This is a genomic window from Scytonema sp. UIC 10036, from assembly GCF_009725235.1.
The window spans coordinates 1-57,671 of sequence record NZ_WJFC01000030.1 but is presented as its reverse complement, the minus strand read 5'-3'; the positions used below and the strand labels follow the sequence as shown (position 1 = coordinate 57,671).

42 protein-coding genes, 2 tRNA genes and 10 pseudogenes are annotated in these 57,671 nt (G+C 42.1%); 25 read left to right on the top strand and 29 right to left on the bottom strand.

Annotated features, from left to right (window positions below; genetic code table 11):
- Positions 1-164: 164 nt before the first annotated feature.
- On the bottom strand, positions 165-1,085 hold the full coding sequence (locus F7734_RS16460) for an AraC family transcriptional regulator (RefSeq protein ID WP_155745707.1): 921 nt from the start codon (positions 1,083-1,085) through the stop codon (positions 165-167).
- Between the two features lie 322 nt (positions 1,086-1,407).
- On the opposite strand from F7734_RS16460, the gene F7734_RS16455 reads away from it, so the two are divergent.
- Both F7734_RS16455 and F7734_RS66125 read left to right on the top strand, forming a co-directional pair.
- Complete coding sequence (locus F7734_RS16455; protein ID WP_155745706.1) at positions 1,408-2,238, top strand: oxidoreductase; 831 nt, start codon at positions 1,408-1,410, stop codon at positions 2,236-2,238.
- Positions 2,162-2,794, top strand: a complete 633-nt coding sequence (locus tag F7734_RS66125; RefSeq protein ID WP_347566215.1) for a transposase — start codon at positions 2,162-2,164, stop codon at positions 2,792-2,794. Before F7734_RS16455 ends, F7734_RS66125 begins: the two co-directional genes overlap by 77 nt.
- A gap of 83 nt (positions 2,795-2,877) precedes the next feature.
- On the opposite strand, the pseudogene F7734_RS16445 reads toward F7734_RS66125, so the two are convergent.
- The 3 genes and pseudogenes from F7734_RS16445 to F7734_RS16435 all read right to left on the bottom strand — a co-directional run.
- Positions 2,878-3,006 (bottom strand): annotated as a pseudogene (locus tag F7734_RS16445) (transposase); the annotation flags it as partial.
- 215 nt (positions 3,007-3,221) lie between these two features.
- On the bottom strand, positions 3,222-3,653 hold the full coding sequence (locus tag F7734_RS16440) for a transcriptional regulator (protein WP_155745705.1): 432 nt from the start codon (positions 3,651-3,653) through the stop codon (positions 3,222-3,224).
- An 86-nt stretch (positions 3,654-3,739) separates the two neighbouring features.
- Positions 3,740-4,051, bottom strand: a complete 312-nt coding sequence (locus F7734_RS16435) for a type II toxin-antitoxin system HigB family toxin (protein WP_155745704.1) — start codon at positions 4,049-4,051, stop codon at positions 3,740-3,742.
- A gap of 293 nt (positions 4,052-4,344) precedes the next feature.
- On the opposite strand from F7734_RS16435, the gene F7734_RS16430 reads away from it, so the two are divergent.
- Entirely contained in the window at positions 4,345-4,695 is a 351-nt protein-coding gene (locus F7734_RS16430) for a hypothetical protein (RefSeq protein WP_207714117.1), read from the top strand.
- Here F7734_RS16430 and F7734_RS16425 read toward each other — a convergent pair.
- From F7734_RS16425 to F7734_RS16380, 10 genes and pseudogenes are all read right to left on the bottom strand, one after another.
- Positions 4,654-6,237: a calcium-binding protein gene (locus F7734_RS16425; RefSeq protein ID WP_155745703.1), complete on the bottom strand. Its 1,584-nt coding sequence runs from the start codon at positions 6,235-6,237 to the stop codon at positions 4,654-4,656. The genes F7734_RS16430 and F7734_RS16425 overlap by 42 nt on opposite strands.
- A gap of 358 nt (positions 6,238-6,595) precedes the next feature.
- Positions 6,596-6,940, bottom strand: a complete 345-nt coding sequence (locus F7734_RS65340; RefSeq protein WP_347566214.1) for a hypothetical protein — start codon at positions 6,938-6,940, stop codon at positions 6,596-6,598.
- On the bottom strand, positions 6,900-7,529 hold the full coding sequence (locus F7734_RS65335) for an NAD(P)-dependent oxidoreductase (protein WP_347566213.1): 630 nt from the start codon (positions 7,527-7,529) through the stop codon (positions 6,900-6,902). The genes F7734_RS65340 and F7734_RS65335 overlap by 41 nt, the downstream gene beginning before the upstream one ends.
- Positions 7,530-7,758: 229 nt before the next feature.
- The gene (locus F7734_RS16410; RefSeq protein WP_155745701.1) at positions 7,759-8,586 is read right to left on the bottom strand and encodes a methyltransferase domain-containing protein; all 828 of its coding nucleotides are present in this window, start codon (positions 8,584-8,586) and stop codon (positions 7,759-7,761) included.
- Between the two features lie 301 nt (positions 8,587-8,887).
- Entirely contained in the window at positions 8,888-9,670 is a 783-nt protein-coding gene (locus F7734_RS16405; RefSeq protein ID WP_155745700.1) for a Uma2 family endonuclease, read from the bottom strand.
- 43 nt (positions 9,671-9,713) lie between these two features.
- Positions 9,714-10,535, bottom strand: a complete 822-nt coding sequence (locus F7734_RS16400; RefSeq protein ID WP_155745699.1) for a Uma2 family endonuclease — start codon at positions 10,533-10,535, stop codon at positions 9,714-9,716.
- Positions 10,536-10,772: 237 nt separating this feature from the next.
- Entirely contained in the window at positions 10,773-11,345 is a 573-nt protein-coding gene (locus F7734_RS16395; protein WP_155745698.1) for a Uma2 family endonuclease, read from the bottom strand.
- Positions 11,346-11,394: 49 nt separating this feature from the next.
- On the bottom strand, positions 11,395-12,279 hold the full coding sequence (locus tag F7734_RS16390; RefSeq protein WP_155745697.1) for an ATP-grasp domain-containing protein: 885 nt from the start codon (positions 12,277-12,279) through the stop codon (positions 11,395-11,397).
- A gap of 150 nt (positions 12,280-12,429) precedes the next feature.
- Positions 12,430-13,149: pseudogene (locus tag F7734_RS16385) on the bottom strand (RtcB family protein); the annotation flags it as partial.
- A 299-nt stretch (positions 13,150-13,448) separates the two neighbouring features.
- Positions 13,449-14,360 (bottom strand): annotated as a pseudogene (locus F7734_RS16380) (RtcB family protein); the annotation flags it as partial.
- Between the two features lie 355 nt (positions 14,361-14,715).
- Here F7734_RS16380 and F7734_RS16375 point away from each other — a divergent pair.
- Positions 14,716-15,633 (top strand): class I SAM-dependent methyltransferase, encoded by a 918-nt coding sequence (locus F7734_RS16375; protein WP_155745696.1) that lies wholly within the window; start codon positions 14,716-14,718, stop codon positions 15,631-15,633.
- The gene (locus F7734_RS16370) at positions 15,630-16,337 is read left to right on the top strand and encodes an HAD family phosphatase (RefSeq protein ID WP_155745695.1); all 708 of its coding nucleotides are present in this window, start codon (positions 15,630-15,632) and stop codon (positions 16,335-16,337) included. Before F7734_RS16375 ends, F7734_RS16370 begins: the two co-directional genes overlap by 4 nt.
- A 226-nt stretch (positions 16,338-16,563) precedes the next feature.
- On the opposite strand, the gene F7734_RS16365 is transcribed toward F7734_RS16370, so the two are convergent.
- Positions 16,564-22,371, bottom strand: a complete 5,808-nt coding sequence (locus F7734_RS16365) for an ATP-binding sensor histidine kinase (protein WP_155745694.1) — start codon at positions 22,369-22,371, stop codon at positions 16,564-16,566.
- 567 nt (positions 22,372-22,938) lie between these two features.
- On the opposite strand from F7734_RS16365, the pseudogene F7734_RS16360 reads away from it, so the two are divergent.
- From F7734_RS16360 to F7734_RS16340, 6 genes and pseudogenes are all read left to right on the top strand, one after another.
- A pseudogene (locus F7734_RS16360) lies at positions 22,939-23,100 on the top strand (photosystem II q(b) protein); the annotation flags it as partial.
- Positions 23,101-23,628: 528 nt separating this feature from the next.
- Positions 23,629-23,814: pseudogene (locus F7734_RS63515) on the top strand (hypothetical protein); the annotation flags it as partial.
- Between the two features lie 469 nt (positions 23,815-24,283).
- A tRNA-Gly gene (locus F7734_RS16355) sits at positions 24,284-24,355 on the top strand.
- 8 nt (positions 24,356-24,363) lie between these two features.
- Positions 24,364-24,439, top strand: a tRNA-Ile gene (locus tag F7734_RS16350).
- Between the two features lie 526 nt (positions 24,440-24,965).
- Entirely contained in the window at positions 24,966-25,151 is a 186-nt protein-coding gene (locus F7734_RS16345) for a hypothetical protein (protein WP_155745693.1), read from the top strand.
- A gap of 708 nt (positions 25,152-25,859) precedes the next feature.
- A complete protein-coding gene (locus tag F7734_RS16340) occupies positions 25,860-27,386 on the top strand; it encodes a slipin family protein (RefSeq protein ID WP_155745739.1) in 1,527 nt (508 codons plus the stop codon).
- 161 nt (positions 27,387-27,547) lie between these two features.
- On the opposite strand, the gene F7734_RS16335 is transcribed toward F7734_RS16340, so the two are convergent.
- Entirely contained in the window at positions 27,548-28,894 is a 1,347-nt protein-coding gene (locus F7734_RS16335; RefSeq protein ID WP_243146911.1) for a S41 family peptidase, read from the bottom strand.
- Positions 28,895-29,857: 963 nt separating this feature from the next.
- Between F7734_RS16335 and F7734_RS16330 the strand changes: the two genes are divergently transcribed.
- Positions 29,858-30,034: a LysM domain-containing protein gene (locus tag F7734_RS16330; RefSeq protein ID WP_155745692.1), complete on the top strand. Its 177-nt coding sequence runs from the start codon at positions 29,858-29,860 to the stop codon at positions 30,032-30,034.
- A 71-nt stretch (positions 30,035-30,105) separates the two neighbouring features.
- Here F7734_RS16330 and F7734_RS16325 read toward each other — a convergent pair whose 3' ends face one another.
- Complete coding sequence (locus tag F7734_RS16325) at positions 30,106-30,372, bottom strand: hypothetical protein (protein WP_155745691.1); 267 nt, start codon at positions 30,370-30,372, stop codon at positions 30,106-30,108.
- A gap of 122 nt (positions 30,373-30,494) precedes the next feature.
- Between F7734_RS16325 and F7734_RS16320 the strand changes: the two genes are divergently transcribed.
- Positions 30,495-34,319 (top strand): glycosyl hydrolase family 18 protein, encoded by a 3,825-nt coding sequence (locus F7734_RS16320; protein WP_155745690.1) that lies wholly within the window; start codon positions 30,495-30,497, stop codon positions 34,317-34,319.
- A gap of 216 nt (positions 34,320-34,535) precedes the next feature.
- Here the strand turns inward: F7734_RS16320 and F7734_RS16315 are convergent.
- The 4 genes and pseudogenes from F7734_RS16315 to F7734_RS16295 all read right to left on the bottom strand — a co-directional run.
- Positions 34,536-34,876 (bottom strand): annotated as a pseudogene (locus F7734_RS16315) (IS4 family transposase); the annotation flags it as partial.
- A 316-nt stretch (positions 34,877-35,192) separates the two neighbouring features.
- Complete coding sequence (locus F7734_RS16305) at positions 35,193-35,363, bottom strand: hypothetical protein (RefSeq protein WP_155745689.1); 171 nt, start codon at positions 35,361-35,363, stop codon at positions 35,193-35,195.
- 22 nt (positions 35,364-35,385) lie between these two features.
- Positions 35,386-35,616: a GAF domain-containing protein gene (locus F7734_RS16300; protein ID WP_155745688.1), complete on the bottom strand. Its 231-nt coding sequence runs from the start codon at positions 35,614-35,616 to the stop codon at positions 35,386-35,388.
- Positions 35,607-35,990, bottom strand: a complete 384-nt coding sequence (locus F7734_RS16295) for a hypothetical protein (RefSeq protein ID WP_155745687.1) — start codon at positions 35,988-35,990, stop codon at positions 35,607-35,609. The genes F7734_RS16300 and F7734_RS16295 overlap by 10 nt, the downstream gene beginning before the upstream one ends.
- Positions 35,991-36,239: 249 nt before the next feature.
- On the opposite strand from F7734_RS16295, the gene F7734_RS16290 reads away from it, so the two are divergent.
- Positions 36,240-37,493, top strand: a complete 1,254-nt coding sequence (locus F7734_RS16290) for a serine hydrolase (RefSeq protein WP_155745686.1) — start codon at positions 36,240-36,242, stop codon at positions 37,491-37,493.
- Here F7734_RS16290 and F7734_RS16285 read toward each other — a convergent pair.
- A complete protein-coding gene (locus tag F7734_RS16285) occupies positions 37,490-39,703 on the bottom strand; it encodes an EAL domain-containing protein (RefSeq protein WP_155745685.1) in 2,214 nt (737 codons plus the stop codon). The two genes, F7734_RS16290 and F7734_RS16285, sit on opposite strands and share 4 nt — an antisense overlap.
- Before the next feature lie 283 nt (positions 39,704-39,986).
- Here F7734_RS16285 and F7734_RS16280 point away from each other — a divergent pair, with 283 nt between their 5' ends.
- From F7734_RS16280 to F7734_RS16270, 3 genes are all read left to right on the top strand, one after another.
- Complete coding sequence (locus tag F7734_RS16280; protein ID WP_155745684.1) at positions 39,987-40,145, top strand: hypothetical protein; 159 nt, start codon at positions 39,987-39,989, stop codon at positions 40,143-40,145.
- A gap of 131 nt (positions 40,146-40,276) precedes the next feature.
- On the top strand, positions 40,277-41,638 hold the full coding sequence (locus F7734_RS16275; RefSeq protein ID WP_155745683.1) for an AAA family ATPase: 1,362 nt from the start codon (positions 40,277-40,279) through the stop codon (positions 41,636-41,638).
- A complete protein-coding gene (locus F7734_RS16270) occupies positions 41,635-42,162 on the top strand; it encodes a DUF4435 domain-containing protein (RefSeq protein WP_347566212.1) in 528 nt (175 codons plus the stop codon). The genes F7734_RS16275 and F7734_RS16270 overlap by 4 nt, the downstream gene beginning before the upstream one ends.
- Positions 42,163-42,363: 201 nt before the next feature.
- On the opposite strand, the pseudogene F7734_RS63510 reads toward F7734_RS16270, so the two are convergent.
- Together F7734_RS63510 and F7734_RS16260 are read right to left on the bottom strand one after the other, a co-directional pair.
- Positions 42,364-42,672: pseudogene (locus F7734_RS63510) on the bottom strand (SDR family NAD(P)-dependent oxidoreductase); the annotation flags it as partial.
- A gap of 233 nt (positions 42,673-42,905) precedes the next feature.
- Positions 42,906-43,064 carry a hypothetical protein gene (locus F7734_RS16260; protein WP_155745682.1) on the bottom strand — a complete coding sequence of 53 codons (159 nt, stop codon included), beginning with the start codon at positions 43,062-43,064 and terminating at the stop codon, positions 42,906-42,908.
- 405 nt (positions 43,065-43,469) lie between these two features.
- On the opposite strand from F7734_RS16260, the pseudogene F7734_RS16255 reads away from it, so the two are divergent.
- The 6 genes and pseudogenes from F7734_RS16255 to F7734_RS16225 all read left to right on the top strand — a co-directional run.
- Positions 43,470-44,234 (top strand): annotated as a pseudogene (locus F7734_RS16255) (aldo/keto reductase); the annotation flags it as partial.
- A 713-nt stretch (positions 44,235-44,947) separates the two neighbouring features.
- Positions 44,948-48,523 carry a nitric oxide synthase oxygenase gene (locus F7734_RS16250; protein WP_166481945.1) on the top strand — a complete coding sequence of 1,192 codons (3,576 nt, stop codon included), beginning with the start codon at positions 44,948-44,950 and terminating at the stop codon, positions 48,521-48,523.
- A 93-nt stretch (positions 48,524-48,616) separates the two neighbouring features.
- On the top strand, positions 48,617-49,528 hold the full coding sequence (locus tag F7734_RS16245; RefSeq protein WP_155745680.1) for a bestrophin family ion channel: 912 nt from the start codon (positions 48,617-48,619) through the stop codon (positions 49,526-49,528).
- 239 nt (positions 49,529-49,767) lie between these two features.
- Complete coding sequence (locus F7734_RS65330) at positions 49,768-50,379, top strand: LysR family transcriptional regulator (protein ID WP_279239728.1); 612 nt, start codon at positions 49,768-49,770, stop codon at positions 50,377-50,379.
- A 390-nt stretch (positions 50,380-50,769) separates the two neighbouring features.
- Complete coding sequence (locus F7734_RS16230) at positions 50,770-50,931, top strand: hypothetical protein (RefSeq protein ID WP_207714115.1); 162 nt, start codon at positions 50,770-50,772, stop codon at positions 50,929-50,931.
- Between the two features lie 4 nt (positions 50,932-50,935).
- Positions 50,936-51,100, top strand: coding sequence for a CBS domain-containing protein (locus tag F7734_RS16225; RefSeq protein WP_155745679.1), 165 nt, complete (start codon positions 50,936-50,938; stop codon positions 51,098-51,100).
- Positions 51,101-51,117: 17 nt separating this feature from the next.
- Here the strand turns inward: F7734_RS16225 and F7734_RS16220 are convergent, their stop codons facing one another.
- Both F7734_RS16220 and F7734_RS65325 read right to left on the bottom strand, forming a co-directional pair.
- Positions 51,118-51,834 carry a Uma2 family endonuclease gene (locus F7734_RS16220; protein ID WP_155745678.1) on the bottom strand — a complete coding sequence of 239 codons (717 nt, stop codon included), beginning with the start codon at positions 51,832-51,834 and terminating at the stop codon, positions 51,118-51,120.
- Between the two features lie 28 nt (positions 51,835-51,862).
- Positions 51,863-51,991, bottom strand: coding sequence for a hypothetical protein (locus F7734_RS65325; protein ID WP_279239727.1), 129 nt, complete (start codon positions 51,989-51,991; stop codon positions 51,863-51,865).
- Between the two features lie 108 nt (positions 51,992-52,099).
- Here F7734_RS65325 and F7734_RS16210 point away from each other — a divergent pair, with 108 nt between their 5' ends.
- On the top strand, positions 52,100-52,306 hold the full coding sequence (locus tag F7734_RS16210; protein WP_155745677.1) for a hypothetical protein: 207 nt from the start codon (positions 52,100-52,102) through the stop codon (positions 52,304-52,306).
- Between the two features lie 599 nt (positions 52,307-52,905).
- Here the strand turns inward: F7734_RS16210 and F7734_RS16205 are convergent.
- Both F7734_RS16205 and F7734_RS16200 read right to left on the bottom strand, forming a co-directional pair.
- Positions 52,906-53,278 (bottom strand): annotated as a pseudogene (locus tag F7734_RS16205) (hypothetical protein).
- A 406-nt stretch (positions 53,279-53,684) separates the two neighbouring features.
- Complete coding sequence (locus tag F7734_RS16200) at positions 53,685-54,410, bottom strand: hypothetical protein (protein WP_155745676.1); 726 nt, start codon at positions 54,408-54,410, stop codon at positions 53,685-53,687.
- Between the two features lie 106 nt (positions 54,411-54,516).
- On the opposite strand from F7734_RS16200, the pseudogene F7734_RS63505 reads away from it, so the two are divergent.
- Positions 54,517-54,684 (top strand): annotated as a pseudogene (locus tag F7734_RS63505) (MATE family efflux transporter); the annotation flags it as partial.
- A gap of 595 nt (positions 54,685-55,279) precedes the next feature.
- Here F7734_RS63505 and F7734_RS16190 read toward each other — a convergent pair.
- Positions 55,280-57,484, bottom strand: coding sequence for an anthranilate synthase (locus F7734_RS16190; RefSeq protein ID WP_166481944.1), 2,205 nt, complete (start codon positions 57,482-57,484; stop codon positions 55,280-55,282).
- Positions 57,485-57,671 lie beyond the last annotated feature (187 nt).

Here is a 57,671-nt window from a genome sequence, read left to right as displayed (position 1 = left end):
CAACGGTACGGGTGTCTTCAAACAACAACCGAGTCACCAATGCACCTGTCGTCGTCAAATTGGGACGCGGGAGAATGGGCAGGAGGAAGGCAGCAGCAATACTATGCCCTTCAAGCGATAAAGCGGTTGAGCCAGTCCTGGAAATATGTAGCGAACTTCAATGTTCAGGTGATTCGTAAACGTTCAATATCCTTCATGGGTGGGGCACCAAATAAGCGGGAATATTCACGACTGAACTGTGAAGGACTCTCATAACCAACTTGATAAGCCGCATGGGTTGCATCAGCGTTTTCACTCAGCATCAGACGACGTGCTTCCAATAATCTCAACTGTTTTTGATATTGCAATGGACTCATTGAGGTGACTGCCTTGAAATGGCGATGGAATGATGCAGGAGACATACTCGCTTGCTGAGCCAAATCATCAACGCGCAATGATTTTGTAAAATCAGCTTTGAGGCGTTTAATGACTTCTGCAATGCGCTGCATATTGCTGCCTGATGTCGCAATCTGCCGAACTGCTTCGTCTTGTTCGCCAATTAAAAGGCGGTAATAGATTTCGCGAATAATCATCGGTGCCAGGAATGGAATATCCTGGGGCGTATCCAGCAGCCGTGTTAGTCTGGTGGCACAATCAATCAACGGTGCATTAGCATCACTAACGAACAAGCCTCTAACTGAAGTTTCTTTTTTATCTGGGCTGTGCTGGATTTGGTCAATAATATTCCAAAGTTGAATTGCGTCCAGGCTCAGCTTAAATCCTAGATACGGTTTGTCTGGTGTCGCTTCGACAATGTATCCACTGAGCGGTAAATCCACTGTGACAACGATATATTGAGCTGCGCCATACTGATAGGTTTCTTTTCCTAGTAAGGTTTCTTTTTTGCCTTGAAGAATAATGCAAAGAGTCGGTTCATATACGGCACAGAGTGCTGTAGGAGCAGCAGATTCCCGCATAAATTCCAACTGAGCGATCGCAGTTGAATGGATACCGTTCCCCAAGTCATCCGTATGGCGAGTCACTAGTTCCACCAGTTCTTGACAAGCGTTCTTTGCCCTCTCGCGTTTCAAGAGTTCAATTGCCATAGCAGTTTATCGATCGCTCCAATCGTGTTGCTGCGATTATTATAGAGGATTCTTTTCTGACTGCTTGAGAGGATCGGGCAATAATCTGCGAGATTTATGTATTTATAACCCTTCTACTTAAACCTATGATAAACCTATAACAAAAATCCAATGAAAGGATAAGGCAAGAGAGCAGGGTACAACAAGCAAATCCAAATCGCTTCGAGCGCAAAATCGAGGTGAGGACAAAGCAAAAATACCGCTCTTGCAACTGATTAGAAACGAATTGATGTCGGTTGAAGAATCTAGCTGTGTTACTAACTGAATGTAAGGAGATCGAAAGATGACTCAGAGAACATGGTTCATTACAGGTGCTTCCCGTGGAATTGGAGCCGAAATCGCACGAGCAGTTTTGGCAGCTGGTGACCAATTAATTGCAACCGCCCGCAACAAAACCGATTTGCATCAGTTCGAGTCCAGTCAAAATGTGTTGACGCTCAGCCTGGATATTACCGACGAGGCTCAAGTGAAAGCAGCAGTTGCAGCCGGACTGGAACGCTTTGGGCAGATCGATGTGTTAGTCAACAATGCGGGATTCGGTTTGCTCGGAGGCATTGAAGAAACCAGTGCAGAAGAAGTTGAGCGGGTATACCGCACGAACGTCTTCGGGCTGTTGAATGTGACCCGTGCCGTGTTGCCCAGTATGCGTCAGCACCGCTCCGGACACATTATTAACCTATCCTCGATCGGGGGCTACCGCTCCACTCCAGGGTGGGGCATCTACTCCTCAACCAAGTTTGCAGTTGAAGGCATTACCGAAGCTCTGCACGATGAATTAGCTCCTCTGGGTATCCATGCCACTGTGGTGGAGCCGGGATACTTCCGGACCAATTTCCTTGATGGCAGCTCGCTCCAGCGCACAGCCATGGAAATTTCCGATTACGCCCAGACAGTCGGTAAAATCCGTCACCACGCATCTGAACTGAACTATCAACAACCGGGAGACCCCACCAAACTCGCCCAGGCGATCCTTGAGATCGTCAACGCAGATACCCCACCTCTGCGGTTGCCTCTAGGGACAGACACCCTTCAGGCAATTGCTGAGAAAAACGCTTACGTCGAGCAAGAAACGGCACAATGGCGTACTCTGGCTGAATCCACTGATTACAGATAAGGAGTGCAAAAGGCGGGACTGTGCCAAAAAAGATTTTTTGTACGCGATCGAAACTAAACTAATCGTCAAAAGTTTTACAAGGATTGACTTTCAGCCCCAAAGCGGTTTAAACCGCTTTAGGGCTGTCGCCCCGCGTCCGGGGCGTAAGGACTCTCCGCGTCTCCGTGTCTCTACGCCCCGCGTCTCTTTGATAATGGACTGTCTTAATACTCACCAATCGGAGTCGCTGGTTCGCTTTGTTGCAGAGAAAGAAGGGCTGAATATTGATTTAGGTATTAAAGGTAAAACTGGTATTCTCAAGTCTATGAAATCTCGCGCAGCCTTTTTAAGTGATCCAGAACACACAATTGTTTTTCATTACACTCCCAAACATTGTTCCTGGCTAAATCAAATCGAGATTTGGTTCAGCATTTTGGTTCGCAAGTTACTTAAACGGGCAAGTTTCGTTAGTAAAGATGATTTAAAAAATCGAATACTCAGTTTTATTGAATACTTTAATCAAACAATGGCTAAACCTTTTAAATGGACTTACAAAGGTAAAGTCTTGGCGATTTAATGGTCTATTTATTTCCGCCGTGCTGTACTAGCTGTATCAACAATAGACATTGCAATCCTTTGAGAAACTGGGTTCTTCCGTACTTAGTGGGCTAAACTTTTCGGAAAATGCCAAAATAGTAAAGCTGGCATTTCAAAGTTATTAAAATTTCTAAATCCAAATCCGCAGCGTTTTAATAGCTTCAATTTATTATTAATCCCTTCAACTATTCCAATACCTTTGCCAAGCTTACCTGTATCTCCTGTTGAGTAAAGATTTTAGCTTTACCGTGCCGATTGACTTTCATCGCTCAACTGTAGACCCTGTTCACAGGCTACTACTAAAAGACCCCTGATAATTAAATCAGGAGTTATTATTTATATAGATAAGCCACAGTGTTGACCACTAATTCTTCTAATGAATGAAGCCGTAGCCGTGGGAATATTTACTAAGCTACTTCTAAAAAATCTCGTTCTGTTGGGTCTTCAGGGAAGAATACAGCAGGTGAAAGATTAAAAAAATGTGCCAGCTTTTGAATGTGTTCCACTGTTAATTTCCGCTTGCCTTTAAGCACATCAGAAACAATTGATTCAGTTTTAAAGACAGGAACTAAGTCCTTTTGTTTCAAATTTAATTCTGTAATTAAAACCTTAAGAAGTTCTACTCCATAAATATCTGGCACTAAATCTTGTGTTTGTTCATATTCATGAATTAAGATTCCCAGTAAATTCAAATAATCTTCTTCTTCCTCCGTCAATTGTCCTTTATCAAGCAGATTATCAACAACCGTTTGAGTTTTTTCTAAGTCTTCTTCAGATTTTATGGGGCGCGGAGGAAACGATATAAGCAAGTCCGTAAAGCTTTTGTTTTGAGGTAGCATTTCATTATTCTAATAGAGTTTAATTCTTGAGACTAAGGATTGGAAAAAATACCAATCTTAGTTTTATATATTTGATAGCGTTTAACCTAGCTATCAAACCATTCGTCATTTTCTTTCCATTTATCTTTATCGTATTCTGCGTGAGTTAAAAAGTCCCGAATGTATATAGCTTTGATTTTATAGTTGATACAAGTTATTAACCTATATTTATTTCCTCCAATATCAAAAATGACGAAGTTTTTAACTTGGTCAGGCGCAAAAACAGAAGTAGCTTTTACATCGTTAAAGTTATTCCAGTTTTGTGCTTTTACAAGTTTCTTCCAGGCTCGTATACTCGCCTCAGCTTCGGGGTGCTTTTCATAAGCTTTCTTAAGTCTGGCTTCTGTGATAATACGCATAGAAACGGTTGTCCTCTAGACCTAAATTTTAAAAAAATCATGCTCACAGACTCCTTTTTCCTTTGTAAAATTAGTGATTTAAATTTGACTGATTAGTCAAATTTAATCAATCAAAAAGATAAAAGCTAATACCAATTTTCCACAAAGATGAGCTTAATATTTTGTAATCGTTTGACCTGTAAAGCTTACATAATTCGTTGTTTGTCACCAAATATTAAGCTCAAGTTTACAGAGAATTGGTATTAGAACTTTTCCAACTATCTTAGCAAATTGCGAAGTTCAAGACAAGTGTTTTGTGTGTTCATGCGTACCCTCCCAGGCGAGCGATCGCGCCAATTAACGAGCGATTGAGCGTCAGAATAGTACCCAGTTTACGAGGCATTTATGCCGAGGGCGACATGGTAATTGCCTTATGGGATGGAACAGCTACAGCCAAAGACGGCAAACCCTATACCAACATCTATTCCTGGTATATGACCATGAAAAACGGGCGTATTGTCAAGGCAGTAGCATTCTTCGATACCATTGAGCTTACCGATCTGTGGAACCGCATTCCTGTAAGTAAAATTTCAAACATGATGAAAATCCACCTAGAACAATTCTTAACCGAGTGGTATTGCTGGCTGAGGGCCACCTGTTATTAGTGTGATTGATAAAGAGAAATCACTGTTATCTAACAGAGATTTATTGCTCAAAACAGCAAATTGTCCACCACTTCCTAATCCTGCAACTGCACCATCAGAGTTATAGAAAAGGCTGCCAGTAGATTTATTGTAAACTATGAAGGCGTTGCTACTGCCTGCAAGACTGCTTTCAGTAGAACTATCGGCAGTAATCGTGGCAAATTCATTGGCAGCTATCCCATTACTTAGGGTTAATGAGTTGAATAAACGATGGGATAATTGGATTTTATCGCTGCCTTTGGTAAAGTCAGTTATGGTGTCTATGCCTAAATCACTAAAGCTACTCACACCACTAAAACTGAAGATATCCGCATCTTGCCCACCTGTTAAGATATCATTACCTTGACCACCTGTGAGTAGATCGAGTCCAGTTTCACCCAAAAGAGTATCATTACCTAAACCCCCGTTCAGGGTATCATTACCTGAATTTCCGCTCAAGGTATCGTTGCCTGCACCGCCATTAAGGGTATCATTGCCCCCAAGACCTCTTAAAGAATCGTTTAAGCTTGTACCAGTGATATTAAACTGTTCAATATTCAAATAGTCAAGAAATATTGCACCACTTGAAAGGAAGCGAAAAACGCTAGTATTAGCAGGAATATCAATACCGAGTCCGTTAGTCAGATTGGGATGAACAGCGTTGGTGAAATCTGCGATGAGGGTGTCATTTCCCACTCCTCCATTTACTTCTCTTCTTGAAGAAATATTTCCCGCATAAGTCAGGTTAATAGTATCATTGCTTGCTCCCGTTCTAATAGCACCTGAAGAATTTGCAGCATTACCAATGATAGTGTCGTTACCACTTCCTGTGATAATTGAGTCTAATTTTTCAAAATTGCTGACTTGTGCTGTGGTATTTCCTAGTAGTTGAGAACCTGATAGATTGAGATTTAATGTCAGATCGGCGGTTGCGCTACTGAGGTTAATGCTGAGGCGATCAATTCCTGCTCCTCCATCAAGAATATCATTGCCACTGCCACCTGTAATGATATCGTTCCCCGCGCCCCCAATTAGGGTATCACTACCTGCTGAGCCGCTTAAAACATCATCGAAGTTTGTGCCGATAACTTGAAATCTTTCGATGCTGGAGAATGTGAGCAGTATGGCATTACTTGAGCGGGTGTTAATGTGATTTAGACCAGCAAAAGTAATCTGAATGCCTAATCCATCAATCAAATCAGGATGAGTGAAATTGCTGTAATCTGCAATCAGAGTATCATTACCAGCTCCTCCATTCACACTCCCCAAAAGATTGATAATTACATCATCCCCATCATCACCTCGAATGGTATTGATTCCTCCGCCTCCATTTATGGTATCGTTCCCTCCTAAACCCTCAATCTCTTCATCAAAAATTGTCCCTTCAATCCAGTCATTTCCCTGTGTACCTTGAATAATTCCGCTTCCCGGCGCAATTGTCCCTTCTTCAGAGGAAATTTCTCCCGACTCTTCTTCCCAAAACAACAAGCTTCCTTGGTCTTCTAGTTCATGATTAAATGGCATACTAAGCTATCCTCAATAGACTTACCTATTTTTTGGATACAAGAACTAAAGATTTATCTCCGGAAAATACTTATGTTTTGGATGATATAGTAATCACGGTTCGATTTAAAAACCTACGAGATAATACAGTGAAATATATCTGTCTAACGAGTTTTTCAGAAATCAAATACTAGTCCTATATCAACCTCTGCCACAATCTTGTGTAACGCTGCTCATCATTTGTAGTCCGAACAGCCAGAGATATCGCTTTGTTTGAGACAATCACGATCGCTAACTTCCTAGCATGAGTCATCCTTGTATAAAATAAATTACGTGTCAGCCTCATGAAGTGTTGCAGGTATTAAAATGAAGACATTCCCTAAAAGGAAGGGTCAATATTAGCGGAAACTTCTGCAAGCCATTCGAGTGGTCTGGGTTGCCAATTCAGTTCTCGTTTTGCTTTAGCGTTTGATGCTCCACGCAGGTGGTTGGCGTAGTAAACCGCGTCTGAACCGTGAGCACGTTCTGTTTGTTCTTCAGTCACTCGAACAGGTGGTTGAGCACCCAGCCAACGAGCATAAGCAGATAACCACACTCGGAGTTCGACTGGTTGGTCGTCATTGATGTTGTAAATACCGGGGATACCTTGATGCACTGCGGCAATGGTGGCATCAGCAACGTCTTCAATATGAACCCAAGACCAAACTCCTTTTCCTTCTCCCACAATTGGGTATTGCTGTTGACGGACTTGGTTGGCGACATCTCCATAAGATTGCGAACCAAGTTCCTGGTCCGTAAAAGAAGCCATATCTGAGAGCGATCCCTTCGAGATTGGTTGCTGTAAGGACTCGATGTTCAGTATCAGCGTATACACGAGTACCGGATGCTATTGCAGGCGTTGCATCAAAGGCAAATGGTGTTTCTTCTGTCGCCAGTCCCGAACCAGGAGCATACCAAAACGCGCTTGACTGGATAATATAACGACGCACACCAGCCGCTTGTACATTTGCACCACCTTCTCGCCGCAATCGAGCATCTAGTTCAGCCGCCGCAGTCATTGATGCTCGCGTATAGGTCTGAGGTAGAGAAGTCAATTGCTCAATAACCACTTCGGGCTGAGCCTGAGTCATGGCAGTACGGACTGCTACTGCGTCAAAAGCATCAACCACTACGGCTTTTGCCCCCAGTTTGGTAAGAACATGAGCTTTTTCTGATGTTCGAGTCATTCCAATCACTTCGTGACCCGCAGCAACTAAACCTGTGACCAGTGGACGACCAATTGCTCCCGTTGCACCTGCAATAAAAATTTTCATATCAACACTCCTGTAAAACAAGCATTGGTTTAGAGTTGATACTTTAAAGTTAGAGCGGATTTTGGTTTGATTGAAGATCCAATTATTATAAATTTGAGTAGTCCAATTTCAGTAGGAAACGGTATGGAGTTTCATCTGATACTGGCTGAACGTCAGCTTGTAGGGTGAAATGTAGTCCAAGCAATGCTTTCCCAATTCAAAATCTAAAATCAACGCATCCAAAATAATATCACCTATGAGCTATGACAAAAAAGATAGAAGCATCACACCAAGCACCTTGTTCTGTCGTCGGTAAAGCCTGAACTTCCGCCATATATTCAGCCTTACACCGAGCTAACTCATCTGCGGAAAGTTCAAAGACTTGAGAGCCAAAAACGTTCTTAGAATTAATTTGCCACAATTCTTCAGCACTCTTAAAGTCAGGGGTAAAGTACCAACCAAACTGCTCTTGTATCACTTGAATACTTTTAAATCCTGCTGTTTGTAGGAGCCGATAGCATTTTTTAAGCGTACCAAATGGTTCGTTAGGGTTAGGAATATTTATACCATATCTTTGGGCGACTTCTCTAAACAAAACTGATGGAGGAAAAGCTTTTTCTGCCCAAACATTCAAGGCTAAAGTTCCATTTTGTTTAAGCCACTCATGCCATTTTTTTAAAGCAGGAGAAATGTCAGTCAAATAACAAATTGCTAAAGAACAAAATATAACATCAAAAGAGCGATCGCTAAATTCCACAATTTCTACATCCGCTTCAATAAATTCTACATTTTGTAAACCCAAATTAATTTGCTTTTGTCTTGCTTGCTCTAGCATTCCAGTGGAAATATCCACACCAACGACTTTACCTTCAATACCTACTTTTTTGGCAGCAGCAAGTGCAACTAAACCAGTCCCTGTTGCTATATCCAAGACAGTTTGTCCCGGTTGAAGTTGAGCAAATTCAATTAAACGATGAGCAACAGGAGCATGAAATCTACCGCGATCGTAATGAGTTCGCGAATTAAAGTCAGCTAGCAGGTTCTGTTTATATTTATCTAACTGTGTATTGTTCAACATTGTCCATTGAAGTACGAACTTTGATACCATTTTTATATCAAGTTAGACTTACTTAATCCTCCCTTGGAAAGTTGAAATTACCCCCCTTAATCCCCCCTTGGAAAGGGGGGAAACTAGATTTCCGGTTCCCTCCCCTTTCCAAGGGGAGGGTTAGGGTGGGGTAAAAACAATATGTGGTAATTACTGAGGAGTTTAGGCTGTAAATTCTTATGAGGTGAACATCTTGTGGAGTGAACATTTTGTGGGGTGGGCGTCCTCGCCCGCCCAGATTTGGTAAAAATTAAAACTCAAAAGGTTACAACTACTCTACCGCATCTGGGTCAATGCCCATTGCCCGTAACCGTTCTGCTAGTTGTACAACTCTTCGCTCTGCGGCAAGAGCCCGTTGTCGTTCTTGCTCAGCAACTTCATGACCAATTAGCAAAAGGTTACCATTTGTATCCCACCAGCGCAACCAGAATTGCTCTGGATTATTCAAGTAAACTCCTCGCCATAACCCCAGTTCCACGCCCAAAGGTTCAATCAAGTATCTTCCTTGCTCATTGGGTTGCAACTTTTGGTAGGAAAAATCTACCAAGTGATAAACCTCCAACTTGGCATGATTGATTTCATAGATAGCATAGTACGGAATTCTAATAATTTGTTGATATACCCAAAATTTACCGGGCGTCGCACTTTCTTGATGAGGGGCGAGGGGTAGAGGAGTCGCATCTCTTTCTTCTTCGCCATCGCCACTCGCAAGTTCAATAGCGATGAGTGGGGGGATGTATTCCCGCCAAAAAACATAGGAACGACGTATTTTGCCATCCAGCATTGGCGGTACATCAGGTACGTAAAACCAATCAGGTGCTTCGGCTCCTTTTTCTGGTGGTTCGGTTTCTCGCCAGTAAATCCCACAGTCTTGACCAATGCAGTACTGTCCATCTGGATGCATTTGTTGCAAAACAGGAGCGATGGAGTCTGTCAAAATCAGACATTGAGGATGTTTTTGGAAATTGTTCACAAACGTACCATCAGACTCTGGTAATTGAGTATGGTCGGGAAACTGGGGTGGGATATCAATTTCAGTAAACATTTCACCCATGTTCTTATACCATTATGCGATCGCATTGCTCACTCCTCGCTACCTAGTCTACCGCATTTGGGTCAATACCCATTGCTCGCAACCGTTCTGCTAGTTCTGCAGCTTTTCGCTCTGCAGCCAGAGCTCTTTGTCTTTCTTGCTCAGCCTTCTGTCTCTCGTGCTCAGCCCTGTGTCTTTCTTGCTCAGCTTCTTCTTTGCCAATGAGTAACAACTTGCCATTTGTCTCCCACCAACGCAACCAGAATTGCTCTGGATTGTTCAAGTAACTCCCTCGCCATAACCCCAGTTCCACTCCCAAAGGTTCAATCAAGTATCTTCCTTCCTCGTTCGCTTGCAGCTTGCGGTATGAAAAATCTACCAGGTGATACACCTCCAATTTGGCATGATTGATTTCATAGATAACATAGTACGGAATTCTGATAATTTGTTGATATACCCAAAATTTTCCCGGCTTTGTACCTTTCTGACGCGCCTGCGCTAGGGGTGTTGCATCTCTTTCTTCTTCGCCATCGCCACTTGCAAGTTCGATGGCGATGAGTGGGGGGATGTATTCCCGCCAAAAAACATAGGAACGACGTATTTTGCCATTTAGCATTGGCGGTACATCAGGTACGTAAAACCAATCGGGTGCTTCGGCTCCTTTTTCTGGTGGTTCGGTTTCTCGCCAGTAGATCCCACAGTCTTGACCGATACAGTACTGTCCATCTGGATGTAGTTTCTGCAACACAGGCGCGATGGAGTCCGTCAACATTAAACATTGAGGATGTTCTTGGAAATTCTTCACAAACGTACCATCCGACTCTGGTAATTGGGTATGGTCGGGAAACTGGGGTGGGATATCAATTTCACTCAGTATTTCTCTCATGTTCCTAACACAATAGCTACTATTATTTACTATCAGGCACAATCCCTCAAGCATTCAAGGTGCAAACTACTTTGCGATGCTTTATCTGCATTTCCAGCGCGTGTTGCAAATGATTGTACTGGCAAAGTTTTTTAGGAGAGTACCATACTCAACAATCCGGGCTAAAACCTGTACCAAATTGTCAAAAACAGTAATTAAAGACATTTCTGGGTATTTTAAGCTTTACACAGATTTAGTTTACCCTTTGACTACTTTCAACCATCCAAACAAATCAGCCACCGTTAAGCGGAAATCTTTCATTAAATCTGGAACAGGTAAAACATCCTCTGGTTGCTCTAGAAGTTCCGGCTGCTGTCCTGGTGGATAAATTAGCACAGATTTTTCACCAGGATCGACAAGCCAACCTAGTTTGGTACCATATTTTAAGCAATGTAATATCTTTCCAGTCACTTTGGTTTGGCTTTGTTCTGGTGAGAGAATTTCAATCGTCCAGTCTGGTGCAGCCGCGAATACATTAGCAATATCCCCATCTTCATCAAGGGGAATTCTATCCCAAGCGAAGACCACTACATTTGGAACTATTGAGCGTCCACCAAAGGTACACCTCAATTCAGGTAAGGCAAGCGCAATTTTCTGCTCTTCTACTATGTCATTAATGGTAGTGACTAGTTTACCTTGTAACTTGCTGTGTTTTCCTTGGGGCATAGGTTTCTGAATGATTTCACCATCAATGTATTCACTTGCAGGTTTAGTTTCTGGGAGTTTCAGAAACTCTTCTAAGGTCAGTGTTTGCGTTGGTGCTTGTACCATATGCGCTACCTGTGAATCAAGCGATCGTATTGATAAATCATAGCTTTTTCTAAGAATCTATATCTTTTAACTTATTCCACAACTCCAGTATGGGGATGTGACAAGTTCCTGAAAATTGAGCATCGCCTACCTCTACTACTACCCACTCTCTACTTTTTAATTGTCCGATATCAATCGCCACATAAGGAACATTGAGGCGCTGAGATGCCAAAGTAGCTAAGCTTAAGACTTCTTTTTCTTCTTGTTGTGAAAGTTTGCTTAGGTCGTCATTTCCATCCCAATAGTATCCATATTCTAAAACTTGCCCATTATACATAAAAACTCTATACTCTCTTCCCATAGGAAAGCCATTTGGAGCTAAGCGTTGATAGCGTAAATTCACACATTTTCTAGCGATCGCTCTACCACGCGAACCATATTTGAGCTTTAATAACCATTCTGTTAGCGTTTCTAATTCCTCTAAGTTCTTCGCAACACAAGACTTCCATCCCTGTCTTTTTCTTGATTGAACTGCTCCTTTAACAAAGATAGGAAATCCCAATACTTCACCAGCATGAGCACATTCTTCAACTGATTTAACGATGATACTTTCAGGAGTTAAACCTTGTAAATATGGGTAAAATAAATCAAATTCTGTTACTAACTGATGTTGTAGTGGTGAATTAACTAGTTTTATCCCTTTAACTAAAGCAGCATTGTAAATAGCTTGATAGCGTTCAAATTCTGGAATATATCCTATCCAAATAGCAGTAGTTTCTTGAGTGTAATTAGGAATATGCCATAAAGCATTTTCCGCCGTGCCACAACGTTCAAAGTCTGGTGGTATATTATATACAGTACATCCCTGTATTTGAGCAGCCTCAGTCAATAATTTAATATTGCTGACACTTGCAGATGGTTCTAGTTGTTCTGGTGATTCACTTAAAACAATCATCTCTATAGTAGTCTAACGCAATACAACTCGGTTAAAGTTTGTTAGCACAATTGTCAAAATGTAGAGACTAGCATGGCTAGTCTCTACAGAGATTATGACTGAGCCTGGGAACGAGGTGAGAGGTCTGACCCATCAGGGGATCTAATCAAGCTAACCTTTTACACAAACAACTTGCTTGAGAGTTGCTACAACTTCAACTAGATCGGCTTGATTGTTCATTACCTCATCTATAGGTTTGTAAGCACCTGGAATTTCATCCAAAACACCTTCATCTTTACGACACTCTACGCCTTTTGTTTGCTCAATTAAATCGTCAAGAGTGTAAACATTCTTTGCCTTATTTCGAGATAGCAAACGACCTGCACCATGCGAGCAAGAACAAAAACTATTGGCACAACCTTTACCTTTAACAATGTAAGATTTTGCCCCCATTGAACCGGGGATAATACCATAGTCATCTTTTTCTGCACGAACTGCACCCTTACGAGTGACGTATACATCCTCGCCAAAATGCACTTCTTTCTCAGCATAATTATGATGGCAATTAACCTCTAATAAAGGTTTAATCGATCTACCACCTGCTAAATGTTTCTCAATGATGTGCTTAAAACGCGCCATCATGACCTCACGGTTGACACGCGCATAGTCCTGCGCCCATTGCAAATCGTGCCAGTATGCTTGGAATTCTGGCATACCAGCAATAAAGTAGGCTAAATCTGGGTCTGGCAATTTATTATCTGCCATTTTTGCTAAATTTTTAGCAGTGTTGATATGGCATTGAGCGAGATTATTGCCAATATGGCGCGAACCGGAATGCAACATCAGCCAAACTTGGTTCTCTGTATCGAGGCAAACTTCTAGAAAATGATTCAATTTGTTACTAATTGTAAAAATTAAGCTTATTGAGTCTCCATACTCTTAATTCATTACAATCGACCAAGGCATTTCTGCTTGATTCTATACCTTCCTTATTCGGTATAGTTCGGAGCACACCTTCATCCTAATTCACAAATTAACTAGGATGCCCAAGTCCCTCTGCTCTCTACGGGGTGTTTGACCACTTCCCTCGGTATTAGCAAGTAAATATATAAAAAATTTACTATTTCTCAGCCTTCACCGATTTGGACGAGTTTTGATTACTATATTACTATAGCAAGGGGCAATTCTTTACCCCCTCCTAGAGAACCCATTTGTTTCATCGCTTTGCCTTGTAAATCTTGCACTCCTGGATGCAAGTCTTTAAAGTCGCGCCAGCTTTGCCAGTTGGTAACAGTTTTTTCAACCTCTTTATTTTCGTTAAATCCCGTAGGAATCGCTGCTTCAATATCCAAGCGGATTTTTTTCAGTTTTCCTTCTAGTTTGTCACCATTGAATGGCGTTTTTAGCGCCATCATACCACAGTTGTGAACGAAGACACCCGCTTTTAAAGCAAAGTTGTGATATTCAGGTACTGTAAGGCAATAAACGTCTTGTGTATAGTCTAAAGATAGAACAGCTACAACTTTGTGATTACACTGAGATTGAGAGACTAAGGTATAACCATCTTTGTCTGTTTTTGAGTAGAACGGCATCAAAGATGTTCCAGATTGAAGATGTTGTGCTTCCTCATAGTTTCCATCTCTAAGCATAAATTGGTGATCTGGTGTGCAGATAATTTCTTCACCATTGTCCAGAATGACTTTTACAAGAGGAGCATTACGTCTGGTTAACCTTGCTTTTGCCTTAGCTGCTACGACTTTTCCGGTGGAGGTACACGAGTAAACTATAAACTCTTCATGACATTCAGCTAAATCTTTTATGGAGTAAAATTTACCATCGACTAGAGGAATAAGAGTATCACCTACAAAGCAGCCAATATCCACTCCGACAGCAGCGGGGATAATGGCTTCTTTTGTGGCGATAACTGAACCAACTAAGGCTCCTTTACCTAAGTGAACGTCTGGCATCAATGCTACGTGTTTAAATACAAATGGTAGTGATGCTACATTTTTTGCCATCTTGGTTTCTTCTGTCCCTAATGGGTGGTTTGCCCAAGACAGGACGGGTGATGGTGTGGAAAGTTCTAATTCTTCGTAGGGCATAAAATTTTGGATTTTAGATTTTGGATTTTGGATTAATTGAATTGGGCTTTTTTACACAAGCTAATTGCATGAATTTCACTCACCTTAATACTGCTTGGGTAAGTCATAAATTTTAAACCATGTAGGTTGGGTTGAGCGATAGCGAAACCCAACTTTCTTCATGCTTTGTTGGGTTTCGTTCCTCAACCCAACCTACCATTCATGAATGTAATATTATTGTAGTATGGTTAAATTAGCAATGACAAGTCTTAAAAGTTCGCTCACAACTAAGCACGAAAATACCCAATCCTCAATCCCCAGTCTCTATTCCCTGTAATATTAATTATAATAGGTAAAGAAAAGTACACAAAATTCTATGGCAGTTCGTCAAGATACTATCTGGGAACGCTTTTTATCCCCTGTCGTGCGTCTCCTGATTGATGAACAGGGGTTGCAGCGGTATGCGGAAAGTGTAGATTGGGAAAAAGAAAGCGATCGCTACCGTCGTGCTGATGTGACAATTCCCACATATTACACCAGTCAAAACTTTCATGGAATTAAGCGTGGTTATCTTAACCCTGGTGCAGCAGTTACCTACGATCCCATTACCCAATACGTTTTACCCCCTAACGAAACTGTTGTTCGTCAAGCGTTAATTGATGCGATTCAGGTACAACCGCGAAGAATTCTAGATTTGGGTTGTGGGACGGGTTCAACAACCTTAATGTTAAAGCAGGCATTCCCTCAAGCCGAAGTCATAGGTTTGGATTTATCGCCTTATATGCTTGTGAGGGCTTCACACAAAGCACAAAATGCTGGTTTGGAAATTTCCTGGCGACATGGCAATGCTGAGAGAACTAGTTTTCCAGATGCTTCCTTTGACTTGGTAACTGCTTCTCTGTTATTCCACGAAACACCAGTTGCAGTCTCTCAAGCGATTCTACGCGAAGCCTTCCGGTTACTCGTATCTGGGGGACAAGTCTTGATTTTGGATGGTAATCAAAAAACTATTCGGCAGTTGGATTGGCTGAATAATGTTTTTGAGGAGCCGTACATTCAGGAATATGCAGCAGGAAGCATTGATGCTTGGATGGGTGCAGCCGGATTTGGCAGTGTACAAACTCAGGATGTCTGGTGGATCAATCAAGTCACAAGTGGAATCAAGCCAATTGTGTCTGGCGATCGCAATGTCCAAAGGAATACCATGCGTTACACTCCTACACAAGGGGACACCACAGTAGATAATGGAGAGTTGCAGGGATTTCCATCACCAGCTTTTAATATACTTCCATGAGTCTAAAGGCGATTCTGTTTGACTTTAATGGTGTCATCATTAATGATGAATCCATTCACGAGAAACTTATAGAGCAACTTCTGATTGAAGAAAACCTGACCATAAAACCAGGTGAGTACCGCACAATTTGTTTGGGACGTAGCGATCGCGTTTGCGTCAAAGAACTGCTAGCCAAACGAGGGCGTGTGGTGAGTGAAACTTATCTCACCCAGTTGCTTAATCGTAAAGCAGAAAGTTATGTTCGGGAGATAGAAAAAGGTGAAAAATTGCCTCTATATCCTGGGTTAGATGACTTACTCTTTCAAGCGCGTGCTCGTAATTTAAAAATAGGAATCGTCAGTGGCGCGATCCGTAAAGAAATTGACCTAATACTTAATCGCGCCAACTTAGCTCAACATTTTAAAGTCATTGTTGCAGATGATGATATTACCACTAGTAAACCAGACCCGCACGGTTATTTGCTTGCAGTCAAACGCCTAAACCAGGAATATCCCGATTTAAACCTTTTGCCAGAAGAGTGTTTGGCGATCGAAGATACCTTTGCTGGCATACAAGCGGCAAAACAAGCAGGGATGCAAGTTGTTGGAGTAGCGCATACCTACCCATTCCATATGCTACAGCGCCAAGCTAACTGGACAATAGATTATCTGAGCGATTTAGAACTGGAACGAGTTCAGGAACTTTACGCGCAAAAAAATGGTTAATTTACTGTTGGTAATGTTATTATGAATGGTTGTTTGGAGTAAAGATAAGTTATTGAGTTCTTGTTTCAGCAATAGCTCTTATCTATGCATCCCAAAAAAATGGGCGAACCGGGAGTAATAATTTGCCTTAATTCTACCTTTTACCAGAGAGAATCGATCCTCACCTATACTTCTACTGCTATTTTGTTCAAAAGCGCACTGTTGTGCGCCTTTAGGAACAATCTCTCTATATGGGAAGAGAAATTATAAACTCTGTCCCCTCGCCCAGAACAGAATTAACTGTGATTTTACCACCGTGTTTTTCTTCGACAATTTGACGGGCGATCGCTAATCCTAATCCCGTACCTTTACCGACTCCCTTGGTAGTAAATAAATGGTCAAAGATTTTTTCTTGGACTTCTGCACTCATGCCTTTGCCGTTATCAGCAATTGATATTTTTACGGATTGACGATCTATGATTGATGTTGTGATTGTGATGCGGTTAGGATAAGCTTTAATTTCTGCAAAACTCTTACCAATATTTGCTTCTTCTAACGCATCAATAGCATTGGCAAGAATATTCATAAACACCTGATTTAATTGCCCAGGAAAACAATTGACTAAAGGGAAATCACTAGAGTTAGTAATTACTTCAATTGCTGGGCGTTGTTCGTTGGCTTTGAGACGATGCTTGAGAATTAAAATTGTGCTATCAATTCCTTCATGGAGATTAAATTTTACTTTGTAATCTTTGTCAGCACGAGAAAATGTCCGCAAGCTAGTGCTAATATTTTTCAACCTGTCGCACGCCATGACCATTGCATCGATTGTTTTAGGTAAGTCTGTCAAAAGATACTCTAAGTCAATTTCCTCCGCATGGTCTTGAATTTCATCACCAGGATTTTCAAGAACTGCTTGATAGAGTTTGAGATGTTCAGTCAGGTCAGCTAAATTGGGTTTAGTTTGTTTGAGAGTAGCAGCAATAAAACCAAGAGGATTATTCATTTCATGGGCAACGCCAGCGACTAAATTACCCAAAGCTGACATTTTTTCACTTTGGATAATTTGTAATTGGGCTTGTTGTAGTTCTTGTTCTGCTCGTTTGCGTTCACGAAGTGCAGCTTGCTGTTCGCTAATATCTAACAATAAGCCGTCCCACAAAATTGTGCCATCAACAAGTTTTTGAATGCGAGCTTCCCCATGAATCCACTTAACAATTCCCGAAGGTGTGACAATTCGACCTGTCCATTGCCAAGGAGTCAAAGTTTGCATTGAGTCGGCTATCGACTGCTGGTGATCTGCCGCATCTTCTGGATGCACTAAATCAAGAAGAGTCTGCACATTGGCGATCGCTTGCTCGGCTGTTATCTCGTATAATTTATAACAATCTGCGCTGATGTACGGTAGAGATATTTCACCATCAGCAGACACACTAAATTGATAAACAACTCCAGGAACATTATCTACCAAGTTATGAAAGCGAGAATTACTGGTGCTCAATTCGACAAAAGATTGCTCTAACTTTTGGGCATATTCCCGAGCAGATTCATAAAGTCGGGCATTTTCTAGAGAAATGGCAGCTTGAGCGCAAATTAAATTGAGTATTTCGACGCGATCGCTTGTGAATGCCCCTGTGGTTAAACTATTTTCCAGATATAAAATCCCCAACAACTTACCTCGATGCAAAATCGGGCTGCACAAAATACTTTGAGGCTGCTGATGGATAATGTATGGCTCGTTGGCTAAGGTGGTATCTGCGGTTGCATCTAATAAGACAACAGTCTGTTGACTGTGCTTGACTTTGTAAATGAGCTTGTGGGGAATGTCTTGACTCTCTTCAAACCGAAGGTTCTGCAATAGTACTGGGTTTGTTCCCTGGGTAATTGAGCCTTTAATTAGCAAGCGATCGTCTCGCAACAGCATTAACACACATTTATCAGCCCCAGCATTTTCGATGATGATGAAAAGTAACGATGAAAGTAGTTTTTCTAGTTCGATTTCACCAGAGATCGTCTGAGATGCTTTGAGAATTGCTTTTAAATCTAGAGTCTCTGAGACACTGCTGCTAGAAGCCGAAGAACTGCTTTTTGTGACAGTCCCTAAGGCGAAGATAGTTTCGTTAGTTGAAACAACAGAACGGCTTTGCTGTAATATGGGGGCGAGTAATTGGGGATAGCGTTTTTCTAAATCAGTGACTTTGGCTTTTGCTCCCCAACGCGCATAACCATAATAAGCTTCAATCATGTACTCAAGGGCAATACGCTGTTTACCCCAATCTAGGTAGAACTTTGCTGCCAGTTCGTTAGCAAGTGCTTCTTCTTGGATATATTCGTTGGCTTTAGCTCCAGATATTGCCCGATCGTATAGTTCACTGGCTTCGGCTTTGTTTCCTAAGACTCGACATTTTTCCGCTGCTACCAAATCGAACTTATGCTGATGATTCATCGGTGCATATTCCGCCCAATGCTGCAACTGAGTTTGGTTTTTTGCCACCCTTTCTAATGCGGTTGATACTTCACCTGACAGTTGAGTCAATTGTGCTAGAGCTATTAAAGAATCATAGAAATAAAATGCAGGTTCGGCAACTGTTCCTGCACCCGCCATGAAATAGTTTCTGCATTCAAGGGCATTGTTATTAGCTGGCTCAATTTCTCCAAATAAAAAGCAAAGTGTCAACTTATATGAGGAAAAAATATATAGTCCACATATATCATTCGCAGACCGCAGCAGAGGGAGAAATTCTGTTTCTTGGAGAGCCGATCCAGATAAAATGGTAGGATGCTCTGCCAAACCTAGTAAATTTAAAATCACTTGCCGATAGATGAGACAGTAATTAGCTGTTCCCAATTGCTTCAGTTGTACTAAAGCATTGTAGTAAGTGCGTGTATCTTGCTCCAAGTTAGCAAGGGGTTGACCACCCCAAGAAGAAATTAAGCAGAAATTGTGAACAGCATATCCAGCGTATTCTAGGTTGCCAACTTCTAGCCCAAGGGTATAGCTCTCACTCAAAAGGGGTAACATTTCTTTGAGGTGAGATTTGCGGTGGAGAATATAACTTCCCAACAGGAAAAATACTTCCAGTTTAGTTGCTTTATCATCGAATTTTGCAGTCAAATTCAATGCCAACTGCCCAAATTGAGCAGCTAAATCTATATTTTGCACATTACAGAGAACCAAGCTATAGCAAGCATAGTTAGTAGCAGAAATAGATATATTACCGTACCGCAAGAATAATTTGATTAACAAGGTAGCTAGTAATGGATACAAAAGAGATCCACAGGTGTAAGCGGCTGCCATGATGCTGCTGGCAATCTGGGTAATGGCGATTTTGTTGACATCCGTCATTACAGGCAGGTGGATAAAATCTGCAATTTTGCGATCGCCAATGAGTTCGCTAATTTCTTGGATTGACTTTTGAATATCTGCGGGTGTAGGTGATTCGGTTATAGTTACGCCCAACTGTTGCAGGATCTTAATGCCGATCTCCAGCACTTCATTAAGTTGACGCTGGGAAGTTTTGGCTTGAATCCTAATGCGGTAAACATTGACCTGTTCTAGTAACGAATGTGCCTGTTTGGTGACAATATCAATCAACTGTTCCATCGCCTCAAAGTCGCCATTTAGCATTGCCACTTCTGCCGCTAATTCATGTAAGGCGAGGGTCATTTCATACTTTTGTTGCCAAGCTTGTTCTCCCAACAAAGACAATCCCACTGCTGCATATTCCTGCGCCGCTTGATAGGCGGTAGCAGCTCTGGCTTTGCGACAGGCAATGAGGTTAAGTTGTGCTAGTTCATTTCTTTGTGTTTGTTCGTTAATTAAAGAAGTTCCATAATTTAATTGATTAACGATTTCAAAAATACCCTCAACTCTTGCTTCTGGCGAAATCTGTTGCAGCAGCAGTTGTCCGATGTGGTAATGAGTCGTCTGTTTTTGTTCATTGGGAATCAGAGAATAAGCCGCTTGCTGTACTCGGTCATGTAAAAATTTGTATGTAACAGTCTGTTGATTTTCTGATGTATGCGCTGGGGTTCCTTTCCCAACATAAAACTTATAAACATCACCAATTGGTAAAATCAATCCTTCCTGTAATGCTTTCCACAGATAAGCTGCTGTTTCGATTTGAGATTGTTGTGAAACAATTGCCAAAGTCGCTAAATCAAATTGATTGCCAATACAAGCAGCTAACTTCAACACGTGTTGAGTTGATGGTGGTAGTTTTTGCAATTGAAAACTCATAAAAGCCACAACATCATCTGTAACAGCTTGCGCCGTCACTTCTGCCATATCACATTGCCAGCAACCTAACTCAAAGTCAAATTGGATCGGTCCATCTTGATGCAATGCTTTGAGAAAATGGGTAGCAAAGAATGGATTCCCCTGAGTTTTTTGATAAATTAACACAGAAAGTTTCCATACCAAATCTTCAGAAGATTTGAGTGTCTCAGCAACTAATTTATTGACTTGTAATTGACTTAGTGGTGCTAAAGTAATTGTATTCATCGTTGCTTTTGATTTAGCAATGTCACTCAAAGTCAACATTAATGGATGTCCTGGTATCACTTCGTTATCACGGTATGCACCAATGATAAATAGATGACCTGTATCAGCCATTAATAGCTGCATTAATTTTAATGATGCTGAATCCGCCCATTGTAAATCATCTAAAAATATTACTAGGGGCTGTTCTGCACTGGTAAAGACTTGGGTAAATTTTTGAAATAATAAGTTAAAGCGATTTTGTGCAGCAATTCCTGATAATTCTACTGCTGGTGGTTGCTTGCCAATAATGCTTTCTAGTTCGGGAATAACTTCAATAATTACTTGTCCATTTTCGCCAAGAGCATCTAAAATTTTATTTTTCCATCGTTCTATTTGAAGATCGTTTTCAGTTAATAATTGCCCCATTAAATCTTGGAAGGCTTGCACAAAAGCGCTGAAGGGAATATTACGTTGTAATTGGTCATATTTGCCTTTGATAAAATAACCACGTTGACGTACAATTGGTTTATGTACTTCGTTAACAACGGCGGTTTTCCCAATTCCAGAAAAACCAGCAATGAGCATCATTTCTGTTGCACTCTGACTGACTCTATCAAATGCGTCAAGGAGAGTTTTAACTTCGGCTTCTCTACCGTAGAGTTTATCAGGAATGATGAAGCGATCGCACAGATCCCTACTAGCAATATCAAAACTTTGAATCTCACCAGTTTCTTTTAGCTGAATTAAACATTTTTCTAAATCAAATTTCAATCCTAATGCACTTTGATACCTATCTTCGGCATTTTTCGCCATCAATTTACTTACAATTTTTGAGATAACTGAGGGGATAGCTGGATTAATTTCATGTATTAATGGTGCTGTTTTGGCAATATGAGAATGTACCAATTCCATCGCATCATAAGACTGGAATGGTAACTCATCTGTGAGGAATTCATAAAATGTCACTCCCAGGGAATAAAAATCTGTGCGATAATCAATTCCTCGATTCATTCTCCCAGTTTGTTCTGGAGATATATAAGCAAGTGTTCCTTCTAAAACATTGGGATTGACTAGGGTTTGGGTTTCTCTGGGTAATAATGATGCAATACTAAAGTCGATTAATTTAACTTGTTTGGTTTGGGGGTTGATTAATATATTGCTGGGTTTGATATCTTTATGAATAATGCGCTCATGATAGAGTAAATCTAAGATGTTGCACAGAGCGATTGCTATCACTAGAAATTCTTCTAAAGATTGTTGGGTTTCTCTAGTTCCCCACTCCTTAAGAGAAATCCCCCCAAAGTCTTCCATAACTAGTGCATAACCATTTTGGCAAGGTTCTAGACTGTAGGTTTGGACTATCAGGGGGGAGTTGAGATTTTTGGCAATTGTGTACTGGTTGCGAAACAACAAAAGTTCGTTAAAGCTGGGATAAGGATTTTTTAGTAATTTAACGACTACTGGTTGTCGATCGACTTCTCGATAACCTCGATAAACTTGGGTTCGGGAGCCATTATAGAGTTCTTCACTGATGCTATATCCGGGAATATTCTCAAGAACACTACTAGTCATACCCTAAATCTTTAAAATGTTTGGATTTATTATTCCCAAATGATTAACTGAATTCTCTATGTAACCGGAAAAACTTATACCACTCTTATATATTTTATGTTACGACCTACAAGCAATGCAGTATTCCACTGAAGGGCATTTTTGTTGACCCCATGGCTAAGAGGATGTTTGAAAAGTCATGATTGATGTATCAAATATTTTTTACCCCACCCTAACCCTCCCCTTGGAAAGGGGAGGGAACTGGACTTCTCTTATTTCCCCCCTTTACAAGGGGGGACTAAGGGGGGTAATAATGTGATGAAAATGACAGCCAACCACTTTTCAAACATCCTCTAACCCACATAATTTAGATTTTGTCAACATATATTAGTGGATCGGCGCTCTAGTCCCATTCAGTTCAGGGGTTTCCGCCAAAGCCTTAGACGAATGATAACTCAAGCTAATATTTCAAATCACTTTTCATAAAGCTCCAAGTATTGTAAACTTAAGTAAAGGATTGTAAAGTAAAGTTACAGGCAAACGAAAAGCCTGATTCATTCATAAAAAAACAACCGCAATCATAAAATCATGACAGCAACCTTCCAGGTGCGCACAAGCGCCAACGTGTGGGAGCGCTTCTGTGAGTGGATCACCTCCACTGAAAACCGCCTCTACATCGGCTGGTTCGGCGTATTGATGATCCCCACCCTGCTCTCCGCAGCTATCTGCTTCATCATTGCATTCATCGCTTAGTACGTTGATTACATCAAATAGTGGAAATTATAAAGTACGTATAAATGTGCGAACCCACATTCCCACAAAGACAGGCAGATCAATGGAGCTTAGCAACGAGAAAATTTGTTGCCAATCATTCCGGAAATTATCTGGCAAATTTCCAAACTCATGTACGTATTCATGATAATGGGCGTATAATCTTTCCAAGCCTCTTTTAAGTATTGCTTTAAGGAAGAGCGCTACCAATAAGACAGATAAAACAAGATGTTTCCAAAAAAAGGTTTTAAAGTGTTGCCATAGTATTTCTCTCAAGTTACCTCGTCGGAATGAGTATCCTGAGGGTAGACTATAGGATTCAAGAGTTGATTTTCCAGATGAGGACATTAATAATATACCTATGACGAACTGCACGTTGCTCTCAGCTTTTCACGAGGTTCAAATTATAGAGAACCGCAATTACACTGAAAAATACGCGCTCGCTGTTTAAATCAAATAGTGGAGCCTAAGCGCAAAAGTTATTTCAAAGAATCAGAGAATCTACAGTTGCCTTACAGCCAATTTGATTCTACAGGAAAAGTCAAATCTGCTTTTGGAATCTCCACGATTGAGGGAGTCCGTTTTTTTCCTTAAATATCACCATGTGAACCTTCCTCAACTTTAACTGAATTTTTAGAAGAAAGTTTACCCTTAGCGATCGCAACTGGAAGTGAGAAAGCTCGTTCAGAATTACTCCCTTTCCGCCACAAGATTACCGATCTTCTTCTCCTCTTTCTTCGTGCTCTTTGCGTCTTTGCGGTTCATTTAATTAGGAAATCTTCAAGCTGGATAGGAGTATTAGCAGTAGATCGAGAAGTTGGTCTTTTAGTCTGGATGGTACAAAATGCTTGACTAGTACTCCACCACATACGTTTTGAGGGCCGATTGAGACTTTGTACCACCTCGATCCGGTGCCTCTGGCTGGGAATGCCTAAAGATGGGCTGCCACCTCCTGTATCGCTCGGCAGCAGCCCCGGAACGAGAGAAAGTGATGAAAGAGCGTTAAGAAGTCGGGGATCTGGACTAACTTAATTACATGTGCTACATTAAGTAGCAAGTAGCAATACATCAGCAAAGCTGTGGTTCGGGTTCTATATACCCGACTGGTGCGCCAAACATTGGATTGAGCGTATACCGTTCTTGCAATGCGTCACTACTGACTGTTTGATTAGCTCAGTTGGATAGAGCAACCGAAGCCATCGGTCGGACGTAGGTTAAAATCCTACATCAAACTCCCCTCTTTGAAAGTTAGCTCACTGGATAGAGCGATCGACTCATAATCGATTGGTTGCAGGTTCGATTCCTGCACTTTCCACCAACCCTGTCCGGGTTAAAAGACACTACCCTTTCACGGTAGCCAATTTACTTATATGGTATGGGAGAAATCCCAAGACGGTTCGACTCCGTTATTGTACAAACTCTGCAATGTAGGTGTTCGCGGCTGCTCGTCACTTTGTGATGCTCAGTCGTTACAGTCAAGGAGCCAGCGCAGTTGTCTTCTCCCTAATTTGAGTTTGTCATGGGCGTTTTCCACATCTAGTTTCTCCACGAGAATTCTAGAATCGGCAAACGGAATGGCAAATTTGAGTACTGTTTTTCCTTATAAGGGCAATTACGGTAATATGGCGATCGCTACTACTGGTAACAACCTGAGTAATGCTCTGCCTCCTTAATCAGTTTTTGGAGACACAATTTGCCCGCAACTTTACTGAAAACACTTATATTTGCAGAGTTTCAATTGGTTATTAGTCACTGGTCACTGGTCATTGGTCACTGTTAAGTAATTCCCACCTGTTTCCTCAGATTTCCTTGGGTTACATTAAGTAGTAAGGTAGGAATACATTGTGCAAAGCAGTAGTGCGGGTTCTACATACCTAACTGGTACGTCAACCAATGGATTGAGCGTATACCGCCCTTGCTCTATGTCACTATCTCAAGAAAGTGTACTTTACTTAGTAAAGCCATCGGTGGATCGCCGATGGGTAACAGGATGTACTCCTGTACTTTCAGCCACAACATCCTCGCCCTAGTTTGGGCACCTTGTTAGGGACAAGGCAGTTTCGCAGTTACAGACACGGGAAAAAGCCAGAATGGAAAAAATCTGTTTTGGTTTTGTAAACTCTGCAGTGTTGGTGTTCTGCTACCGATTACCACTAGTAATGTTTGGTACTCACAGTAAAGAAGCCAGTGCAATTGTTTTCTCCCTAACTTGAGTTTGTCACGAGCGTTTGCCATATCTAGTTTCTCTCCGTGAATTCTGGAACTGGCAAACCGAACGGCAAATTTGAGTGTTGTTTTTTCCCGATAGAGGGAATTACAGCAATATGGCAGTCACGAAGACTGGTACTAACCAGAGTAACGCCCTGCTTCCTTAATCCAGTTTTGGAGACGCTATTCGCCCGCAACTGAACTGTAACACTTACATTTGCAGAGTTTAAAAATATTTTGTAGTATATATAATACAGATAGTCATATTGAAAGCTCCATAAGCTTTAAGCGATCGGGAAGGTTCCTGTATTACAAACCATATACAGCTAGCCTTCCTCTGAACTTTGTTCAAAGCCGCGATCGGGCTTCAGCCCGCAGGCAGCTGGCTTATCGCTTTTAATATACAGTTTTCTCCGCCTGTCTCCTCAGCTCGGATAGGCGATATCGGTGAGGTTAAACGGGAGTTAACAATGTTTCTATCAAACCTTCTACGTTGGGTAAGAATGCCCAAGTTACCCATTCAAATTTCTATGTGGAAAACCTTTTATATCAAACCTAACGAAATTGGAATCTTATATCACCGCAGTGATTTTAAGAAAATTTTGCAGCCCGGTACTTACACGTATTTTGGTCGCCACTGGCAAGTAAAAACCTATGACCTCAACCAACCAGAAGCTAAGATTGAGAACCTCGAACTTTTGCTGCGCGATCGCAGTTCCGAGTTACAACAACATCTCTTAGTCGTCCGAACAGCTTACAACCAAGTTGCTTTAGTACGCTTGGGTCAAAATTGGGTAAGTATTCCACCCAATCAACTGCGGGCTTTTTGGCGCGGTTTTATAGAAGTAGAACCCCATGTCTTCAACTTAGAAGAAAGCTTGGAATTGCCTGCACAATTCGTACAGCAAGTACGCGGAATCGCCTTGAATGGACTGAAAAAGTTTCAAATCTCAGAGTATGAGATTGGTTTGCTGTACGTGCAAAATAACTTTATCCGACCTTTAGAACCAGGCGAGTACGCTTTTTGGTCGCATGACAAAGATGTTTCGCTCCGGACTCTCAGCCGTATTTTACCTAATCCCGGCTTTCCCCTTGAAGATGTATTGATTGAAAAACATCCCGACTTTGTTGCGGCTTACTGTGAAATCGTACAATTACTGACTCATCAAGTAGCAATTGTGCGGTATCAAGGGAAAGTTATTTCCATCCTACCACCGTGCAGTCGCAAGCTGTTTTGGCAAGGCGTTGAAGTGGAGGTTATTGACATCAGCACTGATGCTAAATTACCACCTCGCTTAGTTGCTGAGTTAGTTACAGGTTTGCCAGAGACTCTAGCTTTGAGCCGCAATTGTTTGCATATCCGCGAAGTTCCAGCGCAACACCTGGGATTACTCTACATCAATCAAGAGTATCAAACACAACTCCAACCAGGAATGCACGCATGGTGGCTATTTGGACGCTCTTTGCAAACAGAAATCTTTGATCTTCGCTACTCAACAATGGAAGTATCAGGTCAAGACATTCTTTCTAAAGATAAAGTGCCTTTGCGCTTGAACTTAACTGCTGGCTACCGCATTCTCGACCCACTGAGAGCCAAAAATGGTTTATCGGATATTACCACTTACTTGTACAAAGAACTACAGTTGGCTTTACGTGGCGCTGTTGGGGAAAGAACTCTAGATGCATTGTTGGAAGATAAAGGCGCAATTGATAGAAGTGTCTCTGAATACATTCGCCAGAAAACTGCAGACTATGGAATTGAAGTGGATTCTGTTGGGGTGAAAGATATTATTCTCCCTGGCGAAATTAAGACAATTTTGAGTAAGGTTGTGGAAGCGGAAAAAGCAGCCCAAGCTAACGGAGTTCGTCGTCGTGAAGAAACTGCTGCAACTCGCAGTATGTTGAACACCGCCAAAGTCATGGAGGATAACCCTGTGGCATTGCGTCTGAAGGAATTAGAAGTGCTCGAACGAATTGCCGAGAAGATTGAGAAAATCCAAGTCAATGGCAGTTTGGATAGTATCTTGACGGATTTGATTCGGATTAATCGGCAGTAATAAATAAGGAGTGGGTGAATGCGAGATTTTTTAAAGTCCTTCCCATTCTGCTTGAATAAGCCGGAACACCAAACCCGGTTTCTTGAAGAAACCGGGTTTGGTGCAGCGCGAACAGTCAAATGCCTAACAACTTTTACGAAGTCACCGAATCTTGCGGAACATCAAAAATCTGGTAACGATAAACGAGGACGATCGCCAAAATCGGGTAAGCTCACAGGTTTCTGTGCCAATTGTTCTAGAATGAGTTCAATAGCTCGGTCTAACTGTGGATCTTTACCTTGTGCCCAATCTTGGGGGGACATCTCCACTTCAATATCTGGATCGGTGCCGTAGTTTTCCACCTTCCAACCAACGTCAATGAACCAGTAGGAGTACTCTGGTTGCGTTAGGACACTACCATCCACCAAGGAATGACGGGGCCAAATGCCAATGACACCACCCCAAGTGCGCTTACCAATCAACGTCCCTAGTTTCATTAACTTGAAGCTATGGCTGAAGATGTCTCCATCCGATCCAGCATACTCATTAGCGATCGCCAAGATTGGTCCTGCTACAGAATCTGATGGATAAGGTTGCGGCTGACTCCACCGGGAGACATCATAGCCAATGCGCTTGCGTGACAATTTCTCCAGCAACAATTGCGATACGTGCCCACCACCGTTGTAGCGCACATCCACAATCAGCCCTTCATGCTGCGCCTCCACTGAGTAGTAACGGTGGAACTCTGCATAACCTGTTGGTCCCATATCTGGCACATGGACATAGCCAACCCGACCACCCGTTTTTTCACAAACAATCTGACGATTGCGCTCAACCCACTCCCGATAGCGGGCTTTGTTCTCATTTTTTAGAGCTTTAACGGTAATAGTGCGGTGCTCTTCATTCGTCGAGCCTGCGAAAGTTAACGAGACCTCGTTATTTGCTAGGTGAACCAACATCTCTTGTGGGGAACGATCGCGACTCACTCGTTGTCCACCCACTGCCAGTAATAGGTCGCCCACTTGAATGTTAGCACCAAGACGATTCAAAGGAGAATCAGCTTTTTCATTCCAAGAGTCACCAAGAACAATATGCTCTACCCGGTAAGCATCTGCTGCTGGATCGTAGGTGAAATCTGCACCCAAAAACCCTAATCGATAGTTAGGAGATTTTCGGTAATCGCCACCCATTTCATAGGCGTGAGATGTACCAAGTTCTCCTTGCATCTCCCAGATTAAGTCGGAAAATTCGGCACGGGTAGAAACCTTGTCGAGAATTGGGCGATAGCGTTGCCAAACCCGATCCCAGTCAACACCGGACATATCCTCCACCCAAAAATGGTCCTTTTGCAGCCGCCAAGCTTCTCGAAACATCTGTTGCAATTCTTGAGTGGGAACGACTGAGATTCGGACTCGCTTGAGGTCAAGCCAACCACTTTTGCGCCCTGGTTCATCTTCAATCTTGCCGTTTTGGGATTGGGGGGTGGCTGTACACACTCGCAATCGGTTTTTACAACGGTAAATGACCATTTGTCACCTGTCTTTGGCTTGAAATATAGTTAAGTTCTAATGTAGTGGGAGCAACAGAGGAGATGATGTGAAAATAGAGTTCCATCTACTTAAAGATATAAACAGAATTGTAACTGTAGGTAGAGAGAAAAAATAGTTTAGATTGCGATAGTTAATAAGAGTGCGCTGTAGTTAGGCTAGGAGAGCCTACAAGATAAGTCCAAACTTTCAGCTATCAAGATTTTTTGCAAATATTCTTTTCCATTTCACTGCCAAAAGTGCATAAGTTGATTTTGCTGACACCCCTTAAGAATACAGAAGCTTAAATTCCGTTTGGCAAATCAATAGGGTGAAACTCACACAGTATTTTCAATAGATGCGATCGCGCGTTTCATTTGCACTACCTGAGAAGAAATCCTTGCAAATTATTCCGCTCATGTAGTTAACCATTGCAGAATTTTGCAATGATAACTAGTGGTTCATCGCATTAATTCTGAGAGGCTGTCAGATCTCCAACGTCTTTAAGAAGCCGGAGATCTAGACCAACTTAACCTATCAAAACTTTTGCGATAGACCACTAGTGGTCCACCACATAAGTTTTGATGGGTAAAACGATGTTCAAGCTCATCCTCTTTTTCTCTTCCTCCGCGCCCTCTGCGCCTCTGCGGTTTTTTAATCACCTCTCAAATTCAATGTGGCGGACCACTAGTGGTCTGTCCCATTAATTTTGCTAGGTCAAACAACGTTTAGACTCATCTTCTTTGCCTCTTCCTTAACGCCCTTTGCGTCTTTGCGGTTTTTTAATCACCTAGCAAAGTTAACTTGCCAGACCACTAGCTCCGCGAGCAACAGGAAATATTAACTCAATCACTTAACTTCGCACAAGCTACTCTGGTTTCATTCCATCTGTTTACTTATCGTATTAATTAAGCCAAGACAGCTTGGAGTTGAAACAAATTGCAAATTGTCCAAAGGAGAAAAAACATGGCTGATAAACAAGGTAATCCTCCAACAACTCACACCGTCAAAGATGGCGACCTATTATTTGATATTGCCCAAGCCTATTATGGCGATGGCAATCAGTGGAAAAAAATTGCCGATGCTAATGGCAATCTTAAACCTGAGAACTTGAAAGTTGGTCAAAAACTTCAAATCCCTTAACAGGTTTAACAGGTTGATCGACTTGGCTGGGCTGTATTGCTAACAACTTAAGGCTTAATTGCATTTGTCAATCAGTAAGAGCGCTCAAATAACTGCTGTTTGAAGAGTGGAAAATTCGCGCTTTGGGAGCGATCGACATATATAGGGTGCTTTCGCGCGATCGCACGATCGCGCACGCTCTCTCTGACTTTTCTACCCAAAAGCCGAGTAAATTCTGAGATTTCCATTGCTGATTGACAAATGCTTTCATACCTTAAGTTTTTACCAATGGGCTGTGGAAGCGATCGCTGGAGATGGCGGTTGCGTGGAAAATTGCTACCAACGTAGGATGTATCCAAGCAACCTTACCTCATTAAAAAATATCTTCATAAATTAACTTTTAGCCTGGATAAGACAAAGGTTTCAGACTAATTTTTGGAGATATCTAATCTGATTTACGTCTATAAAAAGGAGTTCGATTATGGGATTATCCAACGAATACTCAGATGTACCTGACTGGGTGGAAAAGCCTGAAGGATATAAAACTGGCGAGATGGTGAAATACGAAGGCAATGTCTTTATTGCTGCATTCTGGGCTTCAAAACCAGGGGAGGGTGAGCCTAGTGAGAACGGCTGGCGACTGCATGATGAACTGTATGATGTCACCTCTCGTCCTGCCGCTGAACCTGCTAAAATTATTGGCTACATTCCAACTTGGCGAAAAGAAGAAGGATTTGACTATGCCAATGTGGAGATGTATCGCAATATCACGCATGGGATCGTTTCGTTTCTCATGTTTAGTGAAACCGATCTGGGTGAGTTTGAATCCAAGTCAGTTGATGATGTTAATGCCATTCTCAGCGATGTTTTGCTGACTGGACATGTCTGCGGTACGCATATTTTGATCGCCCTTGGCGGCGCAGTGGATTACGGTTTCCTTTACCTGATGGAACGGATTGGCAAGAATCCTGACGATCCCGTACTCGAAAAAGCGGTGAAGAATGTCGTCGATTTTGTCAAGAAACATGGTTTGGATGGAGTCGATCTGGATTTGGAATGCTGGTGGGATAAAAACAACGATGCGAATAAGGATCGGGGTGGCAGATTTAAGAGTGATGGTCCTCATCCAGCAGGCAAAGGATTGACGGAATTTGCCAAACAATTAAAGCAAGCGATGCCGGACAAAATCATTTCAGCTGCGTTGTTTGCCACCTCCTGGTATGGCAATTGCTATGACCCAGGATTGGTCGAGTATGTGGATTGGCTCGGCCTCATGACCTACGACTTGACTGGCTCCTGGAATCAATCACCAGTGGGACCGCAAACTGCTCTACTGAAGATTCGCAAGCAAGAGGAGTATGCAAAGGAACAGCAGGGAGAATGGCCTGCCAATCGCAAGAGTTCTGGGAATGCGACCGATCCCATGTCAGACAATCCGATTCTTTCAGTGGAAGATTCGCTCTGGTATTGGACGAATCCTTTTTTCACCAATTGGCAAGGAAAGGGACAAAACCTTAAAAGAAATAAGATTGCTGCTGGAGTGCCAATTTACGGCTATGACTTTGCCTATGGCAAAGAACCTGATGATTTGAGCGGACAGATTGCGCCCGGTTATAAAAGCATCCGCTACAAAGATATCCTCAGCCAATTTCCAGATGCTCCTACGGCAGCAAATGCCAATATTAAAGTACCTGGAAATACCTCCAGACCGCCGTTTGTCTCTGCGCCTGGAACTTACCTTTACACTCACAATATCTACTTTGAAACGCCCAAGACTGCTACTGATAAGTTAAATTTTTTAAAGAGTGTCGGAGCGCAGGGTGTGATTATTTGGGAACTTTCCAATGATGTTTGGGAAGGGGGTAAGAGAGATGTTCGGGAAGGGGGTAAGAGTGTCATCCAAGCCCTTTACCAAAACTCAGGCAACCCTACGACTAGAGTGGCGTTGCTGTCAAAAGCATTAGAAGATGGTTCATCGGTTGAAGAAGGTTCAATTGTTGGAGATGGTAATTTTGGTAAAGGCGATCGCTACGATACTGGTATAAAGCCAGATATTGCTTTGAATGATGGAAATGTGGTTGTAGAAGTTCACCAATCTCAGGCCGCGAACACCCTCTGGTATCACGTTGGTAGAGTTGAAGATGACAAGATCAATTGGGGTGGGAGCATCAAATATGACAAAGGAGTACAACCCTCAGTTGCCATCACTAATGATGGGTTAGTGGTCGAGGTTCACAAGTCTGAGAATTTTGATACACTCTACTATCACGTTGGTAGAGTTGACGGTGACAAGATCAATTGGGGTGGGAGCCACAAATATGACAAAGGAGTACAACCCTCAGTTGCCATCACTAATGATGGGTTAGTGGTCGAGGTTCACAAGTCTGAGAATTTTGATACACTCTACTATCACGTTGGTAGAGTTGACGGTGACAAGATCAATTGGGGTGGGAGCCACAAATATGACAAAGGAGTACAACCCTCAGTTGCCATCACTAATGATGGGTTAGTGGTCGAGGTTCACAAGTCTGAGAATTTTGATACACTCTACTATCACGTTGGTAGAGTTGACGGTGACAAGATCAATTGGGGTAAGAGCCACAAATATGATGATGGAGTACAACCCTCAGTTGCCATTACTAATGACGGGCTAGTAGTAGAGGTTCACAAGTCTCAGAGTCATGATACTCTTTGGTATCACGGCACAGGTCAAGTTAACAATAACACCATTGACTGGGATAATGAAAAGAGCCAAAATTATAGCGACGGTAAAGTGCCAAAGGTTGCTTGCAACGGGCAGTTAGCAGTGGAAACTCACAACGAAGGAAGCGACAAGCTTTTGTGTTCAGTTTTAACATTACCGGCCTTTCGTTCCAACTGGATTGAATTGCATGGTGACAATTCATATTGTTATTGTGCATGTAATAGCGCTACTGATAACAAACAAAGACATGCCTCTAACAAGACGATGAATGTCAAAGCGGGAGCGCCTTATTTGTATGCAGTCCTCACTAAAGACGATGACTCGATCGATTTCCCAACTGGTGCAGTAATGACAATTGAAGGACCTGATGGAACCAAATACGATCGCGATATTCAAGAAGAAAACCAACTGGTGATTATGTCCGGTTCTTCAGTTCGATGTCTTATTGTCCAAGACCCCAAGCCAGGTGATTGGAAGATGACGATGACAGTGCCTGAAGGCGTGGGATTCTATTGTGAATGCAATACGGTTCCGTCTAAAGACGTATACGATACGATAACAGAGACCCTAAATTCACCCCAAGCAAACACAGATCTTCAACCACGGAATCCCGTCGCGGCGGTGCTCGCTGTCGTGGGATTTATCGGCATAGCGATCGCGATGATGATTAAACCAACAGAAGCATCTGAATCACAACTCCAACCGATGTTGGGCTTGGTTCAAGCGGGAACTGGGGCATCATTGGAAGTATCAGAATCTTTGTATGGAGACGCACCAGGAATGGGAGTATCCAGCAACGCTTCGGTTCTTGCCCAGAGCAGTAGAACAGCAGAGCAAAGAGAAAATACACGAACAGTTGTTAGATTTACAACATGGAATATGCAGGGTGGCAGAAACCTCCCATATCTTAACCAAGTGGTACAACGATCACCTGCTCAACTTAATGATAACTTAATTCAAATACTTGCCTTACAAGAAACCGGCCACCTGTCAGACTCCACTAATTTTGTCAACGATCGCCCATTACTCGATCCGAATACTGGTGGAATAATGGGCCATACCTTGAACAGGCTGATGAATGATAACTTCATGGAATTTTTGTACTGGGAAAATAATTGGGCGCAAGGCGGTATGGCTCTTGCTAGTAACATTCATAGAGGGAGTGTGGGGATTCTCCCTGCTGTGAATGTAAATAATTTCATACCTCGTAATACTAGGAATCTGCCTTGGGCTACTGTAAATATTCCTTCTAACAATCAAAACACTAGGCTCACAGTATATACAATACATGCGCCACCTGTGTTTGGTGATGTTACTGAGGATCATGTACGTCAATGGGTTACTGCCCAAATAAATCAAATCACTCAACTAGAAGGAAATAATAGATGGATTCTTTTGGGCGATTTCAATCTCACTCCTGAGCAATTAGGTAATGTACCTGGTGGTTATGTTGTTCATGGCGACAGGGCAACTCACCAAAGTGGAAATATTTTGGATTATGCCGTTACAAATGTTCAAGGTTTAATAAGACTCGCCCCACCAGACAATGTGCCGAGTGCTAGCGATCATTATCCGGCAGTTTTTGAGTGGGAGCAGCCTTGATAAGTGCGATCGCCCCTTTCGTACTGTACGTTCGCTTATTTTTGAAGGGAGAGAGGAATTAATGCCTTATGGTTCAAGGAAAAAATCTAATTCGGATCTAATTGTAGGGGTACCATGTAATACTTGGGAGAAGCGTTGGGAGATTAACGATGTATTACACGGGAAAACCTATTTGCCTTTTACCATGTAATACACGGGAAAGCCATTGGTCACAAGTTAAGGTTGTAAGCTAGTTGTCAAGGGGATTAATGAAGGTGCTTGAAAGAAAAATTCAGGTGTGCCTCGTTGCTTTTCGCTTAAGGGTGCGACAATTAACCTAACGTTGGGTTTTCGTTGTCGTTTAACAATGCCTAAATCTTGATTTTCTGGCGCAGCAAAATATTTGATAGGGTCAGAAGCGAGACCTTTTTGATGAGCAATATAAAAATGGTAAAGACCGCGATAAATCATTTCGCGCATAAATGGAGTCAAAAGGTAAAGCAAGTTCGTCGGCGACAGCATCTCCGCGCATCAACCAACACAGCATAAAATAACCAAGTTCCCCAAATCTGTAATTGAAAATGGCTTCCATCGTCCAGTTCTGACTTTGAACCTCCCAGATCATCCAAACAATATTGAATCCAATCACCAACGAGGATAGGATGACCGATGAATTGCGGCTGCGATAGAAGCGGATCGTCGTCTCCCGCCAAAATAGGAAGGTACTAAAGAGACAAACAAGGTAAGATACTCCTGCACTGAAGAACAGGCTGGTTTGAAGACCCGAAGGCAGATTTGCGTATCCAAGCGCGATCGCTGTCAGGCAAACTCCGAGCGCGAGGTACAGGAAAGTAAATAAGGTAAATCGTTTCATTATTTCTTCTCCAGTGAAGCTTATTCTCTGTACCAGACACGCACACATTGAAAGCAATTGACTGTAACGCCTTGACCGAGCATCACTGAGTAAAAACCATTACTGACAGTCACTCCGTAGACACCATCACTTGTACCTTCGATACGATCTGGTAAAACAATGGTTTCAACATTGATCACCTGTGTTGACATGGTGATTGTTCCTTGTAGGTGATTAAAGCTGATTGGCACTTAGGCATCCATCTACTTTCCGTTCCAGGATTTCGGAATAATCTGCTAATCGTTCATACAGCCGAGCATTTTCTAATGAAATTGCTGCCTGAGCAATCAACAGTTTAAGAACTTGCAAGCGATCGCTGGTAAATACTCCGGTAGTGAGATTGTTCTCTAGATAAAGAGAGAATGTGCTGTTATTAGAGTCGCAATTTAAGAATGTTAATCCCACCAAGCAAACAAGTACTGAGATGAGACCTCAATCTCGTCACAACTAAAAGTAAATTTTACAAATTCGCCTGCAAAGTCTAAATCTTTGACACCTACGACTTTTATACCATCAATAGCTACATTCGCATCACCAATAGTAAAAGCAACACCATCGAATGTCGCTACTGCTCCTCTATCAACACAGCGTTTACCAAATTCTATAAACTTAGTAATTGTCGGTGCGGCATTGTAATAAGTATTTGCAGTTGTATAACTTTGGGTGAGCAATTGCTCTAACTTATCCAAAGATAAACCACTGAATTTAATGGCGTTGGGAGTATATTCTACTATTGCTGTCCCTAAAATATCTTCTAATGGCTGGCTATTCTCAGTCATATCAATTACGAGTACACTAATACTATTTTACGTCATGCCTGAACGTCTGCGAAAAGGCTTGTGTTAATGCTTGGATAGCACGGCTATTCGATTCGACAATTTGCTGAAGTTTATGAAATTCCGTTGCTAGGGACTTTGCGGGTAGTAAAACAGTATTATTTTAGCGAAAAAATACTGCTATATAGTAAAAAGTGCGTTTCAACACATTAAAATCAAGATTAATTGGGACTTTGAGGGTAAAAATTTTTTATGGTTCGATATACTATCAGTTTTTTATTCATTATCTTACTAACAGCAAACCTAATATTTCCTCCATTGGCGTTAGCAGAAGTTAAACTTCAAACACCCTCCTTGTCTCAGATACAAACTACAGCACAATCAATTTCTCCCAAAGCAGCTTTAGAAAGATTATTTATTAGCAAACAAATACAACCTGAGTGGTTTGCATCGGACTTTTTAGCTCAAATTTCAATTGCACAGATCCGACAAGTAATTGCTAAGTTAAAGAATCAACTGGGAACTTATCAAGGCATACAAAATAACGCTCAAGATTTCTTGGTTCTCTTTAGCCAAGCCTCAGTGCCAACTAAAATAGTTTTGAATACCAAAGGACAGATTTCGGGGTTGTTATTCCAACCACCGCAAGCCAAAGTCATTAGTTTGGAAGAAGCGCTTGCTCAATTTAAAGCTTTACCCGGTAAAGTGAGTTTTCTGGTTCAGGAAGGCAAAACGACAAAGGCTGCATTAAATACCACAATACCCCTAGCTGTTGGTTCAGCCTTCAAGCTAGCCGTACTCCAAGCACTGAAATCAGAAATTGCTTCAGGCAAACGGACGTGGAAAGATGTCGTGCAACTGCAACCTACTGAGAAAAGTTTACCATCAGGAATGTTACAAACATGGCCAGATGGATCGTACTTGACAGTGCAAACACTGGCATCTTTAATGATTTCTCTTAGTGATAATACGGCAACAGATATATTAATTAACTTGCTGGGACGACAGGAAATTGAGCCAGTGTCACCCCGTAACCGTCCCTTCCTAACGACCCGCGAACTCTTCGTTTTGAAAGGTTCCGGAAATCGGAACTTGTTGAAACGCTATCAAACAAGCAACGAATCCCAACGCCGCACAATTCTGAAAGAGATTGCCAAAAAGCCACTTCCTGATGTGAATGAATTTGTGGGAACTAACCCAGTTGCCCTAGATATAGAATGGTTTTTTACAGCAGAAGAACTCTGCAAACTCATAGGACAAGTTGCCGATTTGCCACTAATGAGTATTAATCCTGGTGTTGCCAATGCTGATAATTGGCAACAGGTAGCGTATAAAGGCGGCTCTGAGCCTGGTGTTCTCAATCTGACAACTTGGTTACAAGCAAAGAACGGCAAAAATTACTGTGTGGTTGCTACTGTCAATAACAGCAATGCACCCATAGAAGAATCGAAATTTATGGCATTGTACAGTGGGGTGCTTGCTAAACTAGCACATGAAGAGATTTAACCAGCATTTTCACAATCCATATGCACCACACAATTTCTCCCTTGTGCTTTCGCCTGGTAAAGTCCTTGGTCAGCAGCAGCAATTAAGGTTGCGCTTGATGATTGACTGTGAGGAATTATACTCGCCACTCCAAGACTAACCGTGATGAATTGACTGACCTGAGAATTCGGATGAGATAGTTGTAATGCACTAACATTGGTTTGAATCTCTCTTGCAACTGCAATAGCCCCTTCGAGATTGGTATTTGGTAAAATGACTGCAAACTCTTCTCCACCATACCGAGCAACTAAATCAGCAGGGTGTTTAACTGTCTGAGAGATTGCCTTGGCAACGTGTCTGAGTGCATCATCTCCCGCCAGATGTCCACAGGTATCGTTGTAAAGCTTAAAGCAATCGACATCACACAAAATTAACGATAGCTCGGCTTGCTCTCGTGCCAACCTTTGCCACTCGGCGTTGAGTATGTCATCAAAGCAGCGCCGATTTGCTACTTGGGTCAGCCCATCCGAAGAAGCAAGGCGCTGTAATTCCTGGTTTGCTTGCTGTAGTTGGTGGTAAAGTTCTGATTGCTGAATGGCGATCGCTGCTTGAGCTGCGAGTTGGTTAAACAAGTTAATCTCCGATTGCTGCCATTGTCTGGTTTTAGTGCATTGATGAGCAATTAATAATCCCCACAAACGTTCTTGCTGCAAGACGGGAACGATAAGGTTTGCCCGGACGTGCAAACTCCGGAGGAGGTTAACATGACATGGTGCTAGCCCTGCAGTTTCAATGTCTTCAATTGCTCTGGTATTACCTTGTTGGTAGTAAGCTGCATGGGTAGATTGAAAGCACGTGTCCATGACGTGAAAGCCAAGAATAGACATGCACTCTTGTGCTAGGGATTCTACAGCAACCAACCCACTCCAGTCTGGTTCAAACCGATAAATCACCACTCGGTCTACTTCAAACAATTGCCGTACCTCAGAAGCCGTAGTTTGCAAAATATAGTCTAACTCCAATGATTGTCGGATGCGCTGTGTCACAGCAGCTACAATTCGCTCAGACTCGCTTTGGTGTTGGATACGTTGCTCAACCAGCTTACAAGATGCCGATGCTACAGTTAAAGCGATCGCATCAAAGTGAGGGGTTGTAGTAGCTGGCACTTCACTGGGTTTGGCAATCAAATAACCTTGAGCAAAGGTTGCTCCTCGTTCTCGCAACCAGTTCAGTTCTTCAATGCACTCAATCCCTTCAGCGACAGTCCGAATATTTAACTTTTGCGTAATTTCTAGAAGCTTCTCAGTAATTGAGGCTTTGTACAAGTCTTGATGCACATCTCGAATTAAACCCATGTCCAACTTAATAAAGTCTGGTCGTAACTGGTGGAGCAAGTTTAAGCTAGAATAACCAGAACCGAGGTCATCAAGAGCGACTAAAAAACCAGCATCTCGATAGTACTGAAGTACTGTTTTGAGGTGGGCTAAATCTTGAGGATTGTCTGACTCGACAACTTCAAAGACAACTCGCTCGTGGGAAATCCCTGCTTTGTCGATCGCTTCTACCGTACTGCGTAGGCAAGAAACGGGGTCATAAAGTGCAGTTGGCGAACAATTGATGAAGATGTGCCCGCTTACTTGATGGCGGTTAGCTTGAGCGATCGCGCTTAGGCGAGCAACTCGGTCGAGTTGTGGCAAAAGTCCTGACTCAGTTGCTAACTCCAAGATCTGTCCCGGCGGCACTAAATTGCCTTGTTCATCTAGTCCTCGCAACAGAGATTCATATCCGTAAATCTGGGATGTATCCTTGATTGAGACGATCGGTTGAAAGTGACTGGTGAATCGTTCTGTTGCCAGCATTTCAACCAGCCAGTCGGACTGGCTAAACTTAATAAAGCGTTGCAGTGAGGCGATATCACTAAAGTCCTGAAGTTGAGGTTGGATAGCGCCTCGAATGAAAAGGACTTGTGTCTCTCTTAATTCTCTCGGTGCAAGGAGTTGAGCCAAGTGACGAGCAATTTCTTGCGTCTGTCCGGCTTTACACTCCAAACTCAGCCCCGGTCGCTCGTGCATCAGTTCATACTTAAGCTGGAACTGCTGTAGGTAGGAGGTGACTTTTTTCAGGGTATGTGGAATGGGGAACCAGAGAAAGAGCCTACCTGCTTCCTTAGTCCGGCAGCGTGTAACATTTTGACAACGACAAGTCTTGATGATAGAAGATGTTTGCTCCATAGATAATCACTGTGCTCAACCCAATTTACTCTAGTATTCCCCCCAGTCTTCTTCTAATAAATAAACTGCTCTTTAAGCATATGAAGATTTAATGAGTCTGGGAAACGGAGCTAACCAACATATGTGTAGTCTCACAAGTTAAACCCATCCCAGTTTACTCCAGATATATAAAGAATTGATGAAATCTGATAAAAATGCGGATTTTCTATTTGTAGGTAGAGGAGTCCCAAGGGACGCAATACTTGTCGGTTAAGTTTAAAAATACGAAAACACGTAGGTTGGGTTGAGGAACGAAACCCAACATTTATCAGCATTTGTTGGGTTTCACACACGGGTTTACCCAACCTACAATTTCCGAGATCCCTTGCAGTATTGCCAAGGGACGAGTCAAGGAACTTTTGAATTAGCACTATATAATGTGGGATGGCGATCGCGTCGCTAGTAGTTTAGAATTTTACTACATAAATACAGAGGATACAAAAGAAAGCGTCTCTGTGTTTCCTGTACTTTCTAAGACGAAGATAGAGGTTACAATCAAGATTATGAAGCCAATGCCTGTAGGACTCGGTAGCTATGAGAATTAAGCAAATTTCCGTCAAAGGCTTATTCGGAATTTTTGAGCATATAATTCCATTGAACCTGGATGAACGTATCACCATCATTCATGGTCCAAATGGTTTTGGAAAGACTGCGATATTAAGACTTTTAAATGGTTTTTTTAACTCCCGATATTCAGAATTAAGAGCGCTCGCATTTAGAAGTTTTCGAGTTGAGTTTGATGATAGCAGTGTTATTGAAATTATAAAAAACTCTGAAAATGATAAAAAAAAATATAATGATATTGGTTTTTATTTTTATCAACCTAATTTAGAAAAACTTTCTTTTTATCCAAAACAAATACAGATACGTTCTGACATAGACTTTCCAATTAGTATTTTAGATGACGTGATACCAGGACTAGAACGAATAGGACCAAGAAAATGGCTATATCTTACTGAGGAAACACTTTCTTTAGAAGAAGTTATAGAGCGTTTTGAAAATTTATTGCCTGCCAATTTTTTTAAACTACAAGAATCACAAGAAGAGCCGAAGTGGCTAGAAAATCTGAAGAGTAATATTCATATTCGCCTGATTGAATCACAACGCTTGCTTAACTTTGTTCCTAAGCGTTCTTCCAGAATAAATCGTCCAACACCTTCAATGTTGTCAACTGTATCAGCCTATTCTGATGAACTTGCTAAGCTGATGCAAGATAAATTTAAGGAATACGGTACAATATCTCAATCTCTTGATAGAACTTTTCCTGTAAGAGTGGTGAAGCAACAGCCATCCTCAGATTTAACAGATGAACAGCTTGGCATTCAACTAAACAATCTTGAGGAAATGCGCTCTCATCTTATAGAAGTAGGTCTTTTAGATAAAGACGAAGATACAGAATTTCAAATCCAACCTCAAGATATTGATGAAAGCACTAAAAATGCTTTGTCTGTATACGTAGAGGATGTTGAAAAGAAATTGAGTGTTTTTGCTGAAGTAGCCGACAAAATTGAGTTGCTCAGGACAATTATTAATAACAAATTTGCTTATTCCTACAAAGAGATAAGCTTTAGTAAGGATAAGGGATTTGTTTTTTCAACACATTATAAATCTCCATTATCTAATACAAAAACTCTTTTGCCAACAGATTTATCATCTGGCGAGCAACATGAGTTAGTGCTTCTCTATGAACTGCTATTTAAAGTCGAGCCTAACTCCCTAGTCTTAATTGATGAGCCTGAGCTATCTCTTCATGTAGGATGGCAGATTCAGTTTTTAAAAGACTTGCAAGAAATTATAAAGCTTACAGATTTAGATGTTCTAATGGCTACTCATTCACCAGATATCATTCAAGATCGCTGGGATTTAACGGTTGAACTCAAAGGGCTAGAAAAGTGAGAGAGTTTCTGACAGTTGACCGTGAAGCCAACCAAATTCGATTACGGCGGAGCACTTTTTCAGGAACTTTTTTATTAGTGGAAGGGAGTTCTGACAAAACTTTCTACGATCGCTTTGTTGATAAGGCAGCTTGTCAATTAGTCAGCGTTTCGGGAAAACCCTCCAGTAAGCTGCGTGTTATCGCTGTTCTAGAAATTTTGGAAAAATCAACTTTCCAAGGAATTCTAGCTATCATTGATGCAGATTTTGAACGCCTTGAAACTTTTATATACAGCAGCCCTAATCTGCTTCGCACCGATACTCATGACCTTGAAACTATGCTAATCAACTCACCAGCACTTAATAAAGTAGTCGCTGAGTTTGCATCTGAAGAGAAAATTGTTGCCCAAGATCGAACCTCATCCAACCTCACACCCCTATCTTTTTCGCTGGAAGCAGACAGTTTATACAACAGATGTTGCCACCAACCAAATAGCTACACCCAGACCAGCGACAGCTATAGTTGTGAAAACTGGATGCTTTGAGGCTTTCACATATATACTACCCGATCTAATCCATTCTTGATGCGTTCCTCTCTCGTGCATGCCATACCCAGCCTGATAGAGTGCGTTATCCTCTCTATCTCGCGAAGGGCGATCGGACTGCTGGGAAGGAAACATCCATATCTCCATTAACTTGTCCATCAGGCGTGGAGATATGCCACCTAGCACGGCGAAGAACTTAGCCTAGAAACCAACGTACATATCTCGCTTGGGATGCTCTGCAGAATACAAAATGGCTTCAGCCACTGCCTCCGGTGAGTAGATCGTACCGCGATGGGCAGGTTGTTTGAGCATATAACTGCGGGCGTGCTCGTTATATGGGGTGTCGATGCGTCCGGGATGAATTAACGTCACTGAGACAGGGGCTTTTTCTGCCTCCAACTCCATCCGAAGAGCATCTGTCCAGCCATGTAGTGCGTGCTTTAAGGCTGAATAGGTAGACTGAACGGGTGTTGCGCGATCGCCAAAAAAGCTACCAATGTTTATCAGCGCCCCGCTACTCCCACGCTCTTTAAAGTGCTTGACAGCAGCACGCGAGCCATAAACGGTTCCTCAAAAGTTGGTATTGAACATGCGCTTCATGTCCGGTATTGAAACCTCTGTACAGAGACCAAAAATAGCCAATTCCACTGGAGGCACCGGTAATGACAATAACTTGGTTTCGGAGTGGTTTGAGTGAAATAGCTATAGCTTTTAACTTTCAACGAAATTTTTATATAGGATTCCTATATTTGCTCATCAACCAAACTAACTTTTAAAGCTTTAACAAACCTCTTATCAAAGAAGTTGATTTCTGTTAAATCAACTTGTAATCGCAAATACAAATTATTAGCAATCGGTGACCAGTAGGTAGGGCTATGCCCCACATCGTGAACGTTTGGCATAACCTTACCTACAAAAAACGTTCATTTTAGACTGGAAAAGGAGTCGTTTCTCGCTATACTTAATTATTTCAATTTTGCCTGCAATGTTATGCCTAATTGCTATTTATGGTGATTCTTAATGAATTTAGCAGATGATTGCCAAAATGGCTATATTATACTTAATTTTCTGTTTTACCCTTTTTCTTAAGGTAGATTTTATAGTAAAATCAATCTTTTTTCAGATTATTTATAACACAATAATTTTGAGTTCTAATTCAAAAGTCATTTGGAGACAGGTAAAGATGGTAGTTCTGAATTTAGTGTGTCTTTAGAAAGATAATTGTAACGTCCCTTTGTGTTTGAATTGACTAATAGCTATATATATTTAAACAGTAGCTGGCATACAAGAAAGTGGAATCAGAAAAGATGTCACACTCAGAAATGCTATATCGAGTTCTCGGTAGTACGGGAGAGAAAGTTTCTGCGATCGGACTGGGTGGTTGGCACATCGGATTGAAGTACGTTGATGAGGAATTGGGTATACGTATTGTTCGCACAGCTATCGATCGCGGTATTACCTTTATGGATAACTCGTGGGATTACAACGGTGGGGTCAGCGAGATTCGCATGGGAAAAGCGCTGCGTGATGGTTACCGAGACAAAGTCTTCCTGATGACGAAAATTGACGGTCGCTCCAAAAAAGAAGCTGCCAGACAGATAGACGAATCTCTTCAACGCCTTCAAGTTGATTGCATCGAGCTCGTGCAGCACCACGAAATTATCAGATATGAAGACCCACATCGAGTGTTCGACGAAGAAGGAGCGAATGCCGCTTTTATTGAGGCGCGTGAAGCTGGTAAGCTCAGATACATAGGCTTTACCGGACACAAAGATCCTCATATTCATTTGCATATGCTTGAAGTTGCAGCCACTTGCGGTTTTAAATTTGATGCTGTTCAAATGCCCCTTAATGTAATGGACGCGCACTACCGAAGCTTTGCAAAATTAGTTGTGCCAGAACTAGTCAAAAACAACATTGGCATTCTTGGCATGAAAACCATGGCAAACGGTATTCTTTTAAAGTCAAAGACTGTAACGCCAATTGAGTGTCTGCACTATGCCCTGAATCTGCCCACATCTGTTGTGGTTACGGGAATTGAGCTGTTGCTGGTGCTGATGGAGAAGTTTCAGAAGCTGCACACGCTCTAACTTGCTCACTAGGCGGCATTTCCTGTAAATATACAGCAACTTCAGAATCTGATAGTTCTTATTCGTTAAAACATCATGGCAATAACAGAAACTCCAGTTGGTAGGAAAAGTCTGGTAGCGTTTGCGTCTTATTCTCACGCTAACATAGAGTCGGAAAAGTCTGGTATCGTTTGCGTCTTATTTTCACCCAAACATAAAACTGTTAATATCTTTCCTTATAGGCACTTTGGATAAACAAATGAACATTGAAGAAGGCTGGAGGCAGATGCAGGAGGCATTGATGTTCCGTAAGATAAGGGAGCATCCCAATTTGGAAAAAACACGCCTGTGATTGGAAATCACGGCTGCACAAACTAAGAGGGCGCTACGCAGGCTACACATTATAGTCCACGTAGGTGGACTTTGTTTGTATAGCCCCAGAATTCTATTCTGAGGGCAATCTGCCAAATTGGGATGCTCCCTAAGATAATGCAAACAATTTGGGGTGGTTCTGTAAACTGAATTACACCATTGACTTAAGAATAAAAATCATATATTCTGCTGCTCATGTGTAGCAATCAAATATAGCAGTCCTAAATGATTTACAAACACCTCTTCCTTGTATTCCTTGTCTCCCTTGTTTGGAGATCAAATAGGATTGCTATATATGAAACGACATAACTATAAAAATAAGTGAATTTAACTTTTGTGAATTTATGCTGGCAGATAAAACATTTGTGTATACACCCGCATCAACCTTTATAGTTTTTGCGTCCGATGCTGACTATGCACCTGCTATGCAGCTGATGCGCTTGTTGACAGATGCAGAGTGTTCAAAAGTACGCGCATTAAAACGTTTTGGTAATGTGTCATCAGCCAATTCAGCCATTGAATGGTTGAATATCAACACTGTGTCTCCAGATGTCATTCAAGAATATTTTCGTGGTGCTGAAACGGCATTTGTATTTATCATGCCCACGGATTTATCTGATGTGACTCAATTGACGCGATCGCTCTTAGAAATTGCCTCTGAAGCCGGAGTGCGCCGTTTTGCTTGGGTTGCACCAGCCTGTCCTCAGGGAACAGAGCTAGGAGATCGCCTCACTGAAGCTGCAAATCTTGTGCGTTCTTCAGAATTAGAAACATTAGTACTAACTCATGCACCCTTACTGTCCGATTTACTGGAGCACAAGAAGGAATTGAAGTTCCGCCGCACCCTATCTCTGCCCCTAGGAAACAGCAGTTTACCTTGGTTAGCACCATCTGTAATTGTTAACGGACTGTATAAGTGGGTGTTGGGTGAACTAAACAATCAGCCTCCAGAAGTGCTGACAGGCTCAACTCAACTAATGGGACAAGATATTGCCAGAGGGCTGTCAGATGTACTGACACAAATCATGAATGCACGTCAGTTTGCTCAACTGCGATTTCAGGCACTCGATCTAGATCGAAGCGGATGCATTGATGCAGCAGAACTGTTGCCCTATCTACTGGATTTAGGATACAGCTATGATGATGCCCAAACAATTCTGCAACAGGCAGATAGAGACGGTAGTGGAACAATCGATTTTGAAGAATTCATTCATGGCTTAGAAGAGCATCTTAACAAAATCTTGGCAGACGTGCCTACAGAGGTGCGTTACTTTGATGTACCTGCATCCGCTGCATTGCATGACTGGATGATGGGCGGCATGAATGATAAAGCAGCTCAGTCCCGCTTACAGTGGCTCACAACATTGGCTCAGCATGGTTTACCAGCACAAGGGCAAGCTGTAACGCAATGGCTGAATTTGCCCAATCCGTCTCTTACAGATTGGGCTAGCCAACATATTTTAGAATTGATTAACGTCTACATTCTGCCGGGAAGAGGCATTCTTACTGTCAGCGAAGGATTATTAGAAGGAAAACCTGCACTCAGCACTCGTCTGTTGCAAGCTAATAACCGCATACTCATTGGTCAGCGCACCCTTGATGGGGAACTTTTGGAGTGGCGAAGGGCAGATGAGGATACCACTCATGTAGAGGAGGTTCGTTATACAGCAGAAAATGGGGATGAACGAGTTCTTAAATTGAGAGACAGCAAGCTCTTGAGCTTGTCGGTTAAAGGACGTTGGGTAGGGCGGCGGTTGGCAATTCAACTGTTCTTTCAAGATGAACCTTTGCCACGTTGGCAGGTTGCTTTATTCCGGGAACTAGGAGAACTGCAAATTGAAGAAGCCATTACACTGGGTTCTGATAGCGATATCGTTTGCAACTGTACAAAAACGACCTGTGGCAAAGTACGAGAATTGCTGGATACAGGTCTGGATACGCTAGAAAGAATTGTTGAGCAAACCCAAGTTACAATGGTCTGTGGAAGTTGTCAACCGCTAGTTGAAGAAATACTGGGTTCGGCAAATCTGGCAGTTGCCGAACTTATTGCCAAGCAGGACTTAGGGCGAAATATGGTGTGCTTCCAGTTTCGTCCGGTGTATGAAGAAATCGTTGCCTCTAAACCGGGACAACATATCTTGATTCAAGGACGGGTCGATGGTAACTGGGTGACTCGCGCATACACCTTGAGTTCACCTGCCCATCAAACAGAGTACTACGAAATCACAGTTAAACGCGAGGAGTTAGGATTATTTTCGCGGTGGTTGTGCGATCGCGCCGATGCCGAAGCCCTGATTCGCATTTCCCAACCACGTGGCGAGTTTGTTTTAGAAGATGAACAACCCGTCGTGTTCTTTGCTGGGGGGATTGGGGTGACTCCCGCGATCGCTATGATGCGAACCCTTGCGCGTTGCAGCGATTCCCGCCCGTTTCACCTCGATTGGTCTGCTCCTCATGCGGAAGATTTCGTGTTTAGATCGGAATTGGAGCAATTGACGGCATCTCACCCGAATTTGACCTTCACTCTGCGAGCAACACGATCGGGAAACAGACTCAATGCAGAAGCAGTCCAACGTCTGTATCCTTATACAAATAACACGGTTGCTTTCATGTGCGGTCCTCAACCCTTCATGGATGCAATGCGCGACTATTTGCAGCAAGCGGGCTGGCAAGATAGCGCCATTCGTCAAGAGTTGTTTTCCTCGAAGTTGGATGAAGAGGGTAAAGTTAAAGCTCCCGTCCGGCAGGTTATTCAACTAGCAGGAGGAATTACGCCGATTGAGCAATACAGCATATATGTTGAGCCAGTCGCCTCAGTCATGCAAGAAGCAGAAGTCTTTCTTAAACAATGTTACTTGGAACAAGGATTAGCAGAAGTATTCATGCCGCGCTGGCAAGAAGTGAAAGCTGCCATTGAGCAAACAGGAACTTACGAACACACTTATGATGAACTTGCCTATGGCGCAAAGCTAGCTTGGCGCAATAGTAACCGTTGCCTGGGACGAAATTTTTGGCAAAGTTTGCAAGTACGCGATCTGCGACATCTGCAAACCGAGGAAGAGATTTTCCAAACTCTAGTGGAACACATTCAGTTTGCCACCAATAATGGCAACTTGCGATCGACCATTAGCATTCTCAGTCCTTGCTTAAAGATTCGGGTATGGAACAATTTGATGCTGCGATATGCAGGTTATCGGCAACCAGATGGTACTATTTTAGGCGATCCTGCAAATGTGGAGTTGACTGAGCAAGCACTGAAACTTGGTTGGTCTAAAGAATCTCGAACCCGCTTTGATGTGCTACCGTTAATTATTCAAATTGGAGAAAGAGAGCCAAAATGGTTTGAAATTCCGCCAGAAATTATTATGGAAGTTCCTCTTTCCCATCCCCGCTACGACTGGTTTGAGGAATTGGAATTGAAATGGTTTGCCTTACCTGCGGTTACTAACATGATGTTAGATATGGGTGGCATTCAATACCCTACACCATTTAATGGCTTCTATATGGGTGCGGAAATTGGGGCGAGAAACTTCAGCGATCGCGATCGCTACAATATGCTGCCGATTCTTGCCGAGAAAATGGGCTTAGACTGTAGCGAAACGAGCACACTTTGGCAAGATTTAGCGTTGATAGAACTGAATGTGGCTGTACTACACTCATACAAAAAAAATGGAGTACGGATATTAGATCACCATGCACTGACTGCTTCTTTTATGCAATTTGTGGATGATGAACAAAAATGCGGTCGTCACGTTTATGGCGATCGCATTTGGCTAATTCCACCAATATCCGCTTCAACAACTCCGGTATACACTGTAGAGTTTGAAAACCGTCTTCTCAAACCCAATTATTTCTACCAACGCGATCCCTGGAAAACGGAATCTACAACTGGTAAGTGTCCATTTCACCATCAGGCTTAAGAAACATTGGGCTTCGTATCAATTTTCTATGCGAGTTTGCAGAAAATTGCTGTCAGCTAAAGACAAAAGTCTTTTAGGTATAAGTGTAACGCCATGAGCTATGAAAAAAATTGGTTTAAATTAGTTCTGAGTTTGCGCGGTTCCGTTATTAAAGATATTAAATATCAGGTAGCAGTGAGTATGTTCATTGCTCTAATCGTTACAACCATCTACGAAAAAGGATACACCGGATTTAGCCAACCTAGTCTAGCTGGATTGATTCCAGGTATAGTGTTGGGCTTACTGCTGGTTTTTCGCACTAACACTGCCTATGAACGCTTTTGGGAAGGTTGGCAGATTGCTGGGATGACAATATTTACAGGGCGCAATCTTTCCCGGCAAATGTGGATGAATATCATCGTTAAAAATTTGGCAGAGAAAGAGGAGAAAGCTACTTATGTACGATTAATTGCCGCATTTTTTGTGGCTATGACACAACATTTGCGGCGAGAAGGAGTAGACGATCGCCTCAAATCTCTCTTAGAGCCAGAACATTATTTGAACTTAAAAAATGTCAGCAATATGCCACTCAAAATCACACAATGGATTGGAGCTTATTTAACTAAACAATATACCCATCAACACATAGATAGCTTTCAATTTTCTGCTCTCAACCGCTTGCTTGACCAATTAGTTGAGTGTTTATCGCGCTGCGAACGTATTCTAAATGCACCAATGCCCAGAGCTTATTCAATGCATTTACGGCATTTATTGATTTTGTATTGTTTTGCCCTGCCTTTTCAAATAGTCAAAGATTTGCATTGGTGGGCAGTACCAGTTGTTGGCGTTGTTGCTTTTGCATTGTTTGGCATTGAAGCAATTGGGTTGGAAATTGAGAATCCGTTTGGTTACGATGCAAATGATATTCCTTTAGACAATCTTTGTCGCAAACTGCATGGCGATATTGAGGATTTAATTGCTTCTGATGAAGATGGGATAGTTAATTTAGATCCCAATACCTTATGATGATAACAGCTATAACTTTTAGGCATATGAAATTATTTTTATTTAGAATTGTTTATGTTAAGTACATAATTAATTTAAATCCCTATGCCTTATAATTATTATGAATATAACTTTTACAGCAAATTTCAACTTGGTGAGGTACGAAAATTACCCCCCTCTGTCCCCCCTTACCAAGGGGGGATGAAAGGGGGGTGTACCTCATAAGACTGAGAAAGGCTATAGGCATATCAAATAGATTTATGGAATTACGACATCTTAAATATTTTGTGACTGTTGCACAAGAACTGAGTTTTAGTCGTGCTGCTGTCCGACTGTTTATTTCCCAACCTGCGTTAAGCCGTCAAATCAAAGACCTTGAAGATGAACTGGGCGTTTTACTGTTTGAGAGAAAATCTCATGGATTGACACTCACAGAAGCAGGGAAATTTTTTCTCAAACAAGCAAAAGATATTTTGGATCGCAGTGACATCGCTGTGCAAACCCTCAAGACTCATTATACTAATATAGATGAGTGTTTAGCTGTTGACTGTATGCCAACTATCCTCCAGACTGTTCGGGATAATTCTCAGAAAATTGAGACAACAGCAGCAATGCCGATAACAATCTTTCCTACAGAACGCGACGTTGTTTTAGAACCTCCAGAAGGATCGGTTCCCCTCGCTTCCAATCTCTACATTGAGCGACTGACTATCGAACAAACTTGTTATCAAGAAATTCTTCAACCTCGTGCCTTCATTCGCATCTTTGCACCTCGAAAGATGGGAAAGACTTCCCTAATTGCACGAATTCTGGAATCTATCAACAACATCTTCAGTATCAGTTGTGGTAGCTTCAACAGTATCCTCAATTAGCTGACGCCTTTCAACAGGTTTTAGCGGCTCCAATCCAGTTACAGATGGAGGTGGCGTTTAAGTTAAAAAGTTTAGGATTGGTGCATATAATCGAGAATCAAGCAACTGTTAGCTGCGAGCTTTATCAAGAGTACTTCCGCAATTATTTTTCTTTAGTGCCATACAGGCTTAACTTATCACCAATAGACATCTATTGAAATTCAAGCCACTCTACCGATTAAAATATTGACTTTAATTCGATGCGATCGCCAATTTTTAGTGACTCTTGAATATTATGGCTAATAAATACAATAGTTTTGTGAATGAACCACATCTTTTTTATCTCACGCAAAGGCGCAAAGGCGCAAAAGAATTAAGAGTGTGGTCTAAATAAGTGAAAAATGCTGTAAGTTGAGAGATAACACGTTCGTTATTCATGAGGCGCTGAAAATTGGCGATCTCATTGCCGTTATGAAAGATGGCTCTATTGTTCAAGTCGGTACCCCCTCTGAACTCATTACCCAACCCGCCTCCGACTACATCCGCGCCTTTACTAGGGATGTGAAGACCTAACGTGATGCATAAAAACTTTCCTAAAGCCAATGCTTTAACCAGCCTAGAAAATATTTTGCACCTCTACCAACAAGGACTACAGGTTGCTGTGGTTGATGCCGAAGAGAAATTTCAAGGTGTTGTTGAAGCGTCTGATGTTCTTGCTAGTATGAGCAGTTCGCTTATATAACTTATTCTGCTCGAAAACTAAATACGATCGGGGTCAATATTCAACTCGCGTAATTTGGCAGCCAGTTTTTCAGCCCGTTGTGCTTCACTGTGTGCCCGTTGTGCTTCGGCTTGTGCTTGCTGTTGAGCTATTTTGACCTGTTCTTCAGGTGTTGGATAGCGCTGTTGGTGTTCGTCGTACCAATACAGCCACTCACGGGTAATTCCGCCATAACTTCCACGAGCACAGCCAATTCCCAACCCTATTTCTGGCATCCAAACTGGGTTTCCCTGCTGTAATACATACTTACCGTTGACTAGTTTATGTACTTCTAAGCGAGGTTTGCGACGGCGGCGCGATGAGTAAATTACATAGTAGAGTACGCCTAACGTTGCATACTCATCTTTTTTGGCACTGTATTCTTTACGATAAGTTTGGGATACGACTTCTAAAGCTAGAATTGGGACGACATTTTCATCCCAAAGTGCATAACTTGGACGTAACTCTTCATCATAAAATCTTTCCACACCCAAACTGAGAAATCCATCCGGCACTATTGGCGGTTCATCTGGGTGAGTGTAAATCCCCATATCAATGCCGAAAAACCAGTCCATCCGCTCTGACCAAAGCATCAGTAGGGTGGCTTTTAACAGTCCTGGTAACAATTCTTGCAGTTCGTTATCCACAGGTGTTTCGTCCGAGTCGGGCAGTTCTTCTGCCGAAGGTAGATATTGCGGCAATTTGTACTCTAGCATGGCGGAGTATCAAGTTTGGTTTGGGGTTCTAAAATAATTTTAGACGGTTTAATTGCCCAAATCGCTGAAAAACCATCGACACTTTCGTCAGGCGAATCTCCCGCATCCGTTTTGAGTCCACATGGGCAACATCTTCATCATCTTTTGCCGAACTCAATGAATTTTTGGGCTGGTTGTGTGCCAATCTCTTCAGGCAGTTGAATCTCAATCCCATACTGAACGAGTATTGGGGATAAGGGTAGCTTGAATCATATCTTGCACCACCATGATGATTGAGAATTTTGTGGAGTGGGCACTGCTTACCCTTGGCTCAAACGTTTATTTTTACTTAAGCGATCGCTTAGCGGGATTTGTCCGACCGCTCCTTGATATCATGCAAACTATCCCAACCTTTAGCCAAGAACAAGTGCAGGATTTAGCCCTTCGTCACGGATTATATCTTTTCTATAGACTCGTCCGGAAATTAATGTAGAACGCTTATTTGACAAGGGTAGAACCTTAATTTTCGGACAGGTCTTATGACTGTACGTTCGCTCATTTTGTTAGGGAGAGAGGAATTAATGCCTGACAGGGTAAGGAAAAACCCCCTAAAGAATGAGATTGTGCTACTACCGTGTAATACGTGGGAAAAGGTGGAGGAGAATGACGGTGTAATACATGGAAAAAGAATGGGAAAAGAAACTGAGGAAGTCCGTGTATTACATGGGAAAGGAAATTTCGAACAAGAGTGTTACACGAATCCCGGTTCTACCCTGCAATACAGGGGATGGCAGCACTATTCAAAGTTGAATCTACGGTGTAATACACGGTAAGAGTTCATGTTGAAATGGGATGGCAATGAGCGTGTATTATCGCAAGTGGTAAAATCATGTCAAGCTACCCACCGAATCTACTTGATAAAGGGAATCGGGCATTTTCATTAAACGAAGAATTTGTTTTTGTAGCTCACACAAAGCTGTGATGAAGATGGTAGAATCAGGTAACAGGAATATCGTCAATTCGCTCAGAACTTATTTCCATTGTTTTTCGACCTTCACTGATACAGAAAGCGGATTAATACTCCTGTGCTAACTAGCTAGTTAGTACGGTAATAAAGTAATTGAGGGCTTTAAGTGCTGCTTTGTAGCCAGGAGCTTGCTTGCCTAACCTCAAATAAGCGTAAAACTTGGTCACGTAAAGTTTCAAGTGTTGCCACCTGTCGTGGCGTAGTCGCAAGTTCGACCGCAGTAGTTTTGGCTCGATCTATTGGCTCTTTCTCCCGTGTCAAAATTGGTCTAGCATTCCCCCTCATTAGCTGTTCCAAGTAATCGGCTCTAGTCATACCCAAGCATTCAGCACTCATCCCCAGAATCTCCCAAGTTTCATCAGTTAATCTGAGTGAGCGAACTTGACGATAATCATCGTTCTTCAGAGCAAACTTCCCTTGAATGTCTCGCTTCAACATAACTCTTCTTCGGTGTATTACACCGTAAGTTTAACGCGCTTATTGGTGAAGGCGAGAATGTAACTTGCGTATTACACTTAAGGCAGATTTACGACCAATTCCAACCATGTATTACATGGAAACAGCGAATTTTCTTTCTTCCCTGTAATACACGGGTAGGCTAACTCAGCTTTTTCCATGTAATACACGGGTGGGGTTTTAGTAGATCCACAATCATATTGAAACCTTACCCAGTCAGACCTTAATTCCTCTCCCCCTTTCAACCAGGAGCGAACGTACAGCTGAAAGTACGAGTTTTTCGTTGTCCAAATTCAAAGAAACCAGGTAGATGGCATTACTGTACCGGCGCTCTAGAAGAATACCGAAAGTGTATTATGAACTATACAAATATAGGTCTTGGTTACTGTTATCGATACAAGTATGATTGTCGCAACTGCCGAATAACTTCACCTTGAACTTCGCTTTTGACCCGATAGCCACGCTGACATTGTTCCAATTTAATATTGTCTACGAAGAACCTAACAATATATTCTACTGATGCAACTTGTTGACTACTGTTCTCCTTTATTTTCTCCATCCAAATTTTTGGAGCTTGCCACAATGATTGGGGACTTTTGAACCTTTCGTTAAGCCAATTAGCTAATTCTAAGACAGAGTCGTCCAGTTTCCTTTCATCAACTTTGTGTTGGGAAATATTCTGATACAACTTATTAACTCTTAGCTTCAGCAATTCAATTTTTCTCTCCCATTCTTCTTGTAAATTATCGGGGTCTTCCTCTGTCAAATCTGGGTCTTTGAGCCATGTTTTATACCAGGTTCTCACTGAATTCATCAGCGTATCTTCTTCGGCTAATTCTTTGATTGAAAATAATCTTCGCTTGCCTTGGTGAGAGCCTATCACCTCTAATCCAATTTCTTTGATTATCTCTAGATAATTGTTTTGAATATTCTGCCTTTCCTCTATGTTCAGTCCATCCTTTTCTAGAATCTTAATTTTCTCGCTCAAATCTCTAAGTTTTTGGTTAATTTCTTCGAGAAATCTGTTGACTTTCTTTTCAGCCAATAGGCGTTCTCGTCCGGTTTCTTTCTTGAAGCGTCTGCGTTCATCGAACTCTGTCTCTTTCTCGCTCAATCTATAGATGAAGTTTTAGTTGTATAGTTTATAGTCTAGATGTATAAGAGGATGTTTGTAAAGTCTACCGTTGCATCACTATCCCCCTAGCCTAGGATGTTGATTCGGATTTGCCATCTTAAGTGGTTCTTCAGAAGTTGAAGCCTCAGGAGTTGATTATTTCTATGGACGAATTTGGGGGGCCCCTGCTGTTGTGCTCAATTTTGTCTTGATCGGCTGGTTTCTGGGGCGAGAAATGAATGCCTTAGTTTTGCTCATCTCCCTTGTGGGTAATGCTTCCAAATACAATAAAGGTATTACGATCAACAAATAGGCTTTATTGACAAAACTAGACCTATTTTTTTTACCATAGATTGCTACACACTTTACTTCATAAGCTTTCGAGACTCTTTTGTCGTCCAGTCAAATCCCTTATACCTATGAGGTATGAGGCAATACTTGTCGGTTAAGCCTAAAAATGCGAAAACACGTAGGTTGGGTTGAGGAACGAAACCCAACATTGACAGACATTTGTTAGGTTTCACACACGAATTTACCCAACCTACAAAAATTCTTATCCGAGCAGTATTGAGGTATGAGGGATTTTGGTTTGTTGTTTTTGGGAACCTCTAACGGGCACGAATAATAGAACTTCTGAAGTCAATTGCTAACTTTAGCCCGGTTGAGCTTCCGATCAATTTCAGCATCTTTATTCAGATCGACAGAGGCAATTTTCAGATAATGTAAAACTTCTTGATAGATTTGGCTGCTAGCGCGCTCGCCTCGCCTGCCATTCTCTAGTTTAATATCATCAATAAAGAAATCAAGCTGAAACTCAGCGTATGTAATTCCGTCATCGCTATGATTTGTTCTGCCATCATAAAGACCAGCTATGGCTCAATGCCAACAAGAACTGCAGAGGGTTTTGAAGCGAATGCATAGACAACATTCTTGATAATTTCTTGTCCAACTCCAGACGCCATGGTCATAATTGATTCTGGATGGAATTGAACGGCGGCGATCGGCAATACCCGGTGCTCAATTCCCATAATCACGCCATCATCCGAGACTGCTGTTACTTTTAATTCTTCAGGTAATCTTTCAGGTAACGCATATAGTGAGTGATATCTTCCGACTTCAAATGATTGTGGTAAACCTTTAAAGATGATAGACTCTGAAGCAATCACAGAAACACCAGAAACTTTTCCGTGCTGGGGATAGCGAAGAATTCCCAGTTCACCACCATGTGCTTCTACAATCCCTTGCAATCCCAAACAAACACCAAAGATGGGAATTCGACGTTTTTTACAAGCTGCTATTGTCTGTGCTAACTGGAACTCACTTGGTCTACCCGGTCCTGGGGACAGAACAACAAGGTCTGGGCGTTCTGTATCAAACACAGTTTCTGAAAAACCGTGACGCAACGTTGTGACTGTTGCTCCAGTTTGACGAATGTAATTTGCTAGGGTGTGAACAAAAGAGTCTTCATGGTCAACAAGGAGCACACGTTTACCGATCCCAGGATTTGTTTGAGAGGAATCAGCAGTGATGCGATCGCCGGAATTAGAACTTCTGTATTTGCTCTGGTTGAGAGTTTGAAACAGCGCCGCCGCTTTAGTCATTGTTTCTTGGGCTTCGGCTTCTGGTTCGGAATCATAAAGAACCGTTGCACCCACGCGCACTTCCGCAATGGAGTCCTGATATCGCATGGTTCTGAGAATTAAACCCGTATTTAAATCTCCTTTAAAAGTTAAGTATCCAACTGCGCCACCGTACCAGCGTCTAGCACTGCGTTCGTGTTGTTCGAGAAACTGCATTGCCGAGCGTTTGGGTGCGCCTGTAACCGTAACAGCCCACAGATGAGTCAGAAATGCATCTAAAGCATCAAACTCAGGTCGCACTATACCTTCAACGTGATCGACTGTATGGATTAAATGACTGTACAATTCAATTTGGCGGCGGGCAATCACTCGAACTGAACCCGGTTCGCAAATTCGCGACTTGTCGTTGCGATCTACGTCCGTACACATTGTTAATTCAGATTCGTCTTTGCGAGAGTTAAGCAGCTTTTGAATTTGAGCCGCATCATCAATAGCATCTTTTCCGCGCTTGATTGTACCACTGATCGGGCAAGTTTCAACACGTCTGCCTTCAACTCGCACAAACATTTCCGGCGATGCACCAATCAAATACTCTCCACCGAGATTGAAAATGAATCCGTAAGGGCTGGGATTAATTTGCTGCAATGTTCGGAATAGCTGGGTGGGAGGCTTTTCGCAAGCTTGAAAGAAGCTTTGGCTGGGTACAACTTCAAATAAATCGCCACGTCGGAAGTAATCAAGGGCTGTCTCTACTTGGTTTTCATACTCACCTTTTTCATGGTCAGAAGTTTTATCGGGCGTCAGGCGTTTCCCTCGATAATCAATGACTTCACCTGTACGAGGTAAGCCGCGAGTGCTACCATACTGAGTCACAAATTCGTACTGCAAACGGAATGCGCTTTGTAAATAGTGGTCAACAATGACTATTTCATCAGGTAAATAGAGTAATAAATCTCGTTGGTTGTCAGCACGTTCTATACGTTTTGACATTTGTTCAAATTGAAAAACCAAGTCATAACCAAAAGCACCGTACAGTCCCAAGTGCTCGTCTTCAGGGCTGTGGAAGGTATGTACGATCTCTCGAACAATACTGAAGACGGACGGTTGTTTACTTCTTTCTTCTTCTGCAAAAAACTGTTGTGTTGGTCGCACAGAACCAATAACACGATTGTGTTCTCTGCAAACTTCTTGCAAGTATGGATTTTTGCTCAGGAGTTCTCCTAGATAAGGTAACAAAACCATTCCCCGCTCGTTATATGCTGTAATTGTAAAGGAATTATCGCGAGTCGCCAATTCTAGCGGTGGATTGACAAAACCAATTTCCCATCTTTTGTAACGTCCAGGATACTCGTAGCTACTTTTCAGTATACCTCCGCGTTGGGAATCAAGACGTAGTAAAACTTCTTCAATACCAGTTTCAATGGAAGTCTTAGTGACAGAGCGAGACACAAAAATTCCGCCATCGGTTGTGTAGCAATGAATGTCTGGATACACTGGTTGTTCCTCTTAACGATTTTGGATTAACGGATTTTGGATTAACGGATTTTAGATTTTAGATTTGGGATTTGGGATTTGGGATTTGGGATTTGGGATTTGGGGATTGGATTGTTAAATTATTACCCCCCTTAATCCCCCCTTGGAAAGGGGGGAAACAAGAAAAATTCAGTTCCCTCCTCAATCC

What these genes read in the sequence shown, in the direction of transcription:
- F7734_RS16460 (WP_155745707.1), bottom strand. Translation starts at nt 1,085, where the DNA reads ATGGCAATTGAACTCTTGAAACGCGAGAGGGCAAAGAACGCTTGTCAA.
- F7734_RS16455 (WP_155745706.1), top strand. Translation starts at nt 1,408, where the DNA reads ATGACTCAGAGAACATGGTTCATTACAGGTGCTTCCCGTGGAATTGGA.
- F7734_RS16440 (WP_155745705.1), bottom strand. Translation starts at nt 3,653, where the DNA reads ATGCTACCTCAAAACAAAAGCTTTACGGACTTGCTTATATCGTTTCCT.
- F7734_RS16435 (WP_155745704.1), bottom strand. Translation starts at nt 4,051, where the DNA reads ATGCGTATTATCACAGAAGCCAGACTTAAGAAAGCTTATGAAAAGCAC.
- F7734_RS16425 (WP_155745703.1), bottom strand. Translation starts at nt 6,237, where the DNA reads ATGCCATTTAATCATGAACTAGAAGACCAAGGAAGCTTGTTGTTTTGG.
- F7734_RS65335 (WP_347566213.1), bottom strand. Translation starts at nt 7,529, where the DNA reads ATGAAAATTTTTATTGCAGGTGCAACGGGAGCAATTGGTCGTCCACTG.
- F7734_RS16410 (WP_155745701.1), bottom strand. Translation starts at nt 8,586, where the DNA reads ATGTTGAACAATACACAGTTAGATAAATATAAACAGAACCTGCTAGCT.
- F7734_RS16405 (WP_155745700.1), bottom strand. Translation starts at nt 9,670, where the DNA reads ATGGGTGAAATGTTTACTGAAATTGATATCCCACCCCAGTTTCCCGAC.
- F7734_RS16400 (WP_155745699.1), bottom strand. Translation starts at nt 10,535, where the DNA reads ATGAGAGAAATACTGAGTGAAATTGATATCCCACCCCAGTTTCCCGAC.
- F7734_RS16395 (WP_155745698.1), bottom strand. Translation starts at nt 11,345, where the DNA reads ATGGTACAAGCACCAACGCAAACACTGACCTTAGAAGAGTTTCTGAAA.
- F7734_RS16390 (WP_155745697.1), bottom strand. Translation starts at nt 12,279, where the DNA reads ATGATTGTTTTAAGTGAATCACCAGAACAACTAGAACCATCTGCAAGT.
- F7734_RS16375 (WP_155745696.1), top strand. Translation starts at nt 14,716, where the DNA reads ATGGCAGTTCGTCAAGATACTATCTGGGAACGCTTTTTATCCCCTGTC.
- F7734_RS16370 (WP_155745695.1), top strand. Translation starts at nt 15,630, where the DNA reads ATGAGTCTAAAGGCGATTCTGTTTGACTTTAATGGTGTCATCATTAAT.
- F7734_RS16365 (WP_155745694.1), bottom strand. Translation starts at nt 22,371, where the DNA reads ATGACTAGTAGTGTTCTTGAGAATATTCCCGGATATAGCATCAGTGAA.
- F7734_RS16340 (WP_155745739.1), top strand. Translation starts at nt 25,860, where the DNA reads ATGTGGAAAACCTTTTATATCAAACCTAACGAAATTGGAATCTTATAT.
- F7734_RS16335 (WP_243146911.1), bottom strand. Translation starts at nt 28,894, where the DNA reads ATGGTCATTTACCGTTGTAAAAACCGATTGCGAGTGTGTACAGCCACC.
- F7734_RS16330 (WP_155745692.1), top strand. Translation starts at nt 29,858, where the DNA reads ATGGCTGATAAACAAGGTAATCCTCCAACAACTCACACCGTCAAAGAT.
- F7734_RS16320 (WP_155745690.1), top strand. Translation starts at nt 30,495, where the DNA reads ATGGGATTATCCAACGAATACTCAGATGTACCTGACTGGGTGGAAAAG.
- F7734_RS16305 (WP_155745689.1), bottom strand. Translation starts at nt 35,363, where the DNA reads ATGTCAACACAGGTGATCAATGTTGAAACCATTGTTTTACCAGATCGT.
- F7734_RS16295 (WP_155745687.1), bottom strand. Translation starts at nt 35,990, where the DNA reads ATGACTGAGAATAGCCAGCCATTAGAAGATATTTTAGGGACAGCAATA.
- F7734_RS16290 (WP_155745686.1), top strand. Translation starts at nt 36,240, where the DNA reads ATGGTTCGATATACTATCAGTTTTTTATTCATTATCTTACTAACAGCA.
- F7734_RS16285 (WP_155745685.1), bottom strand. Translation starts at nt 39,703, where the DNA reads ATGGAGCAAACATCTTCTATCATCAAGACTTGTCGTTGTCAAAATGTT.
- F7734_RS16275 (WP_155745683.1), top strand. Translation starts at nt 40,277, where the DNA reads ATGAGAATTAAGCAAATTTCCGTCAAAGGCTTATTCGGAATTTTTGAG.
- F7734_RS16260 (WP_155745682.1), bottom strand. Translation starts at nt 43,064, where the DNA reads ATGCCAAACGTTCACGATGTGGGGCATAGCCCTACCTACTGGTCACCG.
- F7734_RS16250 (WP_166481945.1), top strand. Translation starts at nt 44,948, where the DNA reads ATGCTGGCAGATAAAACATTTGTGTATACACCCGCATCAACCTTTATA.
- F7734_RS16245 (WP_155745680.1), top strand. Translation starts at nt 48,617, where the DNA reads ATGAGCTATGAAAAAAATTGGTTTAAATTAGTTCTGAGTTTGCGCGGT.
- F7734_RS65330 (WP_279239728.1), top strand. Translation starts at nt 49,768, where the DNA reads ATGGAATTACGACATCTTAAATATTTTGTGACTGTTGCACAAGAACTG.
- F7734_RS16225 (WP_155745679.1), top strand. Translation starts at nt 50,936, where the DNA reads ATGCATAAAAACTTTCCTAAAGCCAATGCTTTAACCAGCCTAGAAAAT.
- F7734_RS16220 (WP_155745678.1), bottom strand. Translation starts at nt 51,834, where the DNA reads ATGCTAGAGTACAAATTGCCGCAATATCTACCTTCGGCAGAAGAACTG.
- F7734_RS16210 (WP_155745677.1), top strand. Translation starts at nt 52,100, where the DNA reads ATGATGATTGAGAATTTTGTGGAGTGGGCACTGCTTACCCTTGGCTCA.